The sequence below is a fragment of the Flavobacterium sp. MAHUQ-57 genome (assembly GCF_051908335.1).
Taxonomy (GTDB): domain Bacteria; phylum Bacteroidota; class Bacteroidia; order Flavobacteriales; family Flavobacteriaceae; genus Flavobacterium.
In genome coordinates this window covers 828,566-869,164 of sequence record NZ_JBPZTE010000007.1, presented here as the reverse complement: position 1 = coordinate 869,164, position 40,599 = coordinate 828,566, and the positions used below count along the sequence as shown (strand labels likewise).

Below are 40,599 nucleotides of genomic sequence, written 5' to 3'. Positions count from 1 at the left end.
TATATCATGAAAAACAACAATTCAAACATCGCATTGTCTTTCAATAAGGCAGCTATTGCTGAGTTAAACGATCAATCTTTAGTTGATATCAACGGAGGAAGTACGCCTCCATGTGCATTCGTAGCTTCAATTGCATTAAGCTACGCGATTACTAAAGACGTTTGGTAAAAAATTATTCTGGCAGGGAATTATTCTCTGCCAGTCTTAAAAATTCCAGAGTGGAATACATAAACAAAGTGGAAAACTAAAAAATTAAAGAAAATGAAAAAACAAAATGTAAACAACAAGTTGGCTTTCAATAAAGCTGTAGTAACTGAATTAAATGAAGTGCAAATGTATGATGTAAATGGTGGAACATCTCCAACAGTTACTTCTTCTACATGGTGTTTAGCTGGAGCTGGAGCTTTAATCGGAGCATCAATCGCTTATTTCGTAGACTAATTAACAAACTATATCATGAAAAACAACAATTCAAACAACGCTTTGTCTTTCAATAAGGCAGCTATCGCTGAGTTAAACGATCAATCTTTAGTTGATATCAACGGAGGAAGTACGCCTCCATGTGCATTCGTTGCTTCTATCGCATTAAGCTACGCAATTACTAAAGACGTTTGGTAAAAAATTATTCTGGCAGGGAATTATTCTCTGCCAGTCTTAAAAATTCCAGAGTGGAATATGTAAACAAAGTGGAAACTAAAAATTAAAGAAAATGAAAAAACAAAATGTAAACAGCAAGTTAGCTTTCAATAAAGCTTCTGTAACTGAATTAAACGAAGTGCAAATGTATGATGTAAATGGTGGAACATCTCCAACAGTTACTTCTTCTACATGGTGTTTAGCTGGAGCTGGAGCCTTAATCGGAGCATCAATCGCTTATTTAGTAAAATAATTAACAAACTATATCATGAAAAACAACAATTCAAACAACGCATTGTCTTTCAATAAGGCAGCTATCTCTGAGTTAAACGATCAATCTTTAGTTGATATCAACGGAGGAAGTACACCTCCATGTGCATTCGTAGCTTCTATCGCATTAAGCTACGCGATTACTAAAGACGTTTGGTAAAAAACAACCCCGGTAGAAATAAAGTCTACCGGTTTTGAATTAAATTTTTAGAGGTAAATATTCATGCTCAAACCGCTTAGGTTATACATAAAATAATATGCAATTATTTATATAGAAAAAGATTTAATTTTTAAAGTTCAAACAGAAATGGAATTCTGTCATATAAATTTTAAACACTAAAAATAAGAAAATGAAAAAACAAAATGTAAACAACAAGTTGGCTTTCAACAAGGCAGCTATTACAGAGTTAAATGATGTTCAAATGTATGATGTTAATGGTGGTGCTACACCTGTACTTGCAGTTTCTTGGGCTGCAGTAGAAGGTTTTGCACTTTCTGTTGGATTGTATTTAGCTACTAAAGAATTATTAAAAGACTAATTAAGATGAAAAATCAAAACGTAAACGCAAAATTAGCTTTCAATAAAGTAGCTATTGTGGAATTAAATGACAGCCAGTTGTATGATATTAATGGTGGAGCAACTCCAATAGCTTTAGCTGTTGCTTCTTCAACTACATGTGCTGCAGTTGCAAGTGCGATCATAGGATCGTTAGTGGCTTGGGCATTAGACTAGTATTAGACTGATTATATTATAGGCTACTTTTTGTAGCCTATATATTCTTAATAAAAAATAAAAAATTAATAAAAATGGGAAATACGTTAAAAATATCAATAGCAGCTCTCTTACTTATTTTCGGATTAGTGCTGGTGGTTTATTATTATTGTTTTAAAAATAATTTATCGAGTATTATACCGATAATTGGATTTTTTATAATTGCTTTTGGAGCAAAAATGATGAAGGATTTGAATTCTTAATCATTTTTGAGATAATATCAATTTCAATTTTTTAGCCAAATAAAGGTAAACTGAAGTTTTATTACGACTTTTTTGACGTATCTAAATCGGTTTTTTAATTGGTTATCCTCGTTTTTTTGCCTATTTTTTTGAGATATCAAGGGTTGCATATATGCAACCCTTTTTTATTGATTTTTGATTTTATCTTACTAATATTCAGTATTTTAAAACCAATTAAAGACTGCTTTTTTTATAAAATTAGGTTAATCCCGTTTTTCTGTTCATTAAATATTAAGTTCATTTGCCCTGTTAATAATTCAAAAAATTGATATGACAGATAAGAACATTTTTCCAGAAGAAATTTTAAACAATACTGTGGAGAACCATATCGTAAAACACAGTAAAAGGACATCGTTACTTTTCCTTATTACTTTTATTGCGGTTGCAATAGCTTTTGTGTCATTGCCATTTATTAAAATTGATATTTACACTACAAGTAGAGGTACAATTATTCCACAGGACAAAAAATTGAACATCTATGCGCCAGTAAGTGGTCGTATTGCTTATTTTAATATCGAAGAGAATAGAAAAATAAAAAAAGGAGATACTCTATTAATTATCGAACACAATGTCTTAAAAGAAAAGGAAAATCTTAATTCGATACAGAGTTCTGAAAATTCCTCCTATATGATTGATTTGTCCAATATTATCAATAAAAATTATTCAGCTGTTAAATCAGATCTTTTTCAAAAAGAGTTGTTAAAGCATCAGCAAGAGTTATATAATTTGGATGTAATTATCAAAAAGACCCAAACAGATTTTGATAGAACTGAACAACTCTACAAAAAAGATGTTGTGGCAAAAGCCGAATATGAAAAGGCTTTGTTGGAACTGAATAAAATCAAAAATGACAGAGTAAATTTAGTTAAACAAGCAGAACTAGCATGGCAAAAAGAATATGCTGAATTGGTCAATACTGATCATAGAATTCGTTCGAGTCAAAAACAACTTCAAGAGGAAGAAAACGATTATGTAATTAAGTCTCCTATTGATGGTGAACTAGTGAATATGCAAGGATTTCATAAAGGGAGTATAATAGCACCTGGAAATCTAGTGGTTGAAATCTCACCAGACAAGAATGTAATTGTTGAAACTTATGTCAATCCATCGGATATTGGTTTTATTAAAGAGAAAGGGAAAGCAATTTATCAGATTGATGCATTTAATTCCAATCAATGGGGTTTCGGAACAGGAGAGATTATTGAAATTAGTAAAGATATCCTGATGATGAATAACATGCCTTTTTATAAAGTTAAGAGTTCATTAGACAAAGATAAACTAATGCTAAAAAACGGTTCAATGGGGAAACTAAAAAAAGGAATGACACTCACAAGTCGATTTTTCTTAACAAAACGTTCAGCATTCCAACTGTTATTTGATGAGGTAGAAGATTGGTTTAATCCATATAATAATAAAAATGAGTAAAATAGCTATTAAACAACATGATTTTTCAGATTGCGGCGCAACATGTTTGGCATCGATATCTGAATACTATAACTTGAGTTTGCCAATTTCAAGAATCAGACAATATGGTAATACAAATCAGAAGGGGACAACCTTACTAGGTTTGAGAGAAGCTTCGGTTAAATTAGGTTTCTTGGCTAAGGGTATTAAATTGTCAATGGAAGGAATTAAAGATTTACCGTTACCTGCTATTGCACATGTAATGATTATTAAAGACGGACATGAATTTCCGCATTATGTGGTGGTGTACAAAGTGACCGATACCTATGTTAAAATCATGGATCCTGCCATTGGGAAATTGGAAAAAAAGAAATTAGCCGATTTTGAAAAAATTTTTACAGGATATGCTTTGATTTTGATTCCTAATGAAGATATTTTCGTGGAAAAGAATGAAAAATTCTCCAATTTTAAAAGAATTTCATTTTTGCTGAAACCGCATAAATATATTTTGGTTCAAGCTATTATAGGTGCTGTTTTATATACTGTTTTAGGATTCTCTGTGTCAATATACGTTGGTAAAATTACAGATTTTGTTTTGGTAAGTGGTAATAAGAGTTTGCTCAACCTAATGAGTATCATTGTTATTGGGTGTTTGATCTTGCAAGTAGTATATAGTGTGTTAAAAGATGTTTTTATTCTAAGAACAAGTCAACAAATAGATTCCCGACTTATTTTGGGATATTATAAACATTTATTTACCATGCCTCAGAAGTTTTTTGACACGATGCGAATTGGTGAAATCATGTCAAGAATAGGTGATGCCGTTAAAATCAGAACCTTAATCAACGAAACGGCTTTGAGTGTTTCTGTAAATATTCTTATTGTGATTTTTTCATTTATTCTAATGTTTACCTATTATTGGAAACTGGCATTGATAGTATCCTTGATTATTCCTTTTTATTTGGCAATTTACTTTATTGTGAATAAACTAAACAAAAAAGTGGAAAGGGAAATAATGGAAAAAAATGCCTTATTGGAATCTCAATTAGTAGAATCCATTAAAAATATTGGTACGGTAAAACGATTGTCACTTGAAGATTTTTCGAAGACTAAAACCGAATTGAAGTTTATTGATTTGTTGGGAAGTGTTTATAAATCAGGTATTAATGGTATTTTTTCCAGAACTTCGACTGATTTTGTGTCAAGGTTGTTTACCATTATCTTGCTTTGGGCTGGAACCTATTATGCTATTGATGGTGAAATCACACCTGGAGAATTGTTCTCTTTTTACTCTATTATTGGGTATTTTACTGGACCAGCATCTCAACTTATCGGAACAAACCAAGCGATTCAGAATGCTATGATTGCAGCTGACAGATTATTTGGAGTTATGGATTTGGATCGTGAAGAAATGGAATCAAAAATAAACTTGACGTCAAATTCTTTGGGCGACATTCAATTTAAAGATATTGATTTCTCGTATGAATTAGGAAGGTATATTTTTAAAGATTTGAATCTTGAAATCAAAAAAGGAAGTTTTACTGCATTCGTTGGGGAAAGTGGAAGTGGTAAAAGTACAATTGCCTCTTTAATTCAAAATATTTATTATCCTTCCGAAGGTAAAATATTGATTGGGGATTATGATTTGAGGTACATTAGTAAAGAAAGTATCAACAATTTGATTACAACAGTTCCTCAAAACGTTGAACTATTTGATGGAACAATTGCTTTTAATATTGCCATTGGTGAAGCTGAGCCTGATATGGCTAGGATTATAGATGCAAGTAAAAGAGTTGGAGCATATGATTTTATCGAAGCTTTGCCAAATGGATTCAGTACATATTTAGGGGAATTTGGAGCAAATCTTTCTGGAGGAGAAAGACAGCGTATCGCCTTTGCAAGAGCTTTATATAAAAATCCTGATGTTTTGATTTTAGATGAAGCTACTTCAGCATTGGATTCAGAATCTGAAATGGTCATCAAAAAGTTAGTGGAGGATTTATCAAAAGAAGGTAAAACGATTATTGTAATTGCTCACAAACTCCAATCCATTAAAAATGCAGACGTGATTTATGCTTTCAAAAAAGGTGAAGTCGTAGAAAGTGGTACGCACGAAACTTTGATGCAAAACAAAAACTATTACTATAAAATGTGGAATAATATAGCTGTTTAATAAAAAAATTTAACAAATGAAAAACTACTCTTTTACAAAGACTGCTATCGTAAGAACTCCAATCGAGGAGAAGCAAATTGATTTAACATGGGAAAAAATCCAGGAAATCTTTTCAAAAGAAGAAAACCGCGAAGCATTATTCTTAGGATCACCTAATATATATAAAGCGCTCGTAGCCTGGGAAAATGGGGAAATGTTCCAGGAAGAAGCTGACTTAAAAAACCTTAAGGGATCATTGTATAAATATGCATCAAGATTATCAAACAGAAGTACTCCTTTTGGTATGTTTGCCACAGTTGCGCCAATTACTATGAGTGCTACAACTAATCTGGATGTAAAAAACAGTGATTTAGGAAGATTTACAAAATACGATATGTATTTCTTAGGACAGCTAATTCCAATAATCATTAAAAACGATTCTATCAAAAAAGCACTAAAGTACTTCTCTAACAACTCAATGTATAAAGTGTTTGATAAGTTTCGTTACGTGGAATATTATTTCAAAGACAACGTAAGGTTTCATAAAATATCTGAAGTTGAATTTAGCGAGTACCTTGAATTGATTTTTGATAAAGGAAGAAAAGGAGCATTAATTGAGGATTTAGCAAATGCTTTAGTTGGAGATGATATTTCAAGAGAAGATGCATTAGGCTTTATTGATACGCTAATTGAAAGTCAATTTATCATCAGTGAATTAGAATTTACGGTGACGGGTGAAGATTATTTTGAAAAAATAATGAAGGTGTTTTCAGAAGAACGTTTCAATTTCTATGAAGCACAAGTGATAAAAGATTTAATTACAAACTTAAAAACTAAAATCAATGATCTTGATAGAAATGGTATTAATGATCCTGCGCTATATAACTCAATTTTTGAGTTAGTTAATGAGCAAATTGGGAATGTTGACATCACGAAGTTATTTCAGGTTGATGCCAGCAGAAAAATTAAAGAAGGAACCTTGAGTTTCAAAACACTTAAAGCACTCCGTCCTGCAATATCTGCATTAAATAAATTAAGTTCTAATGGTGAAAATCAAAATTTAAAAGATTTTAAGAAGAAATTCCAAGAACGTTATGAAGAGTATGAACAGCCTCTAGTAAATGTTTTGGATCCTGATATTGGAATTGGCTACGGTAAACAATCTGGCGCAAAAGCACCTTTAGTAGATGAATTGGCTATTGCTCCAAGATATGCCAACGAAAAACAAGTGAATCTAGATGCGAAAAAGAGCTTTTTATTGAAAAAGTTGATTCATGCTACAGCAAACAATCTAAAAATTGTCGATTTGCAAGATGAAGAAATTAATAAATTTGAAGAGGATGAAACTTTATATCCAGAAACTTTCTCTGCTTTTGTTAATATTTTCCATGAGAACGGAAGCGAAAAAATAAATCTTAAATCGATATCAGGGCCTTCAGCCAACGGATTGATTGGACGTTTTAGCCACCTTGATGAACAAATTTTGAGCTTATGTAACGAGATTTCTGATGTGGAAAAACAATTAAACCCTGATAAAATCATTGCAGAAATCGTGCATTTGCCTCAAGCAAGAACTGGGAATATTTTGTACAGAAACTTCCAGAGAGACTATGAAATTCCTTATTTAGGAATGTCTTCTGTGCCATTGGAAAACCAAATTCTAATTGAAGACTTGTATGTGTCCGTAAGAGGAGGTCAAATTGTTTTACGCTCTAAACGTCTCGGTAAAGAAATTATACCAAGATTAAGTAATGCACACAATTATAGTTCAAACGCTTTACCTATTTATCATTTCTTGTGTGATTTGCAAAACCAAAATTCTATGGGATTTGGTTTTAGCTGGGGAGCATTGCAAAACGATTTTAGTTATTTGCCAAGATTAACATACAAGGATGCGGTTTTAAGTAGAGCAACTTGGAATATTACTAAAAATGATATTGATACGCTACTTTCTAATGATGAAAAAGATGCGGTTAATGTTGTGAGAGCTTTCCAGGAAGCAAGAGAAATTCCAAACATTGTTTATATTACTCAAGGTGATAACGAAGTGTTGATCAATTTCGAAAATGAATTGAGTTGTATGGTGTTCTATTTCATGCTTAAAGGAGAACGTTTCTTACAATTAAAAGAATTTTTCTTCACTGAAGATACTGTTACTAATACTTATTGTAATGAAATAGTGGTTTCAGCACATCGTAATGTTGAAAAAACAGAAGAAAAAAATACCGTTGCATTTATTCCAAATGAGAAGAAAGAGGGTGTTCAAGAGTCTTTTTCAATGGGTGAAAAGTGGTTGTATTATAAGTTTTATTGTGGAGAAAGAGCTGGAGAAGAACTTTTAAATAAAGGAATTAATCCAATTGTTGCCGAGTTAAAAGAAAAAGGTTTGATAGAAAAATGGTTCTTCATTCGTTATTACGATGCACTTGGTCACCACATTCGTTTTAGGGTTTTATTAAAAGATTTATCAAATTATAATGATACTTTAAAAACAATTAAGGCGCATATTAAACCTTTTGAAGATACTAGAGTGGTATGGAAGACTCAAACAGATAGCTATTTGAGAGAATTACAACGTTATGGTTATGATGCTATTGAAAGTACTGAATCTTTGTTTTTCAATGATAGCGAATGTACAATGAAATTTGCCGATATGATTGAAGGTGACTCGGGTGAAAAAATTCGCTGGTTATTTGCACTATTGTCAATGGATCATTTGCTGAATGATTTTGGAATTTCTCTTCAAGACAAATGTAAAATGATGAACGTGGCAAAAACCGGTTTCGGAAAAGAATTTAACCGTGCCGGAAGATTGAACAAACAAATCAATGAAAATTTTGCAAAAAGTGAATATGAAATTGATTGTTTTCTTGATGCAAATGCCATTGAAGAAATGTATGAACCGCTTTGGGAAATTATGAAGGAACGTTCTTTGGCAAACGCTGAAACTATTCAAGCTATAAAAAAATTAGAAGCAGAAAATAGACTTCCAGCTCCTTTGTTTCAAATAATCTTGAGTTATATTCATATGGTATGTAACAGGATTTTCTTGACCAAACACAGAATTCATGAAATGGTAGTATACGATTATCTGTACAAATATTACAGTAAAAAACTTCACATGAATGCTGATACTAAAGAGGAAGAAAAAAACACATTAGAACTGATCAATTAATTATGAGAGCATTATCTGTAGTAACTCACTCGCTTTTTGAGAAAGTAGAAGAGAATAAGAGACACCTAATTGAAATTGACGATCTTAGAATTCCATTAGCTTTAATTGAAGGTGTTAAGCCTGAATTCGATCCCGAAAGTGACGAATATGCAAATTTGGTATTGGTACGTAAAAGTAGCTTTTCACTAAATTATAGGGATTTAGGAATCATTGAAAATGCATGGCGTAAGTTAGAGTCAGTTGAAGGTGACTCTTTTTATCCAATTGGTTCCGATTTTGCAGGGTATGTTGAAGCGGTTGGGAAAAACATTACCAATTTCTCGAAAGGGGATTTGGTTATCGGGAATGGATTTTATCCCAATTTCGAAAATGGAGCTGTACCAGGTATTCCATCCAATCACGCAAGTAAAGAATATGAAATATACCATTATGCGAAATTGGTTAAAGTACCCGAATTTATTTCGGAAACAGAAGCGGGTGGTTTGAGTATCGGTGTGCAAACATCGAATTCAATGATACGTAAAGCCGATATAAAAAAGGGGGATAATGTCTTAGTTACATCTGTTACGTCGAATACTTCGTTCTTTATTTTAAATGCACTTTGGGAAAAAGGATGTAATGTGTACGGACTTTCTTTCTCCGGGAAAAATACGGAAAAGATAAAAAATCATTTTCCTTTTATTAAAGAGATTTATTCCATTAAAGAGAACAATATTCCTCAAGAACTTTTCTTTGATGTAGTTTTTGATGCCTTTTCGGATACTTATTTGGAGTATTTGGTGAATAAAATGAATGTTAATTCAAGATACTTGACCTGTGGAATTTTCAATCAGTCTTCAGGAAAAATGAAAGGGGTTAAACCCGCAAACCTGTCATTACTCATTGCAAATATGATGATGCGTAATGTGAGTTTTATTGGAAATTGTCTCGGATCAACAGAAGATTTAGTAAACGGTCTACAGAATTACAAGGTAAATAAGGCTTGTATTGATTCCGTGTTTACTGAAGAAGATAAAATTGCAGATTTTATCTCGAAATCATATAATCTTTCGAATGATAAATTCGGTAAAGTAGTATTCCAATATTAATATACATAATTTGGTAGTTTTTTGGTTAAAAGGGGGTGTGGTTACCCCCTTTTGTGTTTGTTATACGCTGGTTTTCATAAGTTTAACTTTTTTTATGGTTTAACCATAAAATTTTTCTTACGTGTTAAAGTATCTTTATATACAGATTTCGAGAATTATTACTGCCCTAAATACATAAACTTCGAAACATATGAGAAAAACTATTCTACTTCTGCTTTTATTAACAGGAGCCGCACTTTCGGCTCAAGACCTGAAAGGAATTTATGGTGAATCAAATTGGTTGAGAACTTGGACAAATTTTAAACCCAAAACCTCAGAATATAGAGAGACCACAACATTGCTCACAGGTATAATTTCTCAAAATACGGTCCTACAAAACAATCAGATTTATCTTTTGACCGGCGTGGTATATGTTACCAAAGGAGCAACATTGTTTATCGAACCTGGGACTGTGATTCGTGGTGATTTCGAAACCGATGGATTGTTAGTTATTACCAAAGGATCTAAAATTGTTGCCATAGGAGATGAGGCTAATCCCATAGTTTTTACTTCGAATAAGCCACAATCTGAAAGAAAATCAGGTGATTGGGGGGGTATAATAGTTATGGGAGATGCGCCTACAAATAAGTTTTCAAAACAACTTGATTTCACACTGGAAGCCAATTATAATAGCTATGGAGGAGAGAATTTAACGAGTGATTCGGGTGTCATGAAATATGTACGAATCGAATTTGCAGGAAAAAGAGGAAAACATAAAAAATGTCCTAACGGATTGTCTTTGGCAGGTGTTGGAAGAAATACTTTGTTAAGCAATATTCAAGTCAGTTTTTCCGGTGATGATTCTTTTGAGTTTTACGGAGGAAATGTTTTTGTAGATAAGTTGGTGTCTTTTAGAGCGCTAGATGATGACTTTGATTTTACGGAAGGCGTGCAATGTGTTATTGAGAATAGTGTTGCAGTACGTAATTCATTTGTTTCCAGTCCGGAAGGCTCGAGAAGTCTTGAAGTTGAATCTTATGATGTAGCTTCCAATGCAGATTTTAGTAAAAAACTAACCAATGTTGAAGCGAACTATTTGACTTTGATAAATGATAATAATGAAGTGGAAGGGGTTACTAATGAAGCGATTTATGTGAAAGAAAGAGCGAATCTGACTTTCAAGAATAGTGTGATCTCTGGATTTAAACAGGGCGTTTTATTCGATGGGCAAATTAAAGGCAACATCGTGCAATTACAACCGTATAAATTTGAGAATGTCCTTTTTAATAAATGTGGAACCAATTTTATAAGCGAAAACTCTTATGCAACTGCTGCGGTTGTTGAAAATTATAACAGAGAAGAATTCTTTTTGGAAAAAAATGAATTGGATCCGTTCTCGCTCTTTATCGAAAGTGATTTGAAGAAAACACCAGATTTAAGATTCAAATCAGCTCTAGTGTTGGCAAGTAAAGACGTCGCAAAAAAGAATTAAAAGCGGTTTCTAAACCAAACTTTTTGCCATTCTCTTCTTAAAATTAAATAGGAAACTTGTTCGGCAAGTTCAAGCAGGTCGGAACCGTCCAATTTTTTTACCTGATCTTCAGGTACATCGATGATGTAAAGAAGATTAAGGTATTCGGCAAATTTATGTTGGATTAACTTGTATATTTTTTCGTGCAATTGAATCTTTAAATCTATTGGAGATAAAGTGGTTGGAAAATCAAGACTTTCGTTAGCAAACGTAAAATCTTTATTAAGTTGTTCAATCAATTTAATGTACAATTGTTCTTTCTGTGCTTCAGAAAGTAATAAATCGGTATTTAAAGGTGCAACAAACATATTGGTTATACTTTTCGACGCATTAAATTTTCACCAAAAGCTTTCAATAGCTCTTTTTTGTTTTGCTCAATATCCATTCTTTCTAAAGTTTCAAATGCCTTGAAAGTATAATTTTTGATGGCTTCCTGCGTTGCTTCGCTAGCGCCAGTTGAGTTGAAAATTTCTTTTACTGAATTAATTTTGTCAGTATTATCTGCAGGTTGTATTGAAAACAAATGTAATAATTGTGCTCTACTGTTAGTTTCAGCGAATTCATTGGCCTTAAGATACAAATAGGTTTTTTTGTTTTCTATGATATCACCACCCACTTGCTTGCCAAAAGTTTCCGGATCACCAAAAGCATCCAAGTAATCATCTTGCAACTGAAAAGCGATGCCTAAGTTCAGTCCAAAATCATAAATACAATTCGCATTTTCTTCCGAAGTTTTAGCTACAATCGCACCCATTTTCATTGCAGCTCCAACCAATACAGCTGTTTTATATTCAATCATTTTCAAATATTCCGGAATAGTAACATCATCTCGGGTTTCAAAGTCGACATCATATTGTTGTCCTTCACACACTTCCAAAGCAGTTTTGCTAAACAATCTGGCCAAATCCCTAAAGATTTCTGGTTCGTATTGCTCGAAATATTGATAGGCCAAGATTAACATGGCATCTCCTGATAAAATTCCGGTGTTAATGTTCCACTTCTCGTGAACCGTTTCGTTTCCTCTTCGTAATGGTGCATCATCCATAATATCATCATGAATCAATGAAAAATTATGAAACACTTCCACTGCCGTTGCTGCTGGTAAGGCATCTTTACAATCTACATTGAAAATCTCTGCTGCCATCAAAGTTAAAACCGGACGCATTCTTTTCCCTCCTAATGATAAAATATAGCGTATAGGTTCATATAAATTGTTGGGTTCTTTATCAATGGCCAAGGCTGAAAAGTGATTGGAAATAACTTCCTGATAGTGTGATATAGAATGCATTTTGCTTGTAGAAACTTATAAGTTGATAGCACAAAAATACTCTTTTTATGGCAACTACTCAAATGAGAAGTAAAACGCTTTTGTTTAAATGTTAAATAATTGTAAAAACCAAGGAAACTATTTTGGTGTTAAAAGTTTCCATTCTATATTTGCATCGAATTTGGACTTTGAACTCATAGTTTCCAAAAATAGTTGAATATGAAATGTAAGATAATCGAAAAGGCAACTGAAATGTTTTTAAAATATGGTTTTAAAAGCATTACTATGGATGACATTGCAAACCAAATGGGCATTTCCAAAAAAACAATCTATAAGTATTATGCCAACAAGGAAATGCTTGTTGAAGAAGCTACTGGTTTGACTCATAATAAAATACATGAGGTTATTGAAGGTATTATAGAGAAAAATTTGAATGCCGTTGAAGAAAATTTTGCAATACGAAGAATGTTTGATGAACTTTTTAGTTCAGCAGATTCTACACCACTTTTTCAATTGAAAAAGCATTACCCGGAGATTTATGAAAAAGTAATCTGCAAGGAAAATGAATCTTGTGATCACTTATTCCGTATGAATATTGAAAAAGGGATTAAAGAAGGGTATTATAGAGCAGAATTGGATGTGGAATCAAGCATTCGTTTTTATTATACACTCATATTGAATATTAATGAAACCACAGCACTGGAAAAAGACAGTCAGGCTTTGGAGCTAAAAGCGTTGGAATACCATACCCGCGCAATCGCCACAGCAAAAGGAATTGAAGAACTTGAAAAACAATTATTAATACACAAATTATAAAAACCAAACCATGAGAAAAAGCATTTTGTTCTTAGTCATGATAATACAGGTGCAGCTTTTTGCACAGGACAGTAAGAAGCTTTCTTTTTCATTGCGTGAGGCCATTGATCATGCAGTTAAAAACAACTACAATTCGATCAATGCCAGCAGGGAAATTGAAGCTGCAAAACAAAAAAAATGGGAAACCACAACAATGGGACTACCGCAAATAACAGGTAACGTTAGTTATCAGAGCATTTTTGAGGCACAAAAACAAGGGGTTTATGCCAATAATTTTGATGCTAATGCGCCTGCTGGTTTGATTATACCTGTTGGTTTCGGATTGAAACATAATATGGTAGGTACACTTACTTTAAACCAGTTGATTTTTGATGGTTCTTATTTGGTTGGCTTAGAATCAGCTAAAACCTATTTGAAAATTTCACAAAATGCACAAAAGAAAACCAATCAGGAAGTTACCGAGCTAACAACGAATGCCTATGGGAATGTATTGTTGGCTGAGGAAAGCATCAAAATTGTAGAACGGAACAAAGCCATATTGGAGAAAACATTGAAAGAAACGAGCGAAACGTATAAGAATGGTTTTCTTGAAGAAGAAGCAGTAGAGCGTATTCAGATCACATTGGCTTCGGTTAACAGTACATTGGATTATGCTACTCGTATGAAAGTGATTGCTTCCAATATGTTGAAATTGATGATGGGAATCGAATTGAATGAAGAAATTGTTTTGACAGATAAACTAGATATTCTGACCACCCAAAATATCGATATGGCATTGTTAAGCGAAACGTTTAAAGTGGAAAACAATATCGATTACCAAATTGAGAAAAATGTGGAAGAATCGAAAAGACTATTGCTGAAATTGGAAAGAAGTAAAGCTCTGCCTTCTTTGGGAGCGCAGGTGAATTTCGGATATAATACTTTCAATGATAGTTTTACAATGTTTAATAGCGACCAAAAATGGTATAATTTTTCAAACTTTGGTGTTGGTTTAAATGTGCCGATATTTAGTTCTTTTGGTCGTAATTCAAGAACAGAACAAGCTAAAATTGCTTTTGAACAGGCTAAGACTAAAGTTTTAGAAACAGAACAAACATTACAACTACAGTATCAAAAAGCAAGAAGTGATTATGAGTACAGTGTGGCACAATACAATTCAGCAAAAAGCACGTTGAATTTATCAGAGCGAATTGAAAATAAGCAACAAATTAAATTTAAAGAGGGTTTATCAACCAGTTTTGAATTTACAGAAGCGCAACGTCAATTGTATACGGCACAACAAAGTTATCTTCAGGCCATGGTGGATATCATCAATAAAAGAGCTGCTTTGGAAAAAATTATCAATAAAAACTAACTTAACATATTAAAAATGAAAAAAGTAATCCTACTTTCTTTAGTTGCTATATTCCTTTTTGCTTGTGGGAGCAAAGATAATGGAACCTCGATAGATCAACTTATCGAAACTAAAAACGTACAAGAATTAAAGAACAAAAGAACCGTTTTACAAGCGGATTTGACTAAAATCGATCAAGCATTAGCCAATTTGGAAAAGAAATCGGAAGAGGCGTTGGTTGAGGTAATCACGGTGAAAGATACTGTATTCAATCATTATCTTGAAATTCAAGGAAATGTAGATACGAAAGAAAATATCCTGATTCAGCCTGAAATGCCAGGTGCTTTAATCGCTTTGAATGTTAAAGCGGGTCAAAGAGTTGGAAAAGGTCAAGTTTTAGGACGAGTGGATGATTCGGGTATGAGTCAGCAATTAGCGAGTATTCAAACACAATACGAATTGGCCAAAACCACTTTCGAACGTCAAAAAAGATTATGGGATCAAAAAATTGGTTCTGAAATACAATATTTACAAGCCAAAACTCAAATGGTTAGCTTGCAAAAATCAGTTGCGCAAATGAAAGCACAATTGGAGAAAACAGTAATAAAAGCGCCATTTACGGGTGTGATTGATGAAGTATTTGTCGAAAGAGGCGAGATCGTTTCAGCTAATCCACAAGGTTTAATGCGTATCGTGAACTTAAGTAATATGTATGTGAGCACTCAGGTTCCGGAAACCTATGTTGGAAAACTTCAGGTAGGAACTGTGGTTGAGGCAGATATTACTTCCGTTGGAAAAACGTACCAAGGCAAAGTTAGACAAGTAGGTAAGAGTATTAACCCAGCCAACAGAAGTTTCGGAATCGAAGTAAGTGTGCCAAATCCAGAAGGTTTATTACGACCGAATCAGGTAGCAAAACTGAAAATCATCGATTACACTAACAGATCGGCTATTGTTGTGCCTGCAGATGTAATCCAACAAGATGCACAAGGGAATAAATTTGTATACGTGGTGAATAATGCTACGGATAAATCAGGAACTGCGAAGAAAGCAATAGTGAAAGTCGGACAATCGTCTAATAACACTACAGAAATTAAATCAGGATTGAATAAAGGAGATGTAATTGTTTCGGAAGGAGCAAACACAGTTTCTGAAGGAATGAAATTAACATTTTAAGGAGAAAGAAAAGAAAGGGTTAGTTCTTGTTTCTAAGAATTTTGTTGGTCCCAAATCTTGAACATATAAAAGACTAACCTTTTTCTTTATCAACTAAATCAAACAAATATGAGCCATCAAAGTAAAGAATTCGGGATATCCAGTTGGGCGGTTGATAATCGCGTGACGGTATACATACTTACATTTATCGTGGTGATAACAGGTGTTTATGCCTATATAACAATGCCGCGTGAAGATTTCCCAGAAATCATTGAAAACAAAATTTACGTTTCTTCCATTTTTCCCGGGAACTCGGCTGAAGATGTAGAGAAATTAGTAACCAAACCTCTAGAGGATAATATTAAAAACATCAGTGGTGTTAACAAAGTAACTTCAAGTTCGTTCCAAGATTACGGTATGATTGTGGCCGAATTTGATGATGATATCACAGTGGATCAGGCCAAAATTTTGATTAAAGACAAAGTGGATGTTTCTAAAGCTGACACCGACTGGCCGACTCTTGATAACGGTAGTAAAGTGGAACCTAGTGTTTTTAGTATCAACATTGCTGAAGAGGTGCCAATTCTTAATATCAACTTGAAAGGAGATTATACGGCACAGCAATTGAAAAAATACGGCGAATATCTTGAAGATGAAATTGAAGATATCTCAGAAGTAAAAGCAGTTGATATTTTAGGTGTCGATGAAAAAGAAGTTGAAATTGCAATTGATGTTTACAAAATGAACGCTGCAAAAGTAAGCTTCGATGACATTGCAAGTGCTGTGAAGTATGAAAATATGACGTTGTCAGGAGGTAATTTAATTTCTCAAGGCGCAAGAAATAATATTAGAATTATTGGAGAAATAGAAGATCCTGCCGAATTGGAAAATGTGATTGTTAAATCGTATGGAGGTTCTGTTTATCTTAAGGATATTGCAAAGATTTCTTTTAAGGAGAAAGAACGTACGACATTCGCACGTGAGAAAAATGAAGAAGTAGTGATGTTGAACGTAAAAAAACGTTCGGGTCAAAATATGATTTCAGCTATTGATCAGGTGAAAGAAGTTGTAAAAAAAGCACAGGAAACAGTTTTGCCTAAAAATTTGGAAGTAACATTAACAAACGACCAATCTTCGCGAGTAGAGCATCAAGTGGATGAATTGTCGAATCATATCATTTTCGGTGTGGTTCTGGTAATGATTGTATTGATGTTTACTATGGGATTGCGCAACTCGTTATTCGTTGGAGCTGCTATTCCTTTGTCCATATTTATTGCTTTTACTTTGTTACAAGCTATCGGAGTTACTATGAATACTATGGTATTATTCGGATTGGTAATGGGACTTGGTATGTTGGTGGATGATGGTATTGTGGTCGTTGATAATGTTTTTGCCAATATGAAAAAAGGGATGCCGCGTATCGAGGCTTCTAAAATTGGTATTGGAGAAATAGCATGGCCAGTTATTTCCTCAACGGCAACTACATTAATGGCGTTTTTACCATTTGCATTATGGCCAGGTACTATGGGTAAATTTATGATGTATTTCCCGTTAACTTTATCTGTAACACTGGGAGCTTCATTGTTTGTAGCTATGGTTGTTAATGCAGCCATGACTGGTGGTTCGATGGATATTGAGGATAGAAATATTTCTCCAAGAGTTTTAAAAAGAAATACAATCATTTTCTTGGCTGTTGGAATAGTGTTTGTGATTTTGGGCAACGTAATCGATTCCAAATTAGGTAGAGCTGTAGGGCATTTGTCTTTAATTTCGGTAGCATTAATGTGGTTGTACTACAAAAAACTATACCAATGGACGCAAGATTTTCAACATAGCTTTTTTCCACGTATGGAAGACAAGTATAAAGCTGTGTTGGCTCGAATTTTGGAAGGAAAAGCGGCCTGGAGAGCTTTTGGATTGATTGTAGCAATGTTGTTTTTCTCTTTTATTTTACTTGGAATTTTCCCAAGAAAAGTATTGTTTTTCCCAGATAATATTCCAAATCAAGTAATTGCTTACATTGAATATCCTCAAGGAACAGACATTTCAAAAACGAACAAAGCTACTGAGTTTGTTGAAAAACAAGTTATTAATGTCTTAAGTAAATATGTTGATCCTAAAACCACTGAGAACTTTTTAGCAGAGTCTATTGTTGCTCAAGTGGGAGTGGGTGCGACTAATCCACAAGTTGATTTGGGTTCACAATCGGAAACACCTCATAAAGGTAAGGTAACGGTAAATTTTGCCGAATTCAAATTCCGTCGTGGTGTAAATACTGCCGATGTTATGGAAGAAGTTCGTGCTAAAATTAAAGCAATTCCGGGTGCTTCGGTAACGGTAGAAAAAGATGCGGCTGGTCCACCGGCAGGTTATCCAATCAGTATCGAATTAACAGGTACCAATTATGATTTGATGTTGAAAGAAGCAGATAAAATGATTGCTTTCTTGAATTCGAAAAATATTCCAGGAATTGAAAAACTGAAAGTAGACATCAATAAAGAAAGTCCCGAGTTGTCAGTGAAAATCGATCGTGTAAATGCAGGTAGCTTAGGTGCTTCTACAGGAATGACTGGTTTTACATTACGACGCGCTGTGTATGGTCAGGAAATATCTACATATAAAGAAGGAGATGACGATTATAATATTGTAATGCGTTTACAAGACGATCAGCGTAAAAATGAAAGCGTTTTGTTCAATCAGCCTTTAACGTACCGTAATCCGAATAATGGTCAAATTATGCAGGTGCCAATTTCGGCTGTGTCTAATACAGAAAAAACGACTACTTACAATCAGATTAAACGTAAAAATTACAAACGTATCATGACAGTGTATTCCAATATTTTAACGGGATATAACGGGGATGAGATCACAAAGAGTATTGCAAAAGAGTTGGAAAATTATAAGCTTGCTGGTGATATTACCTATGGTTTTTCAGGAGTTCAAGAAGAGCAAGGAAAAAACCAAAGTTTCTTATTCTTCGCTTTGTTCTTGGCGTTGGCAGGTATTACAACAATTATTGTGTTGCAGTTCAACTCAGTTTCGAAAACAATTGTAATTATGTTTACGGTGTTGTTGAGTTTTAGTGGTGTTTTCTATGGCTACGTAATTGCACAAATGGACTTTATTGTCTTAATGACTATGATGGGAATTATCTCATTAGCCGGGGTTGTGGTGAAAAACGGTATCGTATTGATGGACTTCTTCGTGTTGCTAATGGATAAGAAAGTAGCCGATAATGGTTTGAAAAGTCATGACGATTTAACGTTAGACCAAATTAAAGAAGTAATTATCGAATCTGGAAAATCACGTTTGCGTCCGGTATTGTTAACGGCCTTGACTGCGGTATTGGGATTAATTCCATTGGCAATTGGTTTGAATTTCGACTTCTTTGGATTGATTACAGATTTCAACCCGCACTTGTATATGGGAGGTGATAATGTGATCTTCTGGGGACCATTGGCATGGACAATTATTTTTGGATTGACCTATGCGACCGTGTTGACCTTGGTTATTGTGCCTGTGATGTTCTATTTGGTAAAACGCACCAAATATAAACTACGAGAAAAAAGTTTAGCGCGTAAAGCGGCTAATGCAGAATAGAAGAAACGCCCCAATTTGGGGCGTTTTCATTTTAAAAGGTATAGGTTAAGCCAACACCTAATACTTGTTTCAACTGAACCTTTGGACCAACGGTTATTTGTTCTCCATTTTCTTCTTCTTTTGCTTTGATGTCATCATCGTAAATTAAATGAGTGCCAATATTTGCGCTTACGTATTCGTTTACAATTAGGTCCAATTGTAATTGCCAATTGACATCAATATTGCCAAAATTATTGAGATAGTCCGAATACAATGCAACTCGGTTTTCTAAATATATATTTTTAAAAATTTCATCTTTGTGTTGTCCCGTAAGCAATACACCAACTTCCGTTCTCGATTTGTGACCTTCTGAGACTAAATTGCCAAATTCATCATATACTGCTTTTTTTACACCGAATGCTCCCTCATTAGCCAGACGTTGATTCAAAACTAAAGTCGTTTTCTGTGTTAATGGAGAAAGGTATAATTTTAAATGGTCTTCTTTGCTGATGTATTCGGTACCCACTCCCAGAAATATATAGGCTGGTGCGAAAAATCGTGAAATGGCTGTCTCAGTATCTGGGTAAGAATAGCCATTGGTAAATTGAGTGTTGAAGTTTAATTTGGCAGAATAAAACCAATTCGAAATAGTGTCTCTTCTAAAACCAAAGGTCGAATTGAATTGCAAAGCGTCATCAGTTTTTCTTAGACTAGTTCCGTCTTGTTTATTAACACCATACCGAACAATTAACTCGTTGTGCCATTTTAAATTCTCATATTCGTATTTTCTGATGAAGTTTAATTTAAGTAAGCCGGAAATCGAATTGTTACCTCCTGCATTCCAGTTCATGAATGCAGTTTCGCTAATGTCAAAACCTACTTTATTGTGTTTTTTCCAATAGGTAGTGGAATCGGGTAGCTTCGTTGTTATTTTGTCTTGAGCTAGTGAGGTAAGTGTGGTAAATACCAGAAATACAACAGGTAAAATAACTTTCAGTTTCATTGAAATCTTTAATTTGGGCTATTAAAAAACGCCTCTGCAATGCGAGAGGCGTTTTTCTTGGTTTTTGGTTTTTGGTTAATCTGTGGAGAATATCGGAGTCGAACCGATGACCTCCTGCGTGCAAGGCAGGCGCTCTAGCCAGCTGAGCTAATCCCCCTGATTGAAGCCAAATATACCATTTTTATTCAAAATTCAATGAATCAGCAATGAAATTAACAAATTAAGGTGTTTTTGTTGCTTTTTGCTTTAAAAAGGTAGTGTGGCTTTAGTGGAGAATACCGGATTCGAACCGGTCGCCTCTACGCTGCCAGCGTAGCGCTCTAGCCAAATGAGCTAATCCCCCAAAAAGTTTTCCAAATATACTCTTTTTGCACAATAATTGGTACTTTTGCAAAAAAAATAGTATGGACGTTACCATTAAAATTACCGACCGAGAAGGTGTTACCCACGAAGTTAAAGCTCCAACTGACATGAATATGAATATTATGGAGTTAATACGAGCGTATGAATTAGCACCGGAAGGTACAATTGGTATTTGCGGTGGTATGGCAATGTGTGCTTCCTGTCAATGTTATGTGTTGAATGATGTGGCTTTACCTGAAATGGGACAAGATGAAGAAGCGATGCTATGGGAAGCTTTTAATGTTAAGGAAAATAGTCGCTTAGGCTGTCAAATTCATATTACAGAAGAACTCGATGGATTGGCTGTTGAGTTGGCTCCAGAAAGTTGATACAATAAAAAAAGCTCCAAATAGGAGCTTTTTTATTTTTTTTGTACTACTTATTTCCCTTTGCCAGAAGCTTCAAGATTTCTTTCAATAGTATGTCCTGGTCTAGTCCATTTTGGTTTTTCTCCCAACGATTCGAACCTAGAATCGCATGCTTCTACAGTTTCAGGTTGCATTTTCTTAATGAATGGTTTTTGGGGTTGTAGGCCCAACATTTCAAACATTTTCATATCTTCATTCACATCAGGATTTGGTGTTGTCAATAATTTGTCTCCAGCAAAAATTGAATTTGCTCCTGCAAAGAAACACATCGCTTGACCCTCACGGGACATATTGGTTCTTCCTGCTGATAAACGCACTTGGGTTTCTGGCATTACAATTCTTGTTGTAGCTACCATTCGTATCATTTCCCAAATTTCAACTGGTTTTTCATCTTCCATCGGTGTTCCTTCAACGGCTACTAATGCATTAATTGGCACTGATTCTGGTTGAGGGTTTAAAGTCGATAAGGCAACTAACATTCCTGCTCTGTCTTCGATACTTTCTCCCATGCCGATGATTCCGCCGCTACAAACTGTAACATTAGTCTTGCGTACATTTTGAATAGTTTCGATACGGTCTTCAAAACCACGTGTTGAAATCACTTCTTTATAATATTCTTCGGAAGTATCTAAGTTATGATTATAAGCATATAGTCCAGCTTCAGCTAAACGTTGCGCTTGATTTTCAGTTAACATTCCTAATGTACAGCAAACTTCCATGTCCAGTTTGTTTATAGTACGTACCATTTCTAAAACTTGGTCAAATTCTGGTCCGTCTTTAACGTTTCTCCATGCTGCGCCCATACATACTCTTGAAGAGCCTGAGGCTTTAGCTCTTAGTGCTTGTGCCTTTACTTGTTGTACGCCCATTAGGTCGTTTCCTTCAACGTCTGTGTGGTATCTTGCTGCCTGAGGGCAGTAACCACAATCTTCAGGGCACCCTCCGGTCTTAATAGATAGTAATGTAGATACTTGAACTACATTGGGATTATGGTGTTCTCTATGTATGCTTGCAGCTTCATAAAGCAAGTCCATTAGAGGTTTGTTGTATATTGCAATGATTTCTTCTCTAGTCCAATTGTTTCTTGTTATACTCATAACTCCTTTTTTGTATGCGTCAAAAATAAGGATTTCAGCTTGAAAAACCTTAGTAAACAAAAAAATGTTCCCAACAATTGCGTTGGAAACATTTTCTCTCAATATAATTGATTCTAAAAACTTTTAACTCTTCTGTCTTTCCAATATTGCATTAACGTGAAAGTAATAATGATAGAAGAGGCGATGCCTTCAAATAATAATCCAATACAGTATTGGTACATAGAAGGTTCTCCGCCTCCAAAGAGGAAATTTTGAGACAGTTTGGCAAGATATGCGTCGCCCCCTTTCATTGAGATGTAAGCAAGCAGAGCTGCAACACTTAAGGCTACACCGGTAAGTGAAGTCAAACTGCCGGAAATGATATTGTCTAGATAGGCTGTTTTTCCTTCGGCGTAATTTGATTTTATTGTTTTGTTAATAAAATACACTACAATGAAAATGTTTAGCAATCGTAGAAGGAAAATGTCTGATAAACCTAATAACTCCATAGTTAGGAAATAAATACCAATAGCTATGAAAATCATAATGCCGTTATGTACTTCTCTTGAAATGTTCATGGCTTATTTTTTTAGTTAAACAATCAGTAATTGATTAGGACTTGTTCTCAAAGTTATTGATTATAATATTGATTTCCAAATGTTTAACAAATAAATAGCTTCAATGTCTAGGAGAAATAGGTTAAAGATTCATTTTTGTCCATTTGGAGCTGTTTTTTTAAGGCATCTACAGATTCGAATTTCTGCTCTTCTCTTAAGTGTTCTAGTACTGATATTGTAATCTGTTTTTCGTACAAATCTTCATTAAGATCAAAGAAATGAACTTCGATAGAAAGATTCTCTCCATTAACGGTTGGTCGTGTACCAATGTTCATCATGCCTTGATGCGTTTTTCCTTCCCATGTTCCGGTAACAATATAAACTCCTTTTTTTGGGATAATTTTTTGTTGGTCTTCAACTTGTATATTGGCAGTTGGGAAATCTATGGTGCGTCCTAATTGTTTTCCTTTTACCACTTTACCTGTGAAAAAATAATTGTAGCCTAGATATTGATTGGCCAAGTTGATCTCTCCCTGCGTAATTGCATTTCGAATTTTAGTTGAGCTAATGGTGATTTCATCAATTTCTTCTGCAGAAATCTGTTCTACATCAAAATGGTATTTCTTGCCAAAATTGATTAAATCATGAATGTCTGACCCTCTGTTTTTTCCAAATCGGTGGTCGTAACCTATGATTATTTTTTGGAGGTTTAATTTTTCTACTAAAATGGTTTTCACAAACTCCTCTCCGGTTAATTCCGATAGATTGCTGTCAAAATTCAAAATGATCAAATTGTTGATTCCTGAATTTTCTAACAAGATGGTTTTTTCTGGGGTTGTATTTAGGAGACCGATTGTTTCTTTTTTGTGTAAAACGTTGCGTGGATGCTGTGCAAAAGTAACAACAACGGTTTCCAAATTGTCCATTTGGGCGCTCTTCAAAAGTTTGGCAATGATTTTTTTATGCCCTAAATGAACCCCGTCAAAAGTTCCTAACGTTACAATTGTTTTGACGGGTGTACTAAAGTCAAAAATTGAGTGGAATACTTTCACTATAAAAATTTTGGTAAATATAGGATTTGTTTTGCTTAGTACGAGGGAGTTACATTTTCAATACTTCACTTTTTTAATAAATATTTTTAAAATTATTTCATAAATTTGTTAAAAATCAAATAAATTAAAACATGAAAACACAATTACTAACGTTATTCGTTTTATTTTCTTTGAGTCTTGCCACTGCACAAACTGGTGGGTATTGGTCTTCTCATAATGGATCTAAAGCTGAGCTGACAGTTAATAAAGCTGCAGCTAGAGGAAATTTTCCTAAAGAATTTGTATTGTTTGATTTGAATTTTCAGTTGCTGAAGCAGAAATTAGAAGGGGTAGTTGCTAAGAGGACGGGTTCAATTTTGATTGAATTACCGAATGCTGATGGAAAAATTGAACAATTTGAGTTGTTCGAAGCTTCAAATTTTGATGATGAATTACAGGCTAGATATCCCGATATCAGAGCTTTTTCAGGTAAAGGGATTACAGATAAATATGCTACTTTGAAAATGAGTATTGCTCCACAAGGTGTGCAAACCATGGTTTCTAGAGTTGGAAGTAATACCGAGTTTATGGAACCGTATTCACAGGATAGAAAAACCTATGCGATATATCGTTCTGAAACAGGAAAAGGAAAATTCAGTATTCATTGTACTACTCAAGATGAAAAGATGATGGATGATTTGTCGGGAAAAATTAGATCGGTTCAACGCTCTAATACCGGTGAATTGAAGACAATGCGTTTGGCGCAATCCTGTACAGGGGAGTATTCGTTTTTTCATGCCAATGCTATTGCGGTGGGGACAACCCCAACAGTGGCTATATCATTAGCTGCAATCAATGCGACATTAACACGTTGTAATGGAGTGTATGAAAAGGATTTAGGACTTCATCTCAATTTGGTAGCTAGCTCAACCAATGTTATTTATACCAATTCGGTAACCGATCCTTACAGTGATACTGATGATAATTACAATTCGGAATTGCAAACTGCTTTAGATGCCGTTGGTGGAGTGGGATCTGCTAATTATGATATTGGACATTTGTTTTCGGCAATCGGAAATAATGGGAATGCAGGGTGTATTGGATGTGTTTGCGATGCTAATAAAGGAAGCGGATTTACTACTAGTACCGCGCCGGTTGGTGATAATTTTGATATCGATTTTGTGGTTCATGAAGTGGGGCATCAATTGGGGGCGAATCATACATTTTCTATGAGTCTTGAGAGTAATGGGGTTAATGTTGAGCCTGGTTCGGGTGTTAGTATTATGGGATATGCAGGTATTACAGATTATGATGTTGCTCCGCATTCGATAGATAAATTTCATGCGGTTTCTATAAATCAGATTCAAACAAATCTAGGAACAAAATCCTGTCCTGTTACAACGAGTATTACTACCAACAATGTGGCGCCAGTTGTAAATGCTGGTGGAAATTTTACGATACCAATCAATACACCTTTCATTTTGACTGGATCTGCAACAGATGCAAATTCGGGAGATGTATTGACTTATCAATGGGAGCAGGTGGACAATGCTTCTGCAGGTCAGAGTGGTGCAAGTAGTTCGGCGAGCGCTACCAAAGCTTCAGGGCCGAATTGGAGATCATATGATGCGAGTAGTTCGCCTTCTCGGTATTTTCCAAGACTGGAAACTTTTCTCAATGGGGCGACTACTACTTCGGGGTCTGAAATAGTGGTTGAAGCCTTGAGTTCGGTTACAAGAACACTTAATTTTAGGTTAACTGTAAGAGATAATGTACCTTATAGTTCTTCGGTGCCGGTGAAAGTTGGTCAAACGGGTTTTGCAAATGCGATCATTTCTGTCGATGGAACCAAAGGACCGTTGATTGTTTCTTCTCAAAATGTGGAAAATCAATCATGGTTGCCCGGCAGTAGTCAAACCATTACGTGGGCTGTGAATAATACCAATACGATTACTGGGGCTACTAATGTTAATATTTTATTGTCTACTGATGGTGGATTGACTTATCCAACTGTGCTTGTTGCTAATACCGCTAATGATGGTAATCAGTTGATTACTGTGCCAAATGTTTCGGGACAACGATGTAGGGTGATGGTGAAGCCAACGGCTAATGTTTTTTTTGCTGTGAATTCCAAAGATATCGCAATAGGTTATTCGGTAGCTTCGGTTTGTAATAATTACACGATCAATCCTAATGCAGCAATTCCTGATAATGGAACAGATTTTTTGGTGCATTCAGTAAATGTGCCAACGACAGCACCTATTTCTGATGTAAATCTTGGGGTGAATCTGACACATACTTATATTTCTGATATCACATTGGCTATGTTAAGTCCTCAAGGGACTCAACTTACTTTGTTTAGTGGTTCCTGTACGAGCAATGATAATATTAATGCAACTTTTGATGATCAAGGTTCGGCTATTGTTTGTGCAACAACTATTACTGGAAATATTGTGCCTGCACAATCTCTTTTTGTTTTAAATGATCAAAATCCTAATGGTTCATGGCTTTTTGGTGTTATCGATGAGGAGGCTTTAGATGTAGGAACAATCAATAGTTATACGTTGACAATTTGTTCTAAACAGTATACTTTAGCAAATGATGATTTTGAATTGGAAGCTTTTGAGTTATTTCCCAATCCAAGTAATGGAAGTTTTACTTTGAAGTTTGTTTCGAATACTGGTAACGACATTAAGGTTAATGTTTTTGATTTGCGGGGAAGACAAATTTTTGATAAAACCTATCGGAATACAGGTGTTTTTAGCCAGGATATTGGTTTGGAAAACGCTCAGGCTGGTGTTTATTTGTTGTCTGTTTTAGATAGTGGAAAAAAAACGGTAAAACGAATTGTTGTAGAGTAAATAGGTATATACTTACTAAAAAGACGAACCTTTGTTCGTCTTTTTGTTTTTTTTGTTTTTTAACATTTACATTTTAAATTTTACTATATATTTGTTAAAATACCATATAAATTAACCAAAAAGTTTGTTTATGAGAAAAAAACTACAAATTATTGCGTTTGCCGTATTAATTTCTCTTGGGGCACACTCCCAAGAGGATAAGTATTGGTCGCAAAATCCAGCAGGCAAAATGGAGTTGTCTGCGAACAAAACTGTGAAAAGGCAGTCTTTCCCCGAAGAGTTTAAATTGTTCAATCTGAATTCGGATGCATTTAAACAAATGCTGTACGCCTCGGTTTCTTCAAAAAGCCGAAAGACGAATATTATCACTTTGCCCAATTCAAGTGGTAAACTAGAAGAATTTGCTATTTATGAAGCGTCTAATTTTGATCCAGAATTACAAGCTAGATTTCCAGAAATCAGAGCTTTTTCTGGAGTTGGAATTACAGATAAGACCGCTACACTTAAATTGAGTGTTTCTCCACTTGGAGTGCAAACGATGGTTTTCAGATCCGATAAAGAAAATGAATTTATGGAGCCTTATTCTGAAGATGGTAAAGTATATGCTGTTTACAATTCTCAAAGAAATAAAGGGAAGTTAGCATGGAGTTGTACTACTGAAGATAAGAATGTAATGGAGGATTTGAATGGTCAAATCGAAAGAAAACAATTGCGTTCGAGTGGACAGTTTTTGAGAACTATGCGATTAGCTCAATCTTGTACTGCAGAATATTCTAATTATTTTGGAGCTACTTCTTCTGCACAAGTGAATTTAGTATTGGCAGCTTTTAATAACACGTTAACTAGATGTAATGGTGTGTACGAAAAAGACCTTGCTTTACATTTGAATTTAATTGCAAATACTGACAGTGTTATTTATTATAACGCAACTACGGATCCTTATTCGCCGGCGGGTCAAATGAATAACTGGAATAATGAATTGCAAAATACCTTAACTAGTGTTATAGGAGATGCCAATTATGATATTGGGCACTTGTTTGGCGCTACAGGAGGTGGTGGAAATGCAGGTTGTATTGGTTGTGTATGTAATAACGGAAAAGGTAGTGGTTATACATCTCCAGCCGACGCAGTTCCATCAGGAGATAATTTTGATATAGATTATGTGGCTCACGAGGTGGGACATCAATTGGGAGGGAATCATACCTTTTCAATGAGTAACGAAAATACGGGTGTAAACATGGAAGTAGGTTCGGGTATCACCGTTATGGGTTACGCGGGAATTACTTCTTATGATGTTGCTAGACATTCTATCGATATTTTTCATGCAGCTTCTATCGAGCAAATCCAAACCAATTTGGAAGGTAAAAGTTGTCCGGTTAAAATTGCTATTGCTAATCAGGCTCCTGTAGTTTCAGCTGGTTCAGATTATACGATACCAACAAGTACGCCATTCTTGTTGAACGGATCTGCAACCGACCCTAATGGGAATCCATTGACATATTGCTGGGAGCAAATGGATGAAGGTGCCGGTCAAACCGGTGCCAGCAGTCCGGCAAGTGCTGGTAAAACTTCTGGGCCAAACTGGGTAAGTTATTCGCCAGTAACAGTTCCGTTTAGATTTATGCCAAACATTAATTCTGTTGTGGCAAATTCTGCAACTACAGCTGGGACAGGAAATGAAATAATTAATATAGAGGCGTTGAGCTCTGTGGCTAGAACTTTGAATTTTAGACTTACTGTCAGAGATAATATTCCTTTTTCTCTTGCAACACCAAGTGTGGGACAAACGAACTACGATGATATGAGAGTGACTGTAGTAAATACTGGAGCTCCTTTCGTAATAACTTCGCCTAATACTGCAGTTTCGTTACTAGAAGGTTCTAATCAAACTGTGACTTGGAATGTGGCTGGAACTAATGCGAATGGAATTAATGAGAGCTATGTTGATATTTATTATTCGAATGATGGAGGATTTACTTATCCTATTTTATTAGCAAGCAGAGTGCCTAATGATGGTAGTGAAGTGGTAACTATTCCTGTTTCTGTGGATAGTGGAAGAGCCAATTCTTTAGGTAGAATTATGGTGAAAGCAAATAACAACATCTTCTTTGATATCTCAAATGCGAATATTACAACTACTGTTGGAGGAAATACGTTTGCAGCAAGTTTTAATGGTGTGGCAGGAGAACAAAACAAAAGCAAATGTCAAAATGCTTCAACAAATTTAACCTATACATTTAGATACGACGCAATGGGGTCATTCAATGCGACTACTACATTCAGTGCAACTGGTTTGCCTGCTGGAGTTACAGCAAGTTTTTCTCCTGTTTCAAGATCAACAGATGGTGATGTGGTTATGACGCTTACGACTTCTGGGTCTACTCCGGTTGGTCTTCATAATGTTATAGTAAATGCGACTTCGGGTGCAACGACTAAAACGGTGCCTTTCTATTTAGAAATTCTGAATTCTACATTTGGGGTGTCTAATTTGTCTGGACCAACTAATAACGCAACTGCTCAAAACACCACTTTAAATTTAACATGGTCTGCGGCAACAAGTGCAACATTGTATGATGTACAAGTGGCAAGTGATTCTGGTTTTACTTCTATTGTTGCTTCGGGAACAACTGCATCTACCAATTATATTGTAACCGGTTTAAATCAGGCAACAGATTATTTTTGGAGAGTTTTACCAAGAAATGCTAGTTGTAATGGTGCGTTTACTTCGTCATTCAAGTTTACCACAGGTATTATAAATTGTAGTACTGTGAGTAATAATACAGTGCAGGCAATTGCTGCTAACGGAAAGCCAACAATAACATCAACTATTGCAATTCCATCTGGAGTAACAATTAATGATTTAAATTTAACTGTTAACTGTACACATTCTGATGTGAGTGATCTGATAATTACGTTAACAGGGCCAACAGGAGCTTCTTCTAGAGTATTGGATCAATCGTGTTTAGGTGGTACAAATCTTAATGCAACTTTTGATGATTCTGGAAATGCTTTGGCGTGTGGTTCAAATCCAGCAATTAGTGGAGCTGTGATTCCGTTGAATGCACTTTCTGTTTTTAATAATACATCTTCTACAGGCACTTGGACATTAACAGTAAAAGATAATGATAGTGGTGATGGAGGTTCATTGAATAGTTGGTCTTTGAATATTTGTAATATTCAAGCTGCATTGTCTAATTCAGAGAATGAGTTGGCTTCATTGAAAATTTATCCGAATCCAAATAAGGGAAGATTTACTATCGAATTCCCTTCTCTTTCTGGAAAAAATGTTGAGGTGAAGGTTTATGATGTGAGAGGAAGACAGATTTTCGATTCATCTTATGTAGCTAACGGCGCATTTAGTCAAGAGGTTAATTTGGAAGATGTTCAATCTGGAATTTACCTTGTTAATATTACGGATGGTGATAAAAAAATTACGAAAAGAATAGTTGTTGAATAACGTAGTGTTTTTATTTGAAATGGAAGCGCAGGTTTAGCCTGCGCTTTTTTTATTTTTACAATAAGTGCAATTAAAGTGTTAATTTTAACATATATTCTTTAACAAATTATTAATCAATTGTTATATATTTGCCGACTTAATCTATAAACTATGAAAAAAATATTACTATTAACCTGTTTTTTTGGTTTTTATCAAGCTCATTCTCAAGAGTTAAGGGTAAAGACTGGAAATAACAAAACTTTTCAAAGTACAATTGAAGAGTCAAAAAGACAAGCGCCTAACGGAATTGTAAGATGTGCTTCTGTAGAACATCACAAAGCAAGACAAGTGAAAGGGCAAATCTTATCTGATGAACAATTTGAACAATGGATTGCTCCAAAAGTTGAAGAAATCAGAAAACGTCGCGAAAGTGGCAGAGCTTTACCGTCAGTAATTAGAATTCCTGTAGTTGTTCACGTTATTCATAACGGTGATGCAGTAGGAACTAATGAAAATATTGCTGATGCTCAGGTATTGTCTCAAATTACAGTTTTAAATCAAGATTTTAGAAGATTATCGGGAACGCCTGGTTTTGGTGCTGGGGTAGATACTTCTATTGAGTTCTGTTTGGCACAAGTAGATCCAAACGGTAACCCAACCAATGGTATTCATAGAGTGAATTTGGGAGTGGCTTCCTTCAATGAAGCTGCGGTTGAAACGAATATGAAACCAAATACAATTTGGGATCCTACCAAATATTTTAATATGTGGACGGCCAATTTCGGTGGAGATTTAGATGGCACATTGGGGTATGCGCAATTCCCAACAGGTTCAGGTCTGGCTGGTATGCCAACTGAAGATTGTATTGCTGGTGAAGCGTCTACAGATGGTTTGATCATGGCTTATAATGTTTTTGGATCAAGAGCTATTTATCCTGGGGGTAATTACATGGATACCAGCTATGATAAAGGAAGAACTGCTACTCATGAAATTGGACACATGTTCGGATTACGACATATCTGGGGTGATACTAATTGTGGTACTGATTACTGTGCCGATACTCCGACTGCTCATACTGCAAACTATGGTTGTCCTACTATAGTAAATTGTGACTCGACAGGAAATGAAATGGTACAAAACTATATGGATTATACTGATGATGCATGTATGAGTATTTTTACTCAAAACCAAAAAGACAGAATGCTAGCCGTATTAATGAATTCTCCACGTAGAGATGATTTATTAGTGTCTACAGTTTGTTCGGCTCCTCAAGCTTCTATTCAGTTCAAGAGAACTGCTTGTGAAACAAGATTGATTAATGCGGATGTTACAGAAGGAAACGGATGTAGCTTCACAGAATATACTGTGCCGTTAAGTATTAATAAAGCGCCTACTGCTAATGCGGTTGTGACTTTTGCTGTTGATGGTTCTTCAGTGGCTAACGCTAGTGATATTACTATAATGACTCCTACGGTTACATTTAATTCTGGTTCAATTGCTGATAAAAATTTAGTGTTTAGAGTTTTAAATGATGGAGTAGTTGAGCCTAATGAGAATCTTGTCATTAACTTCACAGTGAATGCAAATGGTGGAGATGCTTTTGCTAATGCAGAAGGAAATAAATTGACACTTACGATTTTGAATGATGATACTGCGCCTTTGGCGACTCAAGCTGTAAATATATTTTCACAAAATTTTGAAACACCTCCTTCTATCACAAATACAGATAGGGATGGTGATGGTCGTAGATGGCTTTCATTTGCAGGTAATGCTAATACAGCTGCTATAGGTCTTACGGGTAACTTCCAAGGATCTAGGTCTTGGGATAATTTACCAAGTCCAAATGGAACACCATTAAGTCCAGATAATTTAATGACATTCACTACTCCAATTGTAATTCCTTCTGGAACTACTGAGTTGTCATTTAGAGTTGGTGCTGCTGATCCTGATTACTTCGCGGAAAACTATTCGGTTTATTTGACCACTTCAAATGTACCTAATACAATTGTGGCACAGCCGGCTATTTTTAATGAAAGACTTACTGTAGGTGGGGTAACTGCGGTGAGAACTGTAAATGTTAGTTCTTTTGCAGGTCAAACAGTCTATTTAAGCTTCAGACATCATGCAACGACAGATATGTACGTATTGGTTTTAGATGATGTTGCTATCAATAATTTTACTTCAGCTAGCGTTCAAACAGCGGTGAACTCTGCAACGCAATACCAGTCTAATTTGTCATCAACAGGTACTGCTTATGCGAAAGACAGTTCAACCTCTAGAATGATGGTTGATATTAATAATACTTCAAATTTCAACTACGGTTGTACTAATGTTTTTGTATCAAGAGATCAGGCTACGGCAGGTGCTGCTGCAGTTAACTATGGTACAAATACAGCAAACAATTTGAAAGTAATGGCTAAAACGTTTACGATTACGCCAACAACGAATAATGCTACTGGTAATGCTACTTTGAAATTCTATTTCTCTGAAGCAGAAATTGCAGCTTGGGAAAGTGCTACTGGGAATTCAAGAACAGCATTAAGAGTAATTAAACAAGGTGATGCTTCTGCATTGTCAACTACTGCAGGAACTTTTGGTACTAATACTACTTTAACTGCAAATGTAGCTAATGGTATCGGAGGAGTTTACTACTTCGGTGTTCAAAATACGTTAGATACATCTGATTTTGAATTTGATAATTTTGCATTGTATCCAAATCCAAACAAAGGAAACTTTACGGTACGTTTCAATCCTGAAACTAATGATAAAGTGAATATCAATGTGTATGATTTAAGAGGAAGACAGATTTTTGAAAAAGCGTACGTGAACAACGGAGCATTCAATCAGGAAATCAACTTGGATAAAGCACAGTCTGGTGTGTATCTAATTACTATTGCTAATGGTGATAAGAGAACAGTAAAACGTATTGTTATTGAATAATATAAAATAATGATATAAAAAAAGGGAAGCTTAATGCTTCCCTTTTTTATTTTCCGTTGAACGTGTTCATGGTATTTCCTAATCCGGCCAACGCAAATGATTCAATGACTTGAGTTGAAACTTCTAGTCTTTCGGTAAGTTTTGTTTTTTCTTCCTCATCCCATTCTCCTAAAACATAATCTACCTGTTTTCCTTTCTTGAAATCATCACTGATACCGAATCGGAAACGGGGGTAATCGGCAGAATTTAATAATTGCTGAATGCTTTTTAATCCGTTATGTCCACCGTCTGATCCTTTCGGTTTAATTCGAATGGTGCCAAAAGGTAAATTGAGATCATCGGTAATGACTAAAATATTCTCTTTGGCAATTTTCTCCTTTTCCATCCAGTACTGAACTGCTTTGCCGCTTAAATTCATATAGGTATTGGGTTTAAGAAGAAAGAGTGTTCTTCCTTTGACTTTGTATTCAGCCAATGCGCCTAATTTTACTGTTTGGAAGTCTAATGCTTCTTTTTTGGCTAAAAAATCCAAAACTTTAAAACCGATATTGTGTCTTGTGTTGGCATATTCAGCACCAATATTGCCTAAGCCTACTATTAGAAATTTCTTCATGTCTGTGTCTGTTACTGCTGTTGGTGTTGTGAACAGCTTTTTAAACCAATTCATCATCGGGCAAAAATAATCCAATTATATCAAATAAAAAAAGCACCTCGTTTGAGGTGCTTTTGTATAGAGTGTAAGAAAATTATTTTTTCTTTTTTCCACCTTTTTCTGCTTTTGCAGCTTCTTGAGCAGCTTTCATCGCAGCACGTGAAATTCTCACTTGACACACTACAGTGTTGTCTGGGTGTAAAAATTTGTATTTATCAGATACTAATTTAGTAATGTATAATTTATTACCCATTTCTAAAGAAGAAATGTCAGCATCGATATAGTCAGGTAAGTTAGCAGGTAAAGCTTTAACTTTCAATTTACGTTGGTTTAAACGTAAAACACCTCCTAATAATACACCTGGAGAAGTACCTACAACTCTAACTGGAATTTCCATAGTAACTTCTTTGTTGTCAAACAATTGGTAGAAGTCAATGTGTAAAATTTTGTCAGTTACAGGGTGTACTTGAATGTCTTGTAAAACAGCATTGAAAGATTTACCGTTCTCTAACTCAATCACAACTGTGTGTGCGTTTGGAGTGTAAACCAAGTTTTTGAATGCTTTGTCTTCTGCTGAGAAATGCACTGGTTGATCTCCTCCGTATAACACGCAAGGAACCGCTCCAGCATTACGTAAGGCTTTAGTAGCAACTTTGCCCACGCTTTCTCTTTCTGATCCTTTAATTGTAATCGATTTCATTTTAAAAAAATATAGTTATTAAATATTTTACTCGTTTTCGCATGAAGTTATTTACTTTATGCGTAATGAGCCGGCAAATGTACGAACTTATTATTAAGTTGAGTGCCTTTACATTAAAAATTTTCCACTAATGGAATTATTATGGTGAACCATGTGCATTACCTCTGCAAATAATGGGGCACAGCTCACTACTTTTATTTTGTGGGATTCTTTCTTTAATGGAATAGAATCGGTAACAATCAATTCGCTCAATTGCGAGTTTTCAATTTTTTCGTAAGCACTACCCGATAAAATAGCATGAGTACAAATTGCACGTACGCTCAATGCGCCTTTTTGAATCATCAAATCGGCAGCTTTGGCTAATGTGCCTCCGGTGTCAATCATATCGTCAACCAGAATGACATGTTTTCCTGTTACTTCACCGATTAATTCCATCGATTCGATAATGTTGGCCGCTTTTCGCTGTTTGTAACAAATCACCACGTCAGATTCTAGGAATTTAGAATAGGCATACGCTCTTTTAGAACCACCCATATCCGGAGATGCAATCGTTAAGTTTTCCAAACCTAAACTTTTAACATAAGGAAGGAAAATAGTTGATGCAAACAAATGATCTACCGGTTTTTCGAAAAACCCTTGGATTTGATCGGCGTGTAAATCCATCGTCATGATGCGAGTGGCACCAGCGCTTTCCAATAATTTTGCAACCAGTTTGGCTCCAATCGGAACTCTTGGCTTGTCTTTTCTGTCTTGACGAGCCCATCCGAAATAAGGAATTACAGCGGTAATATGTCTTGCAGAAGCTCTTTTGGCAGCATCTATCATTAGTAACAATTCCATCAAGTTATCAGAACTTGGGAATGTTGAACAAACAATAAATACTCTCAATCCGCGGATGGATTCTTCATAAGACGGCTGAAATTCACCATCACTGTATTGCGAGAACGTTACTTTTCCTAGTGGTACACCGTATTTTTCGGCGATTTTCTCAGCTAGGTAAACACTTTGTGAACAGGCAAATATTTTTGCTTCGGGTTCTAGGTGTGGCATTAAAATGTTGTTTTTATGTCCCAAAACGTATAAAATTTAACTTTTATGTTGGTAAAAGTTTTAAGTTATAAGCGCCTCGGGTGTAGTTAGTTATGTGTCGTGTGCGTCATACGCGGTGCAAATTTAGGAATAAAATCGGACTAGGAAAGATAATTTATAACTATTTTTTTTATGATTTGTAGAATTTTTTTTTACATTTGCACCCACAATACTGAAACAACAATTCGTTTTAGTTTCATCCTTGCCCGGATGGCGGAATTGGTAGACGCGCACGACTCAAACTCGTGTACTTAGGTGTGTGGGTTCGATTCCCACTCCGGGTACTAAACCTCTCAGCAATGAGAGGTTTTTTTGTTTTTGGGCGTGTCCTCATTCGTTCCTCAATCGGTCGGGCTGTCCATTGTATCTTTAGTAAGTACTGTCGTACTTACTGCAGGATGCCATTTCCATCCCTCACGCAGACTTCAAAACAATATCCTTCTTTTAACAATTGTATTTTCTTTTTAAAGATTGTTTTTTATAGTTGTGGCAAATTCATTTTTAATAATCTTTTTGCCACAAATTTATTGATCGCATTGTGTTTGTATAAACCAATATCCTAAAATAATGTTTTTATATTCTACCTCGGGATCCCTTAAATAATGATTTTGAACACTTGTATGTTTTTACAAAATTATTGGAACCATGATATTGTATAAGGGAAAAATTATAAAGATGGATTTTTAATTGATTGATTATAAATGTCTTAATTTTAATTGAGATAATCAATAATTGAAATACTTGATTTTGCCTGTTTTTTTTGTTCTCTTTGCAAAAATTTCAAATACCCTTATGAAGAAGCATTTTTATCTTTGTTTTTTATTTTTTACGATAAAATTCTTAGCTCAGGATAAGATAGATTTATCACCAAACACATACTCTTTACAGCAAGTAAATCACCCATCTTCCAATGAATTCAGGGGATTGGTGGATATTTCCGTGCCGCTCTACACACTCGAAACCAATTCTGGATTTAATTTGCCCATAAATCTGAAATATTATTCCGGAGGAGTTAAAGTGGATGATTACGGAAGTAATGTTGGTGTAAATTGGAATTTGAGCGGAAACGGTGTAATTATCAGGAAAGCTTTCGGTAGGCCTGACGAGATGACCGATCATTCAATTCCGATATATATCTACTATTCCGAGCCGGGCTACACTATTGATTGTAATGCTACAGGAAGTTACTATAATGTGGGTTGGTTTAGTTCTAAACAAACCATACTTGATAATATAAATTATAGAGTTAATAATCCTTTAAATAGCGATATTTTATACGGACCCAATGTAAGTCCAGATTGGTTTAGTGCCTCAAGAAGTACAGATTTTTTAATTTTCCCAAATGAAGGAAAGATGGGGTTTACTTCATTAGATAAGGGACCGGATGAATTCCAGGTTTTTCTACCGGACGGAAGATTTTTTACTTTCTTTTTTAATGATGAATTAAAGCCAGTAGTGACAAACTCATTGAACTATAAAATTATAAATTCAAATTCGGATATTAATGGGATTATTAATTTTACGGTAATTGATGATGAAGGGACAGAGTATTTATTTTCAGACAGGGAAATGAGTTATTTGGAATTCCCGGCACCAAGTATAAATAGCCCATATAACAGTTTGGTTAGAGGAACAGGCTCCAGTTTTCCTTCAACTGAAGTGATTAATAGGTATGATTTGTGGAGGATTTGCACAGGAAATGAAGCTAGTGCACCACTTGCAAAAAGAGAATATACAAATGCTTGGTATCTGACTAAGATAACAACTAAATTACAAGAAGTGATTAATTATCAGTATGAAGATAGATTTGTTTATAATATCGAAAAGGCACCTTATGCTAATTCTATTAATTATACTACAAAAAAAGCTAAATTTTTGATGTCGTTTTCAGATATGAAAACAGGTTCGTCATCATTTAATTTGGCAAAGTTCAAAGAAATAATTAAAATCCAATCTGAAAATGCCACAATACACTTCAACTATGGTGGTAAACGAGAAGATATTATAGCTAATAGTAGTTTGTCAACTGTCAGAAAACTGAATGAGCTGATAGTGGAAACAAAATTTAGTAAAATTGCAAAAAAATATATTTTTAAACAGACTTATGTAAAATCGGTATTGGACGGTAATAATAGAGCCGAAAGTGAAATAGATCAGGCTGTCTTGAAAAGGTTGTACCTTGATGAAGTAGTGGAAATTAATCCTTCTAATCTGGTACAAGAAAAAAACAGATATAAATTTGAATACTACAACAGGGATTTATTACCTAATAAACAGTCGTTTAAGATGGATTATTGGGGTTTTTATAAAAAAATAATTACCGGGAACTTGTTTTTTCTTCCTGACCTATGGCATTATCCTGAAGGAAATATTGAGAATCAGGATAAATCAAAATTTTCGATTTATCCAAGGACCTTACAAGATGAGCCATCCAGAAGAATAGAAGGTAATTATCCAATTATTGAATGGAGTAATAGTCAAAACCAATATATCCCTTCTCAGGTTACTGGATTTTTCCAAGATAGAAGGCCAAGTACCGATGAAATTAAATATGGTTCATTGGTTAAAGTTACTTACCCAACAGGTGCGGAGTTAAATTTAGAGTATGAAAATAATACATTTAAATATTATGATATTGAAAGATTTGGCTCAGGAATAAGGATTAAAAAAACCAGTTTAAAAGAAGGTCTGAATAATTATGTTAAAATATATGGATATCCAAGTGTAAATAATGAAATATCCGGAAGAGTGCTTGAGGTGCCTGAATTCACAAGAGAATACGACACTAAAGTATCCTATCTAAATCCAGACAGGGTTGAGCTTGAACGATTTTATTCAATTTGTAATTATCCTGTTTACCAGAGAGGTAATGAAAACTTTAATGTGATGTATCGATTTGCATCCATTGAAGAAATCAATAATGGTGTTTCAAACGGTAAAATATTGAAAGAGTTTTATGTTCCTTTTGAATCTGGAGTTTTTCAAAAACAGCTAGCATCAAATTATAATTATTTATCAAGTGCTAAATTGAATGTTAGCTTATGGAAAACTACTTCGAGCGATTTTAACAGACCAAATTTTATTATTAAGAGTGGTGATTATCATCCTTATTTCGCAGAATCAGATTTCAGAAATTTAAATGGACGTATCATTTCTGAAACCATTTGTGATAAAAATAATATTGCATTAAAAAAGACCGAATATGGATACGATGATTATATAACCGATTTTAAGCGTATAAACTTGTATGGATCACCCGAATATCTGTCTGGAGGAACAGATAGATTATTAATCATCAATTCTAAATTAAAAACAATTAAAACAACTGATTTTCTTGGAAATGGTAGTCAAACCATAATTAAGAATTTTGAGTACGATTCAAAAAATTATATCAAAAAGATTTTTGAGAATGACAGTAAAGGGAATACTTATGTAACCGAATTTTTGAGACCGTCCGATCTGACAGTCAGTGTTAATTCACCTGAAGAAAAATTAATAAGTTCAAACCAACTTAAAACTGTACTTGAAAAAACGTTATCACTCAACGGGAAGGTGGTTGAAAAAAGCAAAAACACTTTTGTGAATAAGCTAATTGGTAAAACCAAATTGGAAGGGGCAAATGTCGTTCCTGAGTTTTCACCACTAATCTCGTCTATTGAAAATTCTAAAGACGGGATAACTTTTTACAATACTAAAAAATATAACTACGTAGATAACACTAACGTACCTGTTGAGATTTATAAAGAAGGTAATTCAAAAACAGCATTGATCTGGGGTTATAATAAAAAATGCATTATTGCTAAATTGGAAAACATTGACTTTTCAGCCATAAACTCAAGTGTAGTTACTAATCTTCAATCTTTGTCTAATTTAGATAATGATAATTGTAAAACAAGTTCTTGTAAAGAAGAACAGTTGAGATTAGCATTGAATAATCTGAGAGCATCTTATCCTAAAGCAATGATTACCACTTATACACACGATCCTTTAATAGGATTAACCAGTGTTACCAATCCAAGGGGTGAAGTAATGTATTATGAATATGATCATGATAACCGTTTAAAATCTGTTAGAGATTATTTAGGAAATATAATTTCTGAAAATGAATACAATTACAAAAATTAATATTTTTTGAAAGCCATGTTTAAAACAATAATATACGTTCTAATACTATTGCCAATATTTGGTTTTGCCCAAACCAAATCAGAGAATTATCTTAAAACAACTAATTATAGAGATGAATATAAGGGGAGCTATGTCAATTTTTCCCAAAATTTAACGACATCCGATTTTATTCTAAACGGAGGTGGCGGAGGAAGTGGAGTATTAAAAATTACTGATAATATACTGGAAGTTAATTTTAGCGGTTCCTGGTCGGCTCAAAGGATGAAATCAGGAGTGATTAAATATCTTAATACATCACCTAAATTGCCTAATATCGATTTAGGGCCTATCAATCACAGTACCACTTCAATTCCAACAGGTTATTACGCAAAAATTAAAGATAATAATCTATTTTTTTACTCGCCTTATTTTTTAGACGGGGTAAAGTGTGATAATACGTATCCGATAAACGCGCCTGGTGTAAATTATAGTACTAATTTGCCTAACCTGTATGCGTGCACGCCATCAGGCGGTGGTGGTTCCGGAGGTTCGGTTACTATAGCAAATAATTCGATACGACTTTATTTGAGTGGCGGTTGGTCTTCTACCTGTAATCTGAAAACCGGCCAGATAATGTATCTAAGTACGTCAACTTTGCCGAATATAGATCTTGGGCCTATTAATAGTAACCTTGATGAGCGAACGGTTTACAGAGCTAAAATTGAAAATAACTGGTTAGTATTTTATGCAACGGAAACCATCCCGCAATCGCCTGTGGGATGTTCGATGAATTTTGCCAAAAGCTTGTTGATAAACAAAGAAAATAAGCAAACCACTTTAAAGTATTATGATGGCTTGGGAAGAGAAAAGCAAAAGATACAAGTAGGGCAAGGAAATAAAGATAAAGCTAAGACAAATATTATTGATTGGAAGAGTATTTGGACATTAGGGTCAGGATCTACAGGTATTTTTACTGCAAAC

31 protein-coding genes and 3 tRNA genes (1 of these 34 running past the window's edge) are annotated in these 40,599 nt (G+C 34.7%); 23 read left to right on the top strand and 11 right to left on the bottom strand.

Annotated features, from left to right (window positions below; genetic code table 11):
* The first annotated feature begins 6 nt into the window (after positions 1–6).
* From ACS8MM_RS11925 to ACS8MM_RS11870, 12 genes are all read left to right on the top strand, one after another.
* Positions 7–168: a class I lanthipeptide gene (locus tag ACS8MM_RS11925; RefSeq protein WP_379719007.1), complete on the top strand. Its 162-nt coding sequence runs from the start codon at positions 7–9 to the stop codon at positions 166–168.
* A gap of 93 nt (positions 169–261) precedes the next feature.
* Positions 262–441 (top strand): class I lanthipeptide, encoded by a 180-nt coding sequence (locus tag ACS8MM_RS11920; protein ID WP_379717196.1) that lies wholly within the window; start codon positions 262–264, stop codon positions 439–441.
* Between the two features lie 15 nt (positions 442–456).
* Entirely contained in the window at positions 457–618 is a 162-nt protein-coding gene (locus ACS8MM_RS11915; protein WP_379717194.1) for a class I lanthipeptide, read from the top strand.
* A 91-nt stretch (positions 619–709) separates the two neighbouring features.
* The gene (locus tag ACS8MM_RS11910) at positions 710–889 is read left to right on the top strand and encodes a class I lanthipeptide (protein ID WP_379717192.1); all 180 of its coding nucleotides are present in this window, start codon (positions 710–712) and stop codon (positions 887–889) included.
* A gap of 15 nt (positions 890–904) precedes the next feature.
* Entirely contained in the window at positions 905–1,066 is a 162-nt protein-coding gene (locus tag ACS8MM_RS11905; RefSeq protein WP_379717190.1) for a class I lanthipeptide, read from the top strand.
* 190 nt (positions 1,067–1,256) lie between these two features.
* A complete protein-coding gene (locus ACS8MM_RS11900) occupies positions 1,257–1,445 on the top strand; it encodes a class I lanthipeptide (protein ID WP_379717188.1) in 189 nt (62 codons plus the stop codon).
* Between the two features lie 5 nt (positions 1,446–1,450).
* A complete protein-coding gene (locus tag ACS8MM_RS11895; protein ID WP_379717186.1) occupies positions 1,451–1,639 on the top strand; it encodes a class IIb bacteriocin, lactobin A/cerein 7B family in 189 nt (62 codons plus the stop codon).
* A gap of 551 nt (positions 1,640–2,190) precedes the next feature.
* Positions 2,191–3,345: an HlyD family secretion protein gene (locus ACS8MM_RS11890; RefSeq protein ID WP_379717184.1), complete on the top strand. Its 1,155-nt coding sequence runs from the start codon at positions 2,191–2,193 to the stop codon at positions 3,343–3,345.
* Positions 3,338–5,497: a peptidase domain-containing ABC transporter gene (locus ACS8MM_RS11885; protein ID WP_379717182.1), complete on the top strand. Its 2,160-nt coding sequence runs from the start codon at positions 3,338–3,340 to the stop codon at positions 5,495–5,497. Before ACS8MM_RS11890 ends, ACS8MM_RS11885 begins: the two co-directional genes overlap by 8 nt.
* 16 nt (positions 5,498–5,513) lie before the next feature.
* Positions 5,514–8,651 carry a lantibiotic dehydratase gene (locus ACS8MM_RS11880; RefSeq protein WP_379717180.1) on the top strand — a complete coding sequence of 1,046 codons (3,138 nt, stop codon included), beginning with the start codon at positions 5,514–5,516 and terminating at the stop codon, positions 8,649–8,651.
* A 2-nt stretch (positions 8,652–8,653) separates the two neighbouring features.
* Complete coding sequence (locus tag ACS8MM_RS11875; protein WP_379717177.1) at positions 8,654–9,739, top strand: alcohol dehydrogenase catalytic domain-containing protein; 1,086 nt, start codon at positions 8,654–8,656, stop codon at positions 9,737–9,739.
* A gap of 190 nt (positions 9,740–9,929) precedes the next feature.
* The gene (locus tag ACS8MM_RS11870) at positions 9,930–11,210 is read left to right on the top strand and encodes a hypothetical protein (protein WP_379717174.1); all 1,281 of its coding nucleotides are present in this window, start codon (positions 9,930–9,932) and stop codon (positions 11,208–11,210) included.
* Here ACS8MM_RS11870 and ACS8MM_RS11865 read toward each other — a convergent pair.
* Together ACS8MM_RS11865 and ACS8MM_RS11860 are read right to left on the bottom strand one after the other, a co-directional pair.
* Positions 11,207–11,557 (bottom strand): hypothetical protein, encoded by a 351-nt coding sequence (locus tag ACS8MM_RS11865; protein ID WP_379717171.1) that lies wholly within the window; start codon positions 11,555–11,557, stop codon positions 11,207–11,209. The two genes, ACS8MM_RS11870 and ACS8MM_RS11865, sit on opposite strands and share 4 nt — an antisense overlap.
* A 5-nt stretch (positions 11,558–11,562) precedes the next feature.
* Positions 11,563–12,537 carry a polyprenyl synthetase family protein gene (locus tag ACS8MM_RS11860; RefSeq protein ID WP_379717168.1) on the bottom strand — a complete coding sequence of 325 codons (975 nt, stop codon included), beginning with the start codon at positions 12,535–12,537 and terminating at the stop codon, positions 11,563–11,565.
* 198 nt (positions 12,538–12,735) lie between these two features.
* On the opposite strand from ACS8MM_RS11860, the gene ACS8MM_RS11855 reads away from it, so the two are divergent.
* The 4 genes from ACS8MM_RS11855 (at position 12,736) to ACS8MM_RS11840 (ending at position 19,420) form a co-directional block, all read left to right on the top strand.
* Complete coding sequence (locus ACS8MM_RS11855) at positions 12,736–13,332, top strand: TetR/AcrR family transcriptional regulator (RefSeq protein ID WP_379717165.1); 597 nt, start codon at positions 12,736–12,738, stop codon at positions 13,330–13,332.
* A gap of 10 nt (positions 13,333–13,342) precedes the next feature.
* The gene (locus ACS8MM_RS11850; RefSeq protein WP_379717162.1) at positions 13,343–14,686 is read left to right on the top strand and encodes a TolC family protein; all 1,344 of its coding nucleotides are present in this window, start codon (positions 13,343–13,345) and stop codon (positions 14,684–14,686) included.
* Between the two features lie 15 nt (positions 14,687–14,701).
* Positions 14,702–15,841, top strand: a complete 1,140-nt coding sequence (locus tag ACS8MM_RS11845) for an efflux RND transporter periplasmic adaptor subunit (RefSeq protein WP_379717159.1) — start codon at positions 14,702–14,704, stop codon at positions 15,839–15,841.
* A 108-nt stretch (positions 15,842–15,949) separates the two neighbouring features.
* Positions 15,950–19,420 carry an efflux RND transporter permease subunit gene (locus ACS8MM_RS11840; protein ID WP_379717156.1) on the top strand — a complete coding sequence of 1,157 codons (3,471 nt, stop codon included), beginning with the start codon at positions 15,950–15,952 and terminating at the stop codon, positions 19,418–19,420.
* A 31-nt stretch (positions 19,421–19,451) separates the two neighbouring features.
* Here the strand turns inward: ACS8MM_RS11840 and ACS8MM_RS11835 are convergent, their stop codons facing one another.
* The 3 genes from ACS8MM_RS11835 to ACS8MM_RS11825 form a co-directional block, all read right to left on the bottom strand.
* Positions 19,452–20,402 (bottom strand): DUF3078 domain-containing protein, encoded by a 951-nt coding sequence (locus ACS8MM_RS11835; protein WP_379717153.1) that lies wholly within the window; start codon positions 20,400–20,402, stop codon positions 19,452–19,454.
* An 83-nt stretch (positions 20,403–20,485) separates the two neighbouring features.
* Positions 20,486–20,559: transfer RNA gene (locus tag ACS8MM_RS11830), tRNA-Ala, on the bottom strand.
* A gap of 112 nt (positions 20,560–20,671) precedes the next feature.
* Positions 20,672–20,745 (bottom strand) — tRNA-Ala (locus ACS8MM_RS11825).
* A 61-nt stretch (positions 20,746–20,806) separates the two neighbouring features.
* Here ACS8MM_RS11825 and ACS8MM_RS11820 point away from each other — a divergent pair.
* Entirely contained in the window at positions 20,807–21,133 is a 327-nt protein-coding gene (locus tag ACS8MM_RS11820; RefSeq protein WP_379717150.1) for a ferredoxin, read from the top strand.
* 50 nt (positions 21,134–21,183) lie between these two features.
* On the opposite strand, the gene bioB is transcribed toward ACS8MM_RS11820, so the two are convergent.
* The 3 genes from bioB to ACS8MM_RS11805 all read right to left on the bottom strand — a co-directional run bounded on the left by bioB (position 21,184) and on the right by ACS8MM_RS11805 (position 23,857).
* On the bottom strand, positions 21,184–22,269 hold the full coding sequence (gene bioB, locus ACS8MM_RS11815) for a biotin synthase BioB (protein ID WP_379717147.1): 1,086 nt from the start codon (positions 22,267–22,269) through the stop codon (positions 21,184–21,186).
* 113 nt (positions 22,270–22,382) lie between these two features.
* Positions 22,383–22,826 carry a hypothetical protein gene (locus ACS8MM_RS11810; RefSeq protein WP_379717144.1) on the bottom strand — a complete coding sequence of 148 codons (444 nt, stop codon included), beginning with the start codon at positions 22,824–22,826 and terminating at the stop codon, positions 22,383–22,385.
* 107 nt (positions 22,827–22,933) lie between these two features.
* Positions 22,934–23,857, bottom strand: coding sequence for a bifunctional riboflavin kinase/FAD synthetase (locus tag ACS8MM_RS11805; protein WP_379717141.1), 924 nt, complete (start codon positions 23,855–23,857; stop codon positions 22,934–22,936).
* A 131-nt stretch (positions 23,858–23,988) separates the two neighbouring features.
* Here ACS8MM_RS11805 and ACS8MM_RS11800 point away from each other — a divergent pair, with 131 nt between their 5' ends.
* The 3 genes from ACS8MM_RS11800 (at position 23,989) to ACS8MM_RS11790 (ending at position 33,073) form a co-directional block, all read left to right on the top strand.
* The gene (locus tag ACS8MM_RS11800) at positions 23,989–26,697 is read left to right on the top strand and encodes a zinc-dependent metalloprotease (protein WP_379717138.1); all 2,709 of its coding nucleotides are present in this window, start codon (positions 23,989–23,991) and stop codon (positions 26,695–26,697) included.
* 130 nt (positions 26,698–26,827) lie between these two features.
* On the top strand, positions 26,828–30,154 hold the full coding sequence (locus ACS8MM_RS11795; protein WP_379717135.1) for a zinc-dependent metalloprotease: 3,327 nt from the start codon (positions 26,828–26,830) through the stop codon (positions 30,152–30,154).
* Between the two features lie 150 nt (positions 30,155–30,304).
* Positions 30,305–33,073 (top strand): T9SS type A sorting domain-containing protein, encoded by a 2,769-nt coding sequence (locus tag ACS8MM_RS11790; protein ID WP_379717132.1) that lies wholly within the window; start codon positions 30,305–30,307, stop codon positions 33,071–33,073.
* A 46-nt stretch (positions 33,074–33,119) separates the two neighbouring features.
* On the opposite strand, the gene pth is transcribed toward ACS8MM_RS11790, so the two are convergent.
* From pth to ACS8MM_RS11775, 3 genes are all read right to left on the bottom strand, one after another.
* Positions 33,120–33,743 carry an aminoacyl-tRNA hydrolase gene (gene pth / locus ACS8MM_RS11785; RefSeq protein ID WP_379717128.1) on the bottom strand — a complete coding sequence of 208 codons (624 nt, stop codon included), beginning with the start codon at positions 33,741–33,743 and terminating at the stop codon, positions 33,120–33,122.
* A 76-nt stretch (positions 33,744–33,819) separates the two neighbouring features.
* Complete coding sequence (locus tag ACS8MM_RS11780) at positions 33,820–34,425, bottom strand: 50S ribosomal protein L25/general stress protein Ctc (protein ID WP_379717125.1); 606 nt, start codon at positions 34,423–34,425, stop codon at positions 33,820–33,822.
* 108 nt (positions 34,426–34,533) lie between these two features.
* Positions 34,534–35,475 carry a ribose-phosphate pyrophosphokinase gene (locus ACS8MM_RS11775; RefSeq protein ID WP_379717122.1) on the bottom strand — a complete coding sequence of 314 codons (942 nt, stop codon included), beginning with the start codon at positions 35,473–35,475 and terminating at the stop codon, positions 34,534–34,536.
* A 243-nt stretch (positions 35,476–35,718) separates the two neighbouring features.
* Here ACS8MM_RS11775 and ACS8MM_RS11770 point away from each other — a divergent pair.
* From ACS8MM_RS11770 to ACS8MM_RS11760, 3 genes are all read left to right on the top strand, one after another.
* Positions 35,719–35,798 (top strand) — tRNA-Leu (locus tag ACS8MM_RS11770).
* Positions 35,799–36,306: 508 nt separating this feature from the next.
* Positions 36,307–39,639, top strand: coding sequence for a hypothetical protein (locus ACS8MM_RS11765; protein WP_379717120.1), 3,333 nt, complete (start codon positions 36,307–36,309; stop codon positions 39,637–39,639).
* 15 nt (positions 39,640–39,654) lie between these two features.
* Positions 39,655–40,599, top strand: the 5' portion of a protein-coding gene (locus ACS8MM_RS11760) for a DUF6443 domain-containing protein (RefSeq protein WP_379717117.1). 4,734 nt of this gene lie beyond the right edge of the window; only the first 945 of its 5,679 coding nucleotides appear in the window; the start codon lies at positions 39,655–39,657; its stop codon lies off the right edge, out of view.

Bases quoted from the DNA above. Each gene is read 5' to 3' on its own strand.
- ACS8MM_RS11860 (WP_379717168.1), bottom strand. From the start codon at position 12,537: ATGCATTCTATATCACACTATCAGGAAGTTATTTCCAATCACTTTTCA.
- ACS8MM_RS11775 (WP_379717122.1), bottom strand. From the start codon at position 35,475: ATGCCACACCTAGAACCCGAAGCAAAAATATTTGCCTGTTCACAAAGT.
- ACS8MM_RS11800 (WP_379717138.1), top strand. From the start codon at position 23,989: ATGAAAACACAATTACTAACGTTATTCGTTTTATTTTCTTTGAGTCTT.
- ACS8MM_RS11855 (WP_379717165.1), top strand. From the start codon at position 12,736: ATGAAATGTAAGATAATCGAAAAGGCAACTGAAATGTTTTTAAAATAT.
- ACS8MM_RS11765 (WP_379717120.1), top strand. From the start codon at position 36,307: ATGAAGAAGCATTTTTATCTTTGTTTTTTATTTTTTACGATAAAATTC.
- ACS8MM_RS11780 (WP_379717125.1), bottom strand. From the start codon at position 34,425: ATGAAATCGATTACAATTAAAGGATCAGAAAGAGAAAGCGTGGGCAAA.
- ACS8MM_RS11895 (WP_379717186.1), top strand. From the start codon at position 1,451: ATGAAAAATCAAAACGTAAACGCAAAATTAGCTTTCAATAAAGTAGCT.
- ACS8MM_RS11885 (WP_379717182.1), top strand. From the start codon at position 3,338: ATGAGTAAAATAGCTATTAAACAACATGATTTTTCAGATTGCGGCGCA.
- ACS8MM_RS11875 (WP_379717177.1), top strand. From the start codon at position 8,654: ATGAGAGCATTATCTGTAGTAACTCACTCGCTTTTTGAGAAAGTAGAA.
- ACS8MM_RS11880 (WP_379717180.1), top strand. From the start codon at position 5,514: ATGAAAAACTACTCTTTTACAAAGACTGCTATCGTAAGAACTCCAATC.
- ACS8MM_RS11820 (WP_379717150.1), top strand. From the start codon at position 20,807: ATGGACGTTACCATTAAAATTACCGACCGAGAAGGTGTTACCCACGAA.
- ACS8MM_RS11835 (WP_379717153.1), bottom strand. From the start codon at position 20,402: ATGAAACTGAAAGTTATTTTACCTGTTGTATTTCTGGTATTTACCACA.
- ACS8MM_RS11890 (WP_379717184.1), top strand. From the start codon at position 2,191: ATGACAGATAAGAACATTTTTCCAGAAGAAATTTTAAACAATACTGTG.
- pth (WP_379717128.1), bottom strand. From the start codon at position 33,743: ATGATGAATTGGTTTAAAAAGCTGTTCACAACACCAACAGCAGTAACA.
- ACS8MM_RS11795 (WP_379717135.1), top strand. From the start codon at position 26,828: ATGAGAAAAAAACTACAAATTATTGCGTTTGCCGTATTAATTTCTCTT.
- ACS8MM_RS11920 (WP_379717196.1), top strand. From the start codon at position 262: ATGAAAAAACAAAATGTAAACAACAAGTTGGCTTTCAATAAAGCTGTA.
- ACS8MM_RS11900 (WP_379717188.1), top strand. From the start codon at position 1,257: ATGAAAAAACAAAATGTAAACAACAAGTTGGCTTTCAACAAGGCAGCT.
- ACS8MM_RS11870 (WP_379717174.1), top strand. From the start codon at position 9,930: ATGAGAAAAACTATTCTACTTCTGCTTTTATTAACAGGAGCCGCACTT.
- ACS8MM_RS11850 (WP_379717162.1), top strand. From the start codon at position 13,343: ATGAGAAAAAGCATTTTGTTCTTAGTCATGATAATACAGGTGCAGCTT.
- ACS8MM_RS11905 (WP_379717190.1), top strand. From the start codon at position 905: ATGAAAAACAACAATTCAAACAACGCATTGTCTTTCAATAAGGCAGCT.
- ACS8MM_RS11865 (WP_379717171.1), bottom strand. From the start codon at position 11,557: ATGTTTGTTGCACCTTTAAATACCGATTTATTACTTTCTGAAGCACAG.
- bioB (WP_379717147.1), bottom strand. From the start codon at position 22,269: ATGAGTATAACAAGAAACAATTGGACTAGAGAAGAAATCATTGCAATA.
- ACS8MM_RS11925 (WP_379719007.1), top strand. From the start codon at position 7: ATGAAAAACAACAATTCAAACATCGCATTGTCTTTCAATAAGGCAGCT.
- ACS8MM_RS11915 (WP_379717194.1), top strand. From the start codon at position 457: ATGAAAAACAACAATTCAAACAACGCTTTGTCTTTCAATAAGGCAGCT.
- ACS8MM_RS11810 (WP_379717144.1), bottom strand. From the start codon at position 22,826: ATGAACATTTCAAGAGAAGTACATAACGGCATTATGATTTTCATAGCT.
- ACS8MM_RS11845 (WP_379717159.1), top strand. From the start codon at position 14,702: ATGAAAAAAGTAATCCTACTTTCTTTAGTTGCTATATTCCTTTTTGCT.
- ACS8MM_RS11840 (WP_379717156.1), top strand. From the start codon at position 15,950: ATGAGCCATCAAAGTAAAGAATTCGGGATATCCAGTTGGGCGGTTGAT.
- ACS8MM_RS11910 (WP_379717192.1), top strand. From the start codon at position 710: ATGAAAAAACAAAATGTAAACAGCAAGTTAGCTTTCAATAAAGCTTCT.
- ACS8MM_RS11790 (WP_379717132.1), top strand. From the start codon at position 30,305: ATGAAAAAAATATTACTATTAACCTGTTTTTTTGGTTTTTATCAAGCT.